Raw genomic sequence first — 55,204 nt, 5'->3', positions numbered from 1 at the left:
GACCGACCTGGTAATTGCGGCTCTTTGGCGACGAACAGGTGACGATCAGGTCGCCCACCCCTGCCAGGCCCATGAACGTCATGGGGTTGGCGCCCTGGCTGACCGCGAAGCGCGTCATCTCGGCCAGTGCACGGGTGATGAGCATGCTCTTGGTGTTTTCGCCCATCCCCAAGGCCACGGCCATGCCGGCGATGATGGCGTACACGTTCTTCAGCGCACCGCCCAGTTCGACGCCATGCCGGTCGGCACTGGCATAGACACGGAAAGTACGCCCGTGCAACACCGCCTGGACGCGTTGGCAGAGGGCCTCGTCCTCGCTCGCCACGACCGTGGCGGTGAGGGCCTGTTCGGCGATCTCGCGCGCCAGGTTGGGGCCGGACAGCACGCCGATCCGCGCCTTGGGCGCGATCTCTTCGAGGATCTGGCTCATCAGCTTGAAGCTGTGCGCCTCGATGCCCTTGGTCAGACTGACCAGCATGCGTCCGTCGAGCAGGGCGGCGTGGGGCGCCAGCACGCTGCGCAGCGCGCTCGAGGGCAACGCGACGAACACCAGGTTGCAGGCCTGTAGCGTGTTCAGCAGGTCAGTGACCGGCTCGACGTCGTCGTGCAAGCGGATGCCCTTGAGATAGCGAGGATTCTCACGGTGAGTACGCATGGCCTCGGCTTGCACCGGGTCACGCATCCACTGCAGCACGTGCACCCCGTTTTCAGCCAGCAGGTTCGCCACGGCCGTGCCGAAACTTCCTCCCCCCAACACCGCTACAGCTTGCTGTCCAGTCATGTTCCATCCGTCAAAAGCGCTGTCGATAGGTGATGGGGGCATTATACGGAGCCTGCACGGCAGGGCCAGCGACAATCGCCGCTGGGCGGCGCTGGCAAAAGCGGCCACGTCGGTTAACATGCCCGCCCTCACACTGACCAAGATCACACCGTGCGCGCAGGCTTTCCTTCCCGATCCCTCCTGCTGGCCGCTGCCCTGTGCGGGCCGACGCTGGCCGATGACCTGTTCGTCGACGACCAGGCGCTGCCCGAGGTGCTGACCGCGACGCGGCTCAGACAGTCACCGGCCACGGTGCCCGGCAGCATGACCGTGCTCGACAGCGCACTGATCCACGCCAGTGGCGCCCGGGACATTCCCGAACTCATGCGACTGGTGCCAGGCATGATGATCGGCTATGGCGCCGGCAACCAGCCGACCGTCAACTACCACGGCAGCAACGTCAGCGATGCGCGTCGCATGCAGGTGCTGATCGATGGTCGCTCGGTGTATCGCGCCGGCTTGGCGACTGTGGACTGGAGCGACATTCCCGTCGCCCTCGAAGATATCGAACGCATCGAGGTCTTTCGCGGGCCGAACACGGTCAGCTACGGCGCCAATGCGTTGATGGCGGTGGTGAACATCCTCACCCTCCATCCTGCCGACAGCCATGGCACCCGAATGAAGGTGACCCGTGGCCAGAACGGGATCGCCGACTGGTATGCCAGTCAGGGGCTGGGCTGGGACGGCGGCGACGCACGGCTGTCGCTGTCGGGTGCGGCGGACGACGGCTTCGACCACGATGCGTCCGGCCATGACTACCGCGACAGCCGACGCCTGACCCGCTTCAACCTTAGCGCCAGCCAGGCCCTGGCACCTGGGCAGCGCCTCGACTGGCAGCTCGCGGCCAAGCATGGCAGCAATCAACGGCCCTACACCTACCAGGCCGTCTTTCCCAACGTCGCCGCTGCCGGCAAGGATGCGGACGTCGAGGCCGACGACTATGCGGGCTCGTTGCGCTGGAACATCGACTTCGACCCACGGCACAGCCTGCATGTACAAGCCTCCGCACAGCGCTTCGAGCGACGCCAGCTCTGGCGAGCCTGCGATGCCGCGCTGTCGTTCAGCCCGGAGCTGACTCGCCTCTGGCAGTTGGACCCCGGCTTCGCCGAGCAGGTCGCCCGTGGCATCGCCAACCCGCCCGACAGTTCCGACCCGGTACGCCAGGCGCTGCGCGATCAGGTCAAGGACCAGTGGGACCACCAGGGCGGCAGCCAGGTGGTCTGTGGCGATGTCGACCAGAGCACCCGCGAGTCGCGCTATGACCTGGAGCTGCAAGACACCCTGAGCCTCACCGACAGCCTGCGACTGCTCAGCGGGTTAGGCTACCGCTACGACCGTGCCGACTCGCAGACTTACTTCGACGGCAGCCTGGACGACCAGACCTGGCGGGCGTTCGGCCAACTGGAATGGCGCCTCGACGACCGCTGGATTCTCCAAGGAGGCGCCATGCTCGAGGACAGCCGCCTGTCCGGGGAGTCGTTCACACCCCGTGTGGCGCTCAATTACCTGATCAACCCGCGGCACGGCCTGCGTCTGGTATACGCCGAGGCGGTGCGCTCACCGGACATGTTCGAGAACAACGTCAACTGGAGCTACCGGGTCAACCACCTGACCCCTGCCGCGTTCGGCCAGCGACAGGCCGAGTACTTCGTCAAGACACGTGGGCCGGGCGACCTGGAGCAGGAGCGCATGCGCTCGCGCGAGATCGGCTACAACGGCTACTTCACCGCCCTGGACCTGAACGTCGACCTCAAGCTGTTCCATGACCAGATCACCGGCATGATCAGCGAACCCTTGCGCAACAACCAGTACATCGCCAGCAACGCCAACCGCGCGCGGTTCACCGGGAGCGAGGCGCAGCTCGACTGGCAGGCGACCCTCGAAGACCGGCTGCGGGTGACCTACGCCTACGTCGACGCCTGGGCCAGCAATCCTGCCGATCGCCAACTCACGGCACGCAACAGTGGTTCGGTCGCCTGGCTGCGCGAATGGGGTGACGGCTGGTCGAGCGGGCTGTTCTACCTCGGCGACGACGCGCTCAATGGCTACCGCTACGAACGCGCCGACCTGCGTCTGGCCAAGCGCCTGCAATGGCAGGGCACCCGCCTCGAACTGGCCGCACTCTGACAACAACGGCTGGACGACGAGCCGACCACGCTCGTGCAGAACCGCTACGACAGTCGCCGGCGGTTGAGCTTCAGCGCGGAGCTGCAGTTCTGATGAAGCGCTGGGTGTGTGCAGCCCTGCTGACATGGGTCTGCCCGCTGGGCGCGCTATCGGCGCACGAGGTGCTGGTGGTAGGCGCCCGCGAGGAACCCAGCATGCGGGCGTTCACCGATGCCCTGCAAGCGCGTCGCCCGGCCGACCACGTGCGCTTCGAAACCGTGACGCAGCTGCCCCGCCCCGCCCGGCTCATGCCAGAGACGCGCTTGATCCTGCTCGATGCCGACGCCCTCGACTGGCGGCTGGGCGAAAGCGCCGGCCCATCGGCCCTCGCCCTGCGCGTCAGCCGTGTCCAGGCGCAACGCCGCCTGGGCTCGACGCGGCCAGGGTTTCTCAGCCTGCTGTGGAGCGATCCACCGCTGGACCGGCAACTGCGTCTGGTGCGCTATCTGCTGCCGACGGCACGCCGGATCGGCGTGCTGCACGGCGACGATAGCGGCTTTCTGCTGGCTGAACTCAACCGCGCCGCCGCACCGCTCGACCTGGAAATCGTGGCCCAGCCTTGGCCACAGCCGACCGACAATCGCCCGCTGCAGCAGGTCTTGGCCAGCAGTGACGTCCTGCTCGGTCTGGACGATCCCGATGTCTACAATTCCAAGACCGCGAAGAACGTGCTGCTGAGCAGCTATGGCCGGCAATTGGCGCTCATCGGACCCAGTGCCGGCTTCGTGCGGGCCGGCGCACTGGCCACCACCTACAGCGACCAGCAGGACTGGCTGAGCGAGCTCGACTTCTTGCTGGACCAGCCACCAACGACCTGGCCACGCAGCCATTACCCCGCCCACTTCGGTGTGCTGGGCAATCAACAGGTGGCCCGGGCGCTTGGCCTGAGCCCCATCGACACGACGGCTGCCGAGCTGGCCCTGGCAGAAGAAGGCACGCCTCCATGAGCCTACGCCTGAATTGGAACATCCAGACGCGCACGCAGATCATCAGCCTGGGACCGGCCCTGCTGCTGACCTTGCTGCTGATCGGCTTCTTCACCTTCGTGCGCATTCAGGACTTGCGTCAAGAGCTCAATCACACCGGACAGCTGATCGCCAGCCAACTGGCGCCGGCGTCGGAATACGGGGTGATCTCCGGCAACAGCCAGGTGCTCGACAGCCTGATGCGCGCGACCCTGAGCATCCCGCATGTGCGCTTTCTCGAAGTGCAGGACAGCCGCAACCACATCCTGACCTATGTCGAACAGCCCGGTGAGGGCAACCAGCGGCCGCAACGCGTCGAAGTCTTCCAGGCGCCGATCCGCCTACAGCGCATCGCCCTGGACAACGATTTCCTGGGCCAGGGCAAATCCCCCCCGCCCCAGGTGGGTGACGACTACCTGGGCCGTGTGATCGTCGGCATGTCGGACGATGCGTTCAACGAGCGCCAGCAGGAAATCGTCATCAAGGCGATCATCCTGGCGCTGTGTGCACTGGCATTCACCTTCGTGCTCGCCCGGCGCCTGGCGCGTAGCCTGGCCCAACCGATCAGCGACATGGCGCAGACCGTCAAGGCGCTTCAACAAGGCGACTTCGACACGCCCCTGCCCGTGCTGGACGACACCGAGCTGGGCCGCCTGGCGCGCCACATCAACAGCCTGGCCAGCGCCCTGGACCATGCCAGCCGCGAACAGCAGCAAGCGATCGCCCAATTGGTCCAGGCGCGTGAGGAAGCCGAACAGGCCAACCGCGCCAAGTCCGACTTCCTGGCCATGATGAGCCACGAGCTGCGCACACCGATGAACGGCGTGCTGGGCATGCTGCAATTGCTGCAGACCACGTCCCTGACCCGCGAACAGGCCGAATACACCACGGTCGCCAGTGAATCGACCGGCCACCTGCTCAAGGTCATCAACGATATTCTTGATTTTTCTCGGCTGGAGCGCACGGGCGTGGCGCTGGAGTCGGTCGAGTTCGCACCAGGCGAACTGGTCACCCGTTGCGTGCACGCCTTCCAGCACCTGGCGCGTGCCCGCGACCTGCACCTGGAGACGCATCTGGCCGACGGGGTAGACGCACTACGGGTCGTTGGCGACCCGACCCGTATCCGGCAGATCCTGCTGAACCTGATCGGCAATGCGCTTAAATTCACCGAGCAAGGTCGAGTCACCGTCGACGTGCGGTGCCAGCCGCTCACGGCCCGCACCGTCGAGCTGACCTGCACGGTACGCGACACGGGTATCGGCATCGACCCTTCACGCCTGGAGGCGATGTTCGTGGCCTTCCAGCAGGCGGACAGTTCGATTTCCCGGCGTTATGGAGGGACCGGCCTGGGCCTGTCGATCGCCCGTACGCTCGCCGAATGCATGGGCGGCCAGCTGCAGGCGCAGAGCCGTGAGCACCAGGGGTCGACGTTCATGCTGACGTTGCCCCTGCGCCTGGCCCCCGTCGACGCCGCCTTCGGCGAGCCTGCCGAAGGCGAAACCGCACTGGCGCAGGACCGCGAGGTGCTGGTGGTCGAGGACAATGCCGTGAACCAGACCGTGACGCTCGCCATGCTGCACAGCCTGGGCTACCGCACCCAGATCGCCAGCGATGGGCAGCAGGCGATCGACGCCGTCACGCAGCAGCGCTTCGACGCGATCCTGATGGATTGTCGCTTGCCCGGCATCGATGGCTTCGCTGCGACACGGCGCATCCGACACTTGCCCCATGGTCAGCAGGTACCGATCATCGCGCTGACGGCCAGCGCCTTGCAGGGCGATCGCCAGCGCTGCCTGGATGCAGGCATGGACGACTACCTGGGCAAACCCTTCCAGCGCAGTGATTTGCGACGTGTGCTCGATCGCTGGACGCCCGCCGGGACTGCCGCGACTGGCGATAAATGCTAAAGTGCGGCAGTCTTAAAGACTGGACAGGATGCACGTCGCGCCTGAAAATACGTCTTTTCAGTGCACACTTGTACTGGATCACCGATCCACTGTGACTTTCACCACAACGCAATAGTCTACCTGTAGGCTGCCGACCCGATGCTCACACGCTCGGGCCAGGCCGGGAAGATTGCCCCCCGCCACCTTGGGGATTATTGAGGAGCTCGCATGACCAAACAAAACGCCTTTACCCGGGAAGACCTGCTGCGCTGCAGTCGCGGTGAGCTGTTCGGCCCAGGTAATGCGCAACTGCCCGCCCCCAACATGCTGATGGTCGACCGCATCACGCACATCAGTGCCGAAGGTGGCAAGTATGGCAAGGGTGAGCTGGTCGCCGAGCTGGACATCAATCCTGACCTGTGGTTCTTCGCCTGCCATTTCGAGGGCGACCCGGTGATGCCAGGCTGCCTGGGCCTGGATGCCATGTGGCAGCTGGTCGGTTTCTTCCTCGGCTGGCAGGGCCTGCCGGGCCGTGGCCGTGCGCTGGGTTCGGGCGAGGTGAAATTCTTCGGCCAGGTCCTGCCGACCGCCAAGAACGTGACCTACAACATTCACATCAAGCGCGTGCTCAAAGGCAAGCTGAACATGGCCATCGCCGATGGTTCGGTCAGCGTCGACGGCCGCGAGATCTACACTGCCGAAGGCCTGCGGGTCGGCGTGTTCACCTCCACTGAAAACTTCTAAGGGTTATTCGCATGCGCCGCGTCGTTATCACTGGTCTGGGCATCGTGTCGTGCCTGGGCAATGACAAAGCTACCGTCACCGAAAACCTGCGCAACAGCCGTCCGGGCATTCGTTTCAACCCGGAATACAAGGAAATGGGGCTGCGTAGCCAGGTGTCCGGCTCGATCGACCTCAACCTCGAAGAACTGATCGACCGCAAGGTCTTCCGCTTCGTTGGTCACGCCGCCGCCTACGCCTACCTGGCGATGGCCGACGCGATCAAGGACTCGGGCCTGAGCGAAGAGCAGGTGTCGAACCCGCGCACCGGTCTGATCGCCGGCTCCGGCGGCGCATCGACCCTGAACCAGATGGAAGCGCTGGATATCCTGCGCGAGAAAGGCGTCAAGCGTGTCGGCCCGTACCGGGTCACCCGCACCATGAGCAGCACGGTTTCGGCCTGCCTGGCCACGCCTTTCAAGATCAAGGGCCTGAACTACTCCATCGCCTCGGCTTGCGCCACCAGCGCGCACTGCATCGGCACCGCCATGGAGCAGATCCAGATGGGCAAGCAGGACATCGTCTTCGCCGGCGGCGGCGAAGAAGAGCACTGGAGCCAGTCGTTCCTGTTCGATGCCATGGGCGCCCTGTCGAGCAAGCGCAACGAGACGCCTGAACTGGCCTCGCGTGCCTACGATGCGGACCGCGACGGCTTCGTCATCGCCGGTGGCGGTGGCATGGTCGTGGTCGAGGAGCTCGAGCACGCCCTGGCCCGTGGCGCGAAGATCTACGCCGAAATCGTGGGCTACGGTGCCACCTCCGACGGTTACGACATGGTCGCCCCAAGCGGTGAAGGCGCCGTGCGCTGCATGCAGATGGCCCTGTCCACCGTCGACGCACCGATCGACTACCTGAACACCCACGGCACCTCCACGCCGGTGGGCGACGTCGCCGAGATGAAGGGCGTGCGCGAACTGTTCGGCGACAAGGCACCGAAGATCAGCTCGACCAAGAGCCTGTCCGGTCACTCGCTGGGCGCTGCCGGCGTACATGAGGCCATCTACTGCATGCTGATGATGGAGAACAACTTCATCGCCGGCTCGGCCAACATCGACGCGCTGGACCCCGAGGTCGCCGATCTGCCGATCCTTCGCAAAACCGAGGAAAACGCCAAGATCGACACGGTCATGAGCAACAGCTTCGGTTTCGGCGGGACCAACGCCACGCTGGTACTCAAGCGCTGGCAGGGTCAGTAACAGCCCTCCGGTAACACGCAACGCCCCGCCTGGTTCGCGACCTGAGCACCCTGCTCACGCGAAACAGGCGGGGCGTTTGCGTTTCAGCCTGCCTGCGACAGGTCACCTGGCCTTGGGCAGCAGCGCCAGGAAATTGTCCTTGGCGACCTGGCGCGCCACGGGCTCGGGCAGCGCATCGAGGAACACGTCGAAGCCGTGCATCTGCTCACCCAGGCTGTCGAAGCGCCCGACCACGTCCGAGCCCAGCATGAAGCGATCGGGAAAACGCTTGACCAGGTCGACCCAGGCCTGGCGAGGCTTGCCCTGCTCGTCCAGCAGATAGGGTTCACGCACGCTCCAGGACAGGTCGATGAACAGGTTGGCATGCTGTTCCAGCAACCGCGTGAGCTCGGGCAACAGGAAATCCATCTGCGTCTGGTGACGGTGGATTTCCAGGCTGGCACCGGCATGGGCCCAGATGAAGCGCGTGTTCGGGTGCTTGCCCAGCGGTTCTTCGATCTCGGCCAGGTACAACGGGTTGCGCTCGCGCTTGGAGGTGATGTTCGAGTGCACCAGCACGGGCAGGTCACGCTTGGCGACCAACGCGTAGATCAGGTCCATCGCCTCGTTGTTGGCGCGTGGCGTATCGCCGCTGGTCAGGGCCGTCAGGTCGTCATGCCGCGTGAAGACCTCGCCCAGGCCCTGCCACAGGTCCGGATACAGGTCGAGCATGCGCTCGACATGGGCAGCCGCATTCTTGTCGACAGGGTTGAAGCCGCTCAGAAAGGGATGAAAGCGCCGACGCTGCTCGGGCGACAGCCCCTGCAGGGCAGCCGCCACGTACACATCCGTGGCGCTGTACCAGTACGCCGCCGCATCGTCCCCGGCGTAATAACGCGGACGCTTGGGCTCGTCCTCGTGCCACTTCTTCGCCACCGGAATGCCCGAGATCATCGAGTGTTCGATGCCAGCAGCGTCCATGGCCTTCAGCAGCGCTGGCATGCCTTCGCTTTCCTGAAAGAAATCCACGTAATGCAGGTGGGCGTCACTGTAGCGATACTCACGCCCCAGCGCCGGCTGGCACAGCAGGATGGCCAGTGCCATCAGGGTCAGGTTCTTGCCGCGCATGCCTTGGTCCTCAGGGATTTACCGCTGGGATAGACCCAGGGAGGCACGAGTCGGTTCAGCCGTGCCGGCAGGCTCATCCGGCCACCTGACCGCAGCCTCAGTCGACCAGGCCAGCCTCCTTGAGCGCCGTCAAGGCGGCCAGCCAGCGCGGCTGTGCACGGTAGTCGGTACCTGCGGTGCCACGGCCGCGCATGCGTGCGATACGGGGCGAAGGTTTGACGCCGAGACGCTGGGCAGCGGACAAGGCCAGCTCGGCCGCTGCACGGTCATTGCAGACCAGCCCCATGTCGCAGCCGGCCGTGAGCGCAGCTTCGATACGGCTGGCTGCATCGCCGACCACGTGGGCACCGGCCATCGACAGGTCGTCGCTGAAGATCACACCCTCGAAGCCCAGCTCACCGCGCAGGATGTCCTGCAACCAACGGCGCGAAAAACCTGCCGGCTGGCCATCGACCTGAGGATAGATGACATGCGCCGGCATCACGGCCGCCAGTTGACCGCCCAGCCGGGCGAACGGCAGCATGTCGACGGCGCGTAGCGTCTCCAGGCCACGCTCGTCGGTCGGAATGGCCACGTGCGAATCCGCCTCGGCCCAGCCATGCCCGGGGAAATGCTTGCCACAGGCCGCCATGCCCGCTGCCCCCATCCCGCGAATGAACGCGCCGGCCAGCTCCACCACGCGTTGCGGCGACCCTTCGAAGGCGCGGCTGCCGACCACGGCGCTGCGCTGATGATCGAGGTCGAGCACGGGTGCGAAGCTCAGGTCCAGGCCCACGGCCAGCACTTCGGTCGCCATCAGCCAGCCACAGGCTTCGGCCAACGACGCGGCATTGGCGCATTCGCCGAGGGCGCGCATGGCGGGCAACCGAACGAAACCTTGGCGCAGACGCTGGACCCGCCCTCCCTCCTGGTCGACGGCCAGGATCAGATCGGGGCGCACGGCGCGGATGGACGCGCACAATTCACGTACCTGCCGCGGGCTGTCGATGTTGCGTGCAAAGATGATCAAGCCTGCCACTTCGGGTTGACGCAGCAGATGCCGGTCTTCGGCGGTCAGCCAGGTACCGGCGATGTCAACCATCAGTGAGCCTTGCAGGCCATTGGGCATGTGGAATCCTTAGCGCGAAACGCAACGTACGAGAATGGAGAGGCGCCTGCCGCGAACGAAAAAGCGCCGCCGCGCAGCTTATCCGAGCCAGGCGGCAACGCCCAGCCCTGCAGCGATACGCGGCGTGGGGGGATCAGGCCTTGGCGGGGGTCGATTTGCTGCGGGGTCGCACCTGGGCCGCTGCCATGGCGGGGTCGGTCACCCCGCTGTCGGCGCGCATGCCCGCAGCGAGGAACGGCACCATCAGGCGCATCACTTGCTCGATGGACGTGTCGACCCCGAACTCGGTTTCGGAAATGGCGCGCAACGCCTTGATGCCGGACATGCTGAAGGCGGCGGCACCCAGCATGAAATGCACCCGCCAGAACAGTTCGAGGGGGGGAATACGCGGGGCGGCGTCGTTCACCAACTGCATGTAACGGCGAAACACCTTGCCGTACATGTCTTCCAGGTAACGTCGCAGGTGTCCCTGGCTTTCGCTGAACGCCAACCCGAGCAGGCGCATGAAGATCGACAGGTCGTTGTTGCTGCGCGGCTGCACGGCCAGCGCCTGCTCGACCAGCAGCTCGAGCAGCTCCTCGAGGCTGGCCTGCCGCTCGGGCCGGGCCTGTCGCTGCTCGAGTTCACGCTCCAGGCTTGCGCAGAACGGCCCCAGGAAACGCGAAAAAACGGCCTGGATCAGCGCCTTCTTCGAGCCGAAGTGGTAATTTACTGCAGCCAGGTTGACACCGGCCTTGCTGGTGATCAGGCGCAAGGAGGTTTCTGCGAATCCCTTTTCCGCGAACAGTTGCTCTGCCGCATCGAGAATGCGTTCGACAGTTTCCGATTGAGCCATGACCTTTCCACCCGCAAACAGTTGTTTGAAACATACGTTTCATCCCCCGCCCCTGTCAAGGCCGGGTGACTGCCAAGTCAGTGAACCCGAAGGCGCGTCGGCGCACGCTGATTCTTCCCCCGAACCCCTGAATCGGACGACCGTTCGCAAGTTCGTGCTTGCAGCGACCTCACCCCTGTATATAATCCCAGTCACTGTATAAAAAGCCAGAGCCCACGCCATGCTGAAACTGACGCCACGCCAAGCCGAAATCCTGGCCTTCATCAAGCGCTGCCTTGAAGACAATGGATTCCCCCCCACCCGCGCCGAGATCGCACAAGAGCTGGGGTTCAAATCGCCCAATGCTGCCGAAGAGCACCTCAAGGCCTTGGCCAGAAAGGGCGCTATCGAAATGACCCCGGGGGCTTCCCGCGGTATCCGCATCCCGGGCGCCGAGCCCAAGGAAGAGCCCGGCCTGCCCGTCGTCGGCCGGGTGGCGGCAGGCGCGCCCATCCTGGCCCAGCAGCACATCGAGCAGTCCTGCCACATCAACCCTGCATTCTTCCACCCACGCGCCGACTACCTGCTGCGAGTGCACGGCATGAGCATGAAGGACGTCGGCATCTACGATGGCGACCTGCTGGCAGTGCACACCTGTCGCGAAGCCCGCAATGGGCAGATCGTCGTGGCGCGCATCGGCGACGAGGTCACGGTCAAGCGGTTCAAGCGCGAAGGGACCAAGGTCTGGCTGCTGGCGGAGAACCCGGACTTCGCGCCCATCGAGGTGGACCTCAAAGACCAGGACCTGGTGATCGAAGGCTTGAGCGTCGGCGTGATACGCCGCTGACAGGAGGCACCATGCAACCCACCGCACAATCGGCCAGGCCTACACAATTGCCTTTGTTCGAAGCCTTCTTGGCACAGCCGGTACTGCCCGGTTTCAAGACCCGGGAGCCCATCGCCCCCGAGTACCGGCCCGAACACTTCAGTGAACTGGCCTTGCGCGGTGCGCAGGCCCACTGCCAGAGCCTGCTCGCGCCAGTCCTGCGTGAGCTCAGCGAAGAGCAGGATGCACGCTGGCTGACGCTCATCGCGCCACCCGTCAGCCTGACCCATGCGTGGTTCAGAGACGCGGGACTGAACCGCGAGCGTATCCTGCTGCTACAACCCAGAGGCACACAGAACGCCTTGCAACTGGCCAGCGAAGCCTTGCGTCTGGGCCGTAGCCATACCGTGGTGAGCTGGCTGGGCAACGTCAATGCCACCGCGCGCCAACAGCTGATTCGCGCGGCCATGACAGGGAATGCACAAAGCCTGAACATTCGCTTCGGCTGAGGCTCGGGCGCTTACGGTAACCGAGCGTCGTTTCGAAGCGGGCGTGGGGCGTCCAGGCCCCACTGCCTCAATGCAGAACGCGCGGGCCTTCTTCCTGCTCCAGCTCGCCTTCCACCAGGCGACCGGCCATCTGCACGCCAACGCTCAACATTGCCTTGGCGACTTCGACATGCTGGCCTTGCAGAAAGACCTTGGCATCCTCGGAGAAATCCAGGATGACCAGGGATCCTTCATCTTCAGCACGGCGCAGCTCGATGCGGCCATCCGGCAATTCGACAATTTCCAGAAACGACGTTGACATAAAAGGCTGTTCTCCACGTAAGGCGGGCATTGTAACAGCCAGCGTTGCCCTCAGCACTCACTGAGCGCGTCACGAAAGCGTCGAACCACGCCCTTCAAACTGTGGCGCCACTGCTCCAGATCCTCGCGCGACAGCGTTGGCGATGCCGGCTCATCCAGGTTGACCGCCTGGATCAGGGGCTGGGTCACATCCCCTTTGGGGATCTTCTTCGCCTGCGCCGGCAGGTAGAAACCGTTGTAGGTGCGCAGCAGGCAGGCCAGCCAGGTTTCGCGGTTGTGGGCCAGCTCGAGCAACTCGGCCACTTCGGGAATGGCGAGGTCACGCAGTGCCGGCTCGGCCAGCAGCGTTTCGACACGAGGCTCTGCGGACGGCGTCAGACGGTAGAAACCGGCAATCTCCTGACACAACCCCAGCAAGGCGCCGTACAGGTGGAAAACGGCTGCTTCCCGCTCGGCCTGAACCAGGCCCTGGGCGTTCATGGCCTGGCTCGCCTGGGCCTTGGCCATGGACTCCAGGGCCAGCCCTGCGAAGAACAGTTTCTGATTGGTACGGGTGTAGAGTTCCTGGGCCATGACGGTGCCCTCCTGGGGCTTCGAGCGATGAGCCAGTGTCGATGATCAGGCGGCGTGCAGGCAAGCGTGGATGCGACCTGTACAGGTCAGGTCGACCCAACACCAGGCGAGAGGAAAGCGGCAGGAAAGCGGGCGGTCACGCTGACGTGACCGCCCGAGGGATTCAACGCTTGTCTTCGACCTTCCACGCACCACCGTCGTAGAACGCCTTCCACCCGGTGGGCTTGCCGTCGACCTCGGATTGCACGTACTGCTCCTTGGTCTTGCGGCTGTAGCGGATCACCGTCGGGCGGCCCTCAGGGTCTTTCTGCGGCGCTTCGCAGAGGAAGTGGTACTTGGGGTCGATCTCGTCCTTGTGCGGAACGATCTCCATCACCAGTGGCGCACGGGTTTCACGGTTCTTCGGGAACTGGCTGGCCGCCAGGAACAGGCCCGAGGCGCCATCACGCAGCACGTAGGTGTCATCGACTTTCTCGCACTTGAGTTCCGGCATCTTCACCGCATCCATCTTCGGCGGCGCCGCCTCACCACTCTTGAGCAGCTTGCGGGTGTTCTTGCACGCCGGGTTGGTGCAGCCAAAGAACTTGCCGAAGCGGCCCGTCTTGAGCTGCATCTCGCTGCCGCACTTGTCGCACTCGATGCTCGGGCCTTCGTAGCCCTTGATCCGGTAGCTGCCCTCTTCGATCTCATAGCCTGGGCAATCGGGGTTGTTGCCGCAGATGTGCAGCTTGTGCTTCTCGTCGAGCAGGTAGGCATCCATGGCCGTGGCGCAGATCGGGCAACGGTGCTTGCTGCGCAACACGCGCGATTCCGACTCACCCTCGTCGTCCTCGGCGATCTCGTCACCGGGCACCAGGTTGACGGTCGCCTTGCAGCGCTCCTTGGGCGGCAGGCTGTAGCCCGAGCAGCCGAGGAACACGCCCGTGGACGCGGTGCGGATCATCATCGGTCGACCACACTCCTTGCACGGAATGTTGGTCAAGGTCGGCAGGTTGGCACGCATGCCGCTCTCGGCGGACTCGGCGTGCTGCAGCTTCTTGCTGAAATCGCCGTAGAACTCGTCGAGGACGTTCTTCCAGTCGCGCTCACCCTGCGCGACATCGTCGAGGTTCTCTTCCATGCCCGCGGTGAAGCCGTAGTCCATCAGGTTGGCGAAGCTTTCGCCCAACCGCTCAGTGACGATGTCGCCCATCTTTTCCGAGTAGAAACGACGGTTGTGCAAGGTCACGTAGCCCCGATCCTGAATGGTCGAGATGATCGCTGCATAGGTGGAGGGGCGGCCGATGCCGCGCTTTTCCATTTCCTTGACCAGGCTGGCTTCGGTGAACCGCGCCGGTGGTTTGGTGAAGTGCTGGCTCGGATCAAGCTGAAGCAGCTCGAGCGTCTCGCCCTTGGTCATTTCGGGCAGCACGTCGTCCTCGCCAGGACGGCTCTGCTGCGGCAGGACACGGGTGTAACCGTCGAACTTGAGAATGCGGCCCTTGGCGCGCAGCTCGAAGTCGCCGGCGGCCACGGTCACGCTGGTCGACAGGTATTGCGCCGGCGGCATCTGGCAGGCCAGGAACTGGCGCCAGATCAGCTCGTAAAGGCGCTCGGCATCGCGCTCCATGCCGCTGAGCTTGCTCGGGTGCGTGTTCACATCGGACGGGCGAATGGCTTCGTGAGCCTCCTGCGCGCCTTCCTTGCTGCCATAGACCACGGGCGATTCCGGCAGGTACTGCTTGCCGAACTCCTGCTCGATGTACTCGCGCGCCATGCTCACGGCGTCGACCGACAGGTTGGTGGAGTCGGTTCGCATGTAGGTGATGTAGCCCGCTTCGTACAAGCGCTGCGCCATCATCATGGTCTTCTTCACGCCGAAGCCCAGGCGATTGCTCGCCGCCTGCTGCAGGGTCGAAGTGATGAACGGCGCCGACGGCTTGCTGCTGGTCGGACGGTCTTCACGCTTGACGATGCTGTAGCTGGAGGCCTTGAGCTTGTCCAGCGCGGCCATGGCCTGCGCCTCGTTCAACGGCCTGAAGGCTTCGCCGTTCTCACGGGCCACGTCGAAGCGCACCTTGGCGCCGCGCTCGGTCCCCAGGTCGGCGTGGATTTCCCAGTATTCCTCAGGGTTGAACGCACGGATCTCGCGCTCGCGCTCGACCACCAGCTTGACCGCCACCGATTGCACGCGCCCGGCCGACAGTCCACGGGCGATCTTCGACCAGAGCAGAGGCGAGACCATGTAGCCCACCACGCGGTCGAGGAAGCGACGCGCCTGCTGGGCATTGACCCGGGCGATGTCGAGCTCGCCAGGTTGGGCGAAGGCCTCCTGGATGGCTTTCTTGGTGATCTCGTTGAACACCACGCGCTTGTAGCGGCTGTCATCACCACCGATCGCCTCGCGCAGGTGCCAGGCGATGGCCTCCCCTTCGCGGTCAAGGTCGGTCGCGAGGTAGATGGTGTCAGCATCCTTGGCCAGACGCCGCAGCTCTTCGATGACCTTTTCCTTGCCCGGCAGGATCTCGTACTTGGCTTTCCAGCCATGGTCCGGATCGACGCCCATGCGGTTGATCAACTGCTTGCGGGCCTTTTCCTTCGGCGACAGGACCGGCCCGTCGGCCGCGGCCTTGCCGCGCTTGGCGGCCGGCTCTTTGGACGCGCTGGCCGAACCGCTGGTGGGAAGGTCGCGGATATGGCCGATACTCGACTTCACCACGTACTGGTTGCCCAAGTACTTGTTGATGGTCTTGGCCTTGGCCGGGGATTCCACTATGACCAGCGATTTGCCCATGGATCGGATTATTCCTGAAAAGCTGAAAAGAAACGCGCCAGGTGCTCGACGCGGCACCGCTATATATAGTGGCAACAGAGTGAGGTCAAGCGCGGGAGTTCAACCGATCGCCTTGTCGAGTGTCGCCAAAGGGCTCTCCTGCGGCTCGATCAGCGCAAAACGCGCCACCGATTCCCCATCGACCTCGACCTGCTCCTGGAACATGGCCAATGGGCGCACCCACAGGCCGAACTCACCATACAGCGCCTGGTAAAACACCAGCCACTCTTCGGTTTCAGAGTGTTGCGCGGTGCCGAGCACGCGGTACTCGGGCCCTTTGTAGTGACGATAGATGCCTGGCTGGATGTGCATGCTGTATTCCCGTGAATCAGATCGAAAAAAAACCGGGGCATCGAGCCCCGGTCATGGTCACACCGCGGTGATCAAACGCGTTCGAACACCGTGGTGATGCCTTGGCCCAGGCCGACGCACATGGTCGCCACGCCCAGCGTGCCGCCCTTCTGCTTCATGACGTTGAGCAGCGTGCCTGAAATACGGGCACCGGAGCAACCGAAAGGATGGCCCAGGGCGATTGCGCCACCGTGCAGGTTGACCTTCTCGTCCATCTGGTCGAGCACCTTGAGGTCCTTGAGCACCGGCAGGGCCTGCGCGGCGAAGGCTTCGTTGAGCTCGAAGAAGTCGATGTCGGCAATGGTCAGACCGGCGCGCTTGAGCGCTTTCTGGGTCGCCGGGACCGGCCCGTAGCCCATGATCGCCGGATCCACCCCGGCCACCGCCATCGAGCGGATCACCGCCATCGGCTGGATGCCCAGGTCCTGGGCGCGTTGGGCCGACATCACGATCATGCACGAGGCGCCGTCGGTGATCTGCGAGGAGGTCCCTGCTGTCACGGTGCCACCCTTGGGGTTGAACGCCGGCTTGAGCGCGGCCAGGCCTTCGAGGGTGGTTTCCGGACGGATGGTCTCGTCGTAGTCGAAGACCTTGAGGAAGCCCTGCTCGTCATGCCCCTGCATGGGGATGATCTCGTCCTTGAACTTGCCCTCGACCGTGGCCTTGTGCGCCAGCTGATGCGAACGCAGACCGAACAGGTCCTGCTGCTCACGGGTGATGCCGTGCATCCGGCCCAGCATCTCGGCCGTCAGGCCCATCATGCCCGAGGCCTTGGCCGCGTGCAGCGACAGGTGCGGGTTGGGATCGACGCCGTGCATCATGCTGACGTGCCCCATGTGCTCCACCCCACCGACCACGAACACATCGCCGTTGCCGGTCATGATGGCCTGGGCGGCGGTGTGCAGCGCACTCATGGAAGAGCCGCACAGGCGGCTGACGGTCTGCGCGCCGCTGGTGTGCGGGATCGGCGTCAGCAGCGAGGCCATGCGGGCGATGTTCCAGCCCTGTTCCAGGGTCTGGTTGACGCAGCCCCAGATCACGTCCTCGACTTCCTTGGGATCGACCTTGGCGTTGCGCTGCAACAGCTGGGTGATCAGGTGGGCCGACATGTCTTCGGCCCGGGTGTTGCGGTGCATGCCGCCCTTGGAGCGGCCCATGGGGGTGCGACCGAAGTCGACGATTACCACGTCTCTTGGATTCAGGCTCATACGTTATCTCTCGCTCAGTCTCGAAGGGTCGCTCAACCAAAGAACCGCTGGCCGGTGCGGGCCATGTCGCGGAGTTTCTCGGTGGGTTGGTAAAGCGGCCCAAGCTCGGCATAGCGGTCGGCCAGGGCAACGAACTCGGCGACGCCGATCGAATCGATGTAGCGCAGCGCGCCTCCGCGGAAGGGCGGGAAGCCGATGCCGTACACCAGGCCCATGTCGGCCTCGGCGGCGGTCTCGACGATGCCGTCTTCCAGGCAGCGCACGGTTTCCAGGCACAGCGGGATCATCATCCAGTTGACGATGTCCTCGTCGCTCAGCTCGCGGTGCTCGGTGATGATCGGCTGCAGCACGTCGAGCACCGCCGGGTCGGCGACCTTCTTCGGCTTGCCGCGCTTGTCGGTTTCGTAGGCGTAGAAACCCTTGCCGTTCTTCTGACCCAGGCGCTTGGCGTCATAGAGGGCATCGATGGCGGTACGCTGGGTGTCCTTCATGCGGTCGGGGAAGCCTTCGGCCATCACGTCACGACCGTGGTGGCCGGTGTCGATGCCGACCACGTCCATCAGGTACGCCGGGCCCATCGGCCAGCCGAAGCGCTCCATCACCTTGTCGATGCGCACGAAGTCCACGCCGGCACCGACCAGGCGAGCGAAGCCGCCGAAATACGGGAACAGGACGCGGTTGACCAGAAAGCCCGGGCAGTCGTTGACCACGATGGGGTTCTTGCCCATCTTGCGCGCGTAGGCGACGGTGGTGGCGACCGCAACGTCGCTGGACTTTTCGCCGCGGATCACTTCCACCAGCGGCATCATGTGCACCGGGTTGAAGAAGTGCATGCCGACGAAATTTTCCGGGCGCTTGAGCGCCTGGGCCAGCAGGTTGATGGAAATGGTGGAGGTGTTGGACGCCAGGATCGCATCCTCGCGCACCTGTCCTTCCACCTCGGCCAGCACGGCCTGCTTGACCTTGGGGTTCTCGACCACGGCCTCGACCACGATGTCGACGTGACCGAAGTCGCCATAGGAGAGCGTCGGGCGAATGGCGTTGAGCGCCTCGGCCATCTTCTCGGCGGTCAGACGACCCTTCTCGACACGGTTGCCCAGCAGTTTGGACGCTTCGCCCAGGCCGAGCTGAATGGCCTCTTCGCGGATGTCCTTCATCAGGATCGGCGTGCCTTTGACCGCCGACTGGTAGGCGATGCCGCCGCCCATGATCCCGGCGCCGAGCACGGCGGCCTGCTTGACGTCATGGGCGATCTTGTCGTGGACCTTGGCCTTGCGCTTGAGCTCCTGATCGTTGAGGAACAGCCCGATCAGGCTCTCGGCGACCGAGGTCTTGGCCAACTTGGCAAACCCGGCCGCTTCGATCTCCAGGGCTTTGTCACGACCGAAGTTGGCGGCTTTCTGGATGCTCTTGATCGCCTCGACCGGTGCGGGGTAATTCGGCCCGGCCTGCCCGGCGACGAAGCCCTTGGCAGTCTCGAACGCCATCATCTGTTCGATGGCATTGAGCTTGAGCTTTTCCAGCTTGGGCTGGCGCTTGAGCCGGTAGTCCAGCTCACCGTCGATGGCACGCTTGACCAGGTCCAGGGCAGCCGCTTGCAGCAGCTCAGGAGCGACCACGACATCGACAGCGCCTACTTTCAGCGCATCCTCGGCACGGTTTTCCTTGCCGGCGGCGATCCACTCGATGGCATTGTCGGCACCGATCAGGCGCGGCAGACGCACGGTGCCGCCGAAGCCCGGGTAGATGCCCAGCTTCACTTCCGGCAGGCCGATCTTGGCCGTGCTCGACATGACGCGGTAGTCGGCCGCCAGGCACATTTCCAGGCCACCGCCCAGGGCGATGCCGTTGATGGCTGCCACGGTGGGTACCGGCAGGTCCTCGAAGGCATTGAAGATCCGGTTGACGTCCAGGCTGCCAGCCACCAGCTCGGCCTCGGGCAGCTTGAAATTCTCGACGAACTCGGTGATGTCGGCACCGACGATGAACACCTCCTTGCCACTGCTGACGATCACGCCCTTGATGGAAGCGTCGGCCTTCACCGCCTCGACGGCCTGGCGCAACTCGTCCAGGGTCAGGCGGTTGAATTTGTTGACGGACTCACCCTTGAGGTCGAAGCGCAATTCGACGATGCCGCCTTCGAGCGCCTGAACCGTGATGGCTTTACCTTCGTAAATCATCAACTGATCTCCAATATGGAAGCTGAACGTTACGCGTCGACCGCTGGTGGGGCGGGCGTTGCCTGCCGTGGCACCAGGTGCACCCATCGCCGCGCGAATCGGGTCATGGCAGAGCGTCTCACCGACAAACGCTCAATTCATACGCCCGTTTGACTTGGGGTGCGCACACATTCTCCGAAATGCGGAGGCTTGTCAAATGCAGGCGGATGCAGACGGTTTGCGACCTTTTGGTCACGTTATGTCTGGCAAGACACGATAGCGGCTGAGGGACAATGTGTCAGCGTGCATGGGGGCGAGGATGGTTCGTTGCCAGGCCAAGCAGCGGTCTGCTTACCCTGGAACGTCATGTAGACAGGCGGGCCCTGTGGGCCCGATCGCGGCACAGGGGCCGCTTACCTGTCGCAGTGGCGTAGGCAATCACGGTCCCTGTGCGGCCCCTGCCGGGGCGCCGGACCGGCCGCGATTGGGCCCGCAGGGCCCATAAATCAGTCACACCGTGTGTCAGGCCAACGTGCCTGAACCACCTATGAAAGCAGGCATGCGCGCGACAAGGTCGGCATTGGCGCCTCTCTTTCAAGCGCTGACCGCTCGCTCGTGCAGACGCTCAGGCCAGGGTCTCCAGCGCCCAGGCGATGTCTTGCAGCACCGCCTCGTCGCCGCGCTCCGACCAGCACAAGGCGATCATGCGCGTATCGGCTTCGAACTTGTAGACGCTCTCGGGCAGGCGCGCCAATACGTCCATCACCCGCGGATCGGCGCACGGCTCGCGCCAACGGTCGAGCCAGGTGCCTGGCGTGACCTGCCAATAACACCACTGATCCTGACGCCCCCGGCGGCGGGCACGGTGATATTGCGGGCACGGGCTCGGCGCGTCCCGCTCCATCCAGTGCGGCCACGGCTGAGGGGCCAGTTGCATGACCATCCCCCGGCGCCGGGCCTCCAGGCGCAGGCTCATCTGTTCGCTCTGCTTGCGCGACGGGCGCAGCCAGGCCAGCGGACTGAGAATCAACGCGAGGATTGACACAACCAGCCATACCGTCATATCTGTACGTCCTACAATGCGTTGTGAATGAGCGGGTTAGCCAGGCCTGACCACGGTCAGCAGCCACCGACTCTACTGGAATCATTGCACTTGCCAGGAGCACCTACCATGTCTTACACCCACCTGCTGGTCGCGGTCGACCTGACCGAAGAATGCGACCCCGTGATCAAGCGCGCAATGGCCATTGCCCAGCCCTCTGGCGCCAAGATCTCCCTGGTCCACATCGTCGAACCCATGGCCATGGCCTTTGGTGGCGACGTGCCGATGGACCTGTCGCAACTGCAGCAGCAACAGTTCGACCAGGCCAAGGCCCGCATGGATCGTCTGTTCGGCAAGTACCCTGACATCGTCCGTGGCGACTCGCATCTGAAATATGGGCAACCGCGCCAGGAAATCCATGACCTGGCCAAAGAGCAAGCCTGTGACCTGATCGTGGTGGGCAGCCATGGCCGTCATGGCCTGGCCTTGCTGCTGGGCTCGACCGCCAACGACGTGTTGCACGGGGCACCGTGCGATGTGCTGGCGGTGCGACTGCTGAAGGACTGAAGGCACATGGCCGACCCGGTACGCACCAGGTCGGCGAATTCACTCAAGCCTCGAGCTCGGCCCAACGCTCGACCAGCGTGTCCAGCTCGGCCTGCAGCGCTTCGAGACGCGCCAGCACCGCCGACGTCTCGCCGATCGGACGCTGGTAGAACGCGGCACTGCCGACCTCTTCCTGCACCTGGGCGATCTGCTGCTCCACCGCATCGATCTGACCCGGCAATGCCTCCAGCTCACGCTGCAGCTTGTAGCTGAGCTTCTTCTTGGCGCCGGCCTCGGCAGGCGCAGGGGCCGATGCCTCGGCCACCTCGGCCACCGGCTTGACCACCGCGCTGTTGAGCTCCGACTTGCCGGACTTGCTCTCGGCCACGCCCAGCAGCTTGGCCGAGCCACCCTGACGGATCCAGTCCTCGTAACCGCCGACGTATTCACGCACACGGCCCTCGCCTTCGAACACCAGGGTGCTGGTCACCACGTTGTCGAGGAAGGCCCGGTCGTGGCTGACCATCAGCACGGTGCCCTTGTAGGCCGACAGAACCTCTTCGAGCAGTTCGAGGGTCTCGACGTCCAGGTCGTTGGTCGGTTCGTCGAGCACCAGCAGGTTGGCCGGCTTGCTGAACAGCTTGGCCAGCAGCAGACGCGCACGCTCGCCACCGGACAGCGCCTTGACCGGCGTACGCGCGCGCTGGGGGCTGAACAGGAAGTCGCCCAGGTAACTCAGCACGTGCCGGTTCTGCCCGTCGATCTCGATGAAGTCGCGCCCTTCGGCGAGGTTGTCGATGACGGTCTTCTCGAGGTCGAGCTGGTGACGCATCTGGTCGAAGTAGGCCACTTCCAGTCGCGTGCCCCGCTCGATCTTGCCGCTGGTGGGCTCCAGGTCGCCCAGCATGAGCTTGAGCAAGGTGGTCTTGCCGGTGCCGTTGGCGCCGAGCAGGCCGATCCGGTCCTCGCGCTGCAGGACCATGGAGAAATCCTTGACCAGGTACGGGCCACCCGGATGGGCGAAGCTCACGTGTTCGAGCAGCATCACCTGCTTGCCGGATTTTTCTGCCGACTCGATCTGCAGGTTGGCCTTGCCCTGGCGTTCGCGTCGCTGGCTACGCTCGACACGCAACTCCTTGAGCGCGCGCACGCGGCCTTCGTTACGGGTGCGGCGCGCCTTGATGCCCTGGCGGATCCACACTTCTTCCTGGGCCAGGCGCTTGTCGAACAGCGCGTTGGCGGTCTCTTCGGCGGCCAGCATGGCCTCCTTGTGGACCAGGAAGCTGGCGTAGTCGCCGTTCCAGTCGATCAGCCCGCCGCGGTCCAGTTCGAGGATGCGCGTGGCCAGGTTCTGCAGGAAGGAACGGTCGTGGGTGATGAACAGCACCGCGCCGTTGAAGCTGCTCAAGGCGTCTTCGAGCCAGGCGATCGCTCCGATGTCCAGGTGGTTGGTCGGCTCGTCGAGCAGCAGCAGGTCGGGCTCGGACACCAGCGCCTGGGCCAGCAGGACACGGCGACGCCAGCCGCCGGACAGCTCGGCGAGGGTCTTGTCGGCCGGCAGCTGCAAGCGGCTGAGGGTGCTGTCGACCAGTTGCTGCAGACGCCAGCCATCACGCGCCTCGAGCTCGGTCTGCACGCGCATCAGCTTGTCCAGGTCGTCGTCGCCCTGGATGTTCTGGCTCAGGTGATGGAACTCGGCCAGCAGGGCGCCGACGCCATCCAGGCCTTCGGCGACCACGTCGAACACGCTGCGGCCATCGGCCACCGGCAGTTCTTGCGGCAGCTCGCCGATCTTCAGCCCAGGGGCGCGCCAGACGTCGCCGTCGTCGGGCTTCTGCTCGCCCTTGACCAGGCGCAGCATGCTCGACTTGCCGGTGCCGTTGCGGCCGATGATGCACACCCGCTCACCACGGGCGATTTGCCACGATACCTTGTCCAGCAGCGGCATCGCGCCGAAGGCCAGGGACACATCGCTGAATTTGAGCAGGGTCATGATTCTCTCCAGAAACCGGGCGCGCATTCTACCTGACTTGGGCGCGCGAGGCATTACGCCACGCTGGACGGCCAGGCCTGTCGACACCTGCAGTAAAACCATTGCGCCAGATACCGGCACAATGCTTTCTTCCAGCCTCGGCAACCAGCTAAGCTAAGGCCCGACCTATTTCACAGTGCTGGCCTGGCCGTCACTTCCCTGCCTTCCCTGCCTGGACGTATCATGCGCAGCCGTTTGCTCACCCTCGCTTCATGCCTGCTCCTGACCGCCGCCGCTGGTGCGCAGGCCGCAGACCTCACCCTGCAGCGTCAGTACTACGACGAAGCCAAGCGTGCGCTGGCCAAGGGCGACAAGGGCCCGTACCTGCGCAACGCCCAGGCCCTGAGCGATTATCCGCTCACGCCTTACCTGGCCTACGACGAGTTGACCGCGCGCTTGAAAAGCGCCAGCAACGCGGAGATCGAAGCCTTCCTCGCGGCCCACGGCGACCTGCCCCAGGCCAACTGGATGAAGCTGCGCTGGTTGCGCTGGCTGGCCGAGCGTGGCGACTGGGCGACCTTCGCCCGTTATTACGACCCGAAACTCAACTTCACCGAACTCGACTGCCTCAACGGGCAGTACCAGCTCGGCCACGGTCAACGCGCCGAAGGCCTGGCCACGGCCGAGCGCCTGTGGAACGTGGGCAAGCCCCAGCCGGCCGCCTGCGACACGCTGTTCGGCTTATGGGCGGCCGAGGGCCAGCTGACCGAGGCACGTCGCTGGCACCGTGCCAAGCTGGCGGCCCAGGCGCGCAACTACGCGCTGGCCAACACCCTGGTCAACGGCCTGAGCACACTCGGCTCCCAGGGCCGTCTGCTGATCGAGGTGGCGCAGAAGCCGGAGCTGCTCAACCAGCCTTCGCGCTTCGCGCCGGTCGACGACGCCATGGCGGACGTCGTCGGCCTGGGTCTGCGGCGCCTGGCGCGCCAGGATCCGCAACAGGCCATGAGCCTGCTGGACGACTATGCACAGCGCATGCATTTCTCCAAGGACGAGCAGGTGGCCATCGCCCGCGAGATCGGCCTGACCCTGGCGCGCCGCTACGACCCGCGGGCGCTGGAACTGATGACGCGCTACGACCCGGAGCTGCGCGACGACACCGTCACCGAATGGCGCCTGCGCCTGCTGCTGCGCCTGGGCCGCTGGGACGATGCCCATGCCTTGACCCAGCGCCTGCCCGCCTCGCTCGCCAGCACCAGCCGCTGGCGCTATTGGCAGGCGCGCACGCTCGAACTGGCGCAGCCGAAGAACCCCCAGGTACCGCGGCTGTACAAGGCGGTGGCCGACGAGCGCGACTTCTACGGTTTCCTGGCTGCCGAACGCGCGCACACGCCCTACCAGCTCAACCACAAGCCGCTGGTGCTCAGCCCGCAGCTGATCAAGAAGGTGCGTACCACACCGGGCATCGAGCGCGCCCTGGAATTTCATGCGCGTGGCCAGATCGTCGACGGGCGCCGCGAGTGGTACCACGTCAGCCGCCACTTCAGCCGCGACGAGATGGTGGCCCAGGCTCGTCTGGCCTACGACATGCGCTGGTACTTCCCGGCCATCCGCACCATCAGCCTGGCCAAGTACTGGGACGACCTGGACATCCGCTTCCCGATGGCCTACCGCGACACGCTGGTGCGTGAAGCCAAGGTCCGGGGATTGCACCCGAGTTGGGTGTTCGCCATCACCCGCCAGGAAAGTGCCTTCATGGAAGACGCCCGCTCCGGCGTGGGCGCCAGCGGCCTGATGCAGCTGATGCCGGCCACGGCCAAGGAGACCGCGCGCAAGTTCGACATTCCGCTGGCGTCACCGGCGCAGGTGCTCAACCCGGAGAAGAACATTCAGTTGGGTGCGGCCTATCTGAGCCAGGTCCATGGCCAGTTCAACGGCAATCGGGTGCTGGCCTCGGCCGCCTACAACGCCGGCCCGGGACGTGTGCGGCAGTGGCTCAAAGGCGCCAAGCACCTGAGCTTCGATGTCTGGGTGGAATCGATCCCGTTCGACGAAACGCGCCAATACGTGCAGAACGTGCTGTCGTACTCGGTGATCTACGGTCAGAAACTCAACATCCCGCAGCCGCTGGTGGACTGGCACGAGCGCTATTTCGACGACCTGTGACGGCCCCTGCTTCACCCGAGACCGAAGGCCTGCCCAGCAGGCCTTCGTGCCGTCTGGGCGCTGCGATGGCGGTCAGGCAGAAGCTTGATCGCGCAGCAGGCACTCGCGCACCACGTCCACCAAGCGGTCTGGCTGGAATTTCGACAGGAAATTGTCGCAACCCACCTTCTTCACCATCGACTCGTTGAAGCTGCCCGACAGCGACGTGTGCAAGACCACGTACAGACCGCGCAAGCGTGCATCGCCGCGGATCTCGGTGGTCAGGCGGTAGCCATCCATTTCCGGCATCTCGGCGTCGGTGAACACCATCAACAGCTTGTCGCAGACGTTCTCGCCGGCATCGGCCCAGCCCTTGAGCAGGCGCAGCGCCTTGAGCCCGTCGCTGGCCATGTGCAGCTTGACGCCCAGTTGCGACAGCGTATCGCGCAACTGCGCCAGGGCCACGCTGGAGTCATCCACCAGCAGCACCTCGCGCCCACGGGCCCGCGCCAGGATCGGGTCCTCGAGCCGGGCCTGGGACACCTTGACGTTGTAGGGCACGATCTCGGCCAGCACTTTCTCGACGTCGATCACTTCGACCAGCTTGTCATCGACCTTGGTGATGGCGGTCAGGTAGTGCTGCCGCCCGGCGCTGGCCGGGGGTGGCATGATCGATTCCCAGTTCATGTTGACGATGCGGTCCACACCCCCGACCAGGAACGCCTGCACCGAGCGGTTGTACTCGGTGACGATGATGGTGCTGTCAGGGCCTGGTTGCAGCGGGCGCATGCCGATGGCCTGGGACAGGTCGATCACCGGCAGCGTCTGCCCGCGCAGGTTGACCACGCCACAGACGAACGCGTGACGCTGCGGCATCAGCGTCAGCTTGGGCAGTTGCAGGACTTCCTGGACCTTGAACACGTTGATGGCGAAGAGCTGCCGCCCGGCCAAGCGGAACATGAGAATTTCCAGACGGTTTTCGCCGACCAGTTGTGTGCGTTGATCGACCGTGTCGAGAATGCCGGCCATGGAGCCCCCAGGGTGTGGTAGCGGAGTGAAGGTGATACGGCTGTATCGGCGCGAGGGGGCAGAGCTTGATGGGAAATTGCAGGGTTCGTCCTGCTGGCAGGCGATAAGGGTATTCGGGGGCCTTCTGGCCCCCGTGCTTCAGGTCGCGTCAGGCAGCCCGGCCGCCTGCGCCTGCCCGAGCAACGCCGAGGCGGGCGGCAGGTGCAGGCGCAACGCCCCTGGACGTGCTTCGAAGCGCAGCTGTTGCGCCTGCAACGGCTCGCCATCCAGGTTGATGTCGACCCCTTGCGAGCTGCGGATCTCGACCCACGGCAGCCGCGCACGCACGTACAGGCCCTCACCCGAAAGCAGCTCGCGCAGGGCACCGACCACCTCCTGAGGCGCCGGCAGGATGCTGACGTCCAGCAGACCGTCATCGATCACCGCCTCCGGACACAGCTCATGACCGCCCCCGGCCTGACGCCCATTGCCGATGCCCATGGCCAGCAACTGCCCCTGCCAGTGGAAGTCCGGCCCGGTCAGCTCGACCGACGCCGATTGCAACTCGCTGAAGCGGCTCAGCCCGGTCAGCATGTAGGCAGCGGCCCCCAGCACTTTCTTCAGGTCCTCGGACGTGTTGGCGGTCACGGTGCTGCCAAAGCCGCCGGTGGCCATGTTGAGGAAGATCCGCTCCCCCGCCGCCCCCAGGTCGACCGTCCTGGCTGGCTGCTCCAGCAGCAGCAAGGCTTCCTCGGGCTCCAGGGGCACCCCGGCGGCGTGGGCGAAATCGTTGGCCGTGCCCAGCGGCAACAGCGCCAGGCTGGCCGAAGCGCCCGCCATAGCCTGGGCCACGTCGCGCAAGGTTCCGTCACCGCCCCCGGCGATGATGTGCGGGTAGCCCGCCGCCAATGCCTCCTGAACCAGACGTTCGGCGTCACCGCCCTCCCAGGTCAGCCGCACGTCGAGCGTCCAGCCGCGCTCGCGCATCTGCTTGACCGCTTCGCGAACCGCTTCATTCGTTGCCTGCTTGCCGTGCAGCACCAACATGGCCTTTCGAACGTTCATCGTGCGTCTCCTCCGTCGAGCGTGCGCAGATCTCGACCACGGTGTTGGCGGATAGATTCCGCGTTTCGCGAAAAAGGGCCGTCAGCCCAGCAACTCGCTCAGCGGGATGAAACGCACCGGATCGCCGACCTGCAAGGTGCGGCCCTCAGGCACCTCCACCAGGCCATCGGCCCAGGCCGCGCTGCGCAGCACGCCCGAACTCTGGTTCGGGTACAGGCGCGCCTGCCCGTTCTCCAGCCGCGCACGCAGGTACTCACGGCGGGTGCCGGCACGTGGCCAGTCGAAACCGGCCGGCACCTCGATACCCAACGGCGTGACGGCTTCGACGCCTTGACGACGCAGCAGGTAGGGCCGCGCCAGCAGCCCGAACGTCACCAGGGTGGAGGCTGGATTGCCGGGCAGGCCCAGCACCGGTACGCCTTGCCAGTGGCCGAAGGTCAGTGGCTTGCCGGGCTTGATCGCCAGCTTCCACAGATCCAGCTCGCCGGCCTCGCGCAAGACGATGCCCAGGTAGTCCGCCTCGCCGACCGACACCCCGCCGGTGGAGAGGATCAGGTCGATACCCCGGAGACCGGCGAGGCATGCACGCGTCTGTGCCAGATCATCGGCCAGGATGCCGATATCCACCGGCTCGCAGCCCAGGCGCCACAGCCAGCTGATCAGCAGTTGCCGGTTGCTGTTGTAGATCTGCCCCGGCCCCAGCGGCTCGCCGGGGTCGACCAGTTCATCACCGGTGGACAGCACCGCAACCCGCGGGCGACGTACCACGGACAACGTCGGCACGCCCAGGGTCGCGGCCAGGGCCAGTTCGATGGGCCCCAGGCGCGTACCGGCGGCTAGCACCTCTTCCCCGGCACGGGTTTCCTGCCCTTGCGGGCGAATGTTCTGGTCGGCGGCGAGCGCGCGGGTGAAATGCACGCGACCATCGTCCAGCACCTCGACGTTCTCCTGCATCTCGACGCAATCGGCCCCTTCGGGGACCGGCGCGCCGGTGAAGATGCGTGCACAGGTGCCTGGCTGCAAGGGCGCCGGCGCCTGGCCTGCGAAGATGCGCTGGCTGACCACCAAGGGCTCGCCCTCGGCCTCTGCGCGACGCACGGCGTAACCGTCCATGGCACTGTTCGGCCAGGGCGGCAGGTCCAGGCTCGCTACCAATGGCTGCGCCAGGACGCGACCATCGCAGTGCGCCAGTGCGAGGGATTCGGTTTCACGGATCAAGGCAGCCGCGGCGAACGTCAGCAGGCGCTCGAGAGCCTCCTCCACCGGCATCAGGGCCCGGCCCTGGGTCGCCTCAGCCACGGCTTTCACACGGCGCGGCCTTTTTCAGGTGCGGCACGAAGTTGCAGGGGCGGTGGCGTGCATCGAGCTGCTCGCCGAGGATACCGTCCCAGCCCGTGCGCACGGCGTTGGTCGAGCCTGGCAGGCAGCACACCAAGGTGCCGTTGGCCAGTCCGGCCAGGGCGCGGGACTGCACGGTGGACGTGCCGATGTCGGCGATCGAGATCTGGCGGAACAGTTCGCCGAAACCTTCGACCTGCTTGTCGAGCAGGCAGGCGACGGCTTCAGGTGTGCTGTCACGGCCGGTGAAGCCAGTACCGCCGGTGATCAGCACGACCTGCACCACGTCATCGGCGATCCACTGCGCCACCTGGGCGCGGATCTTGTACAGGTCGTCCTTCAGCAGGACACGCTCGGCCAGGGCATGGCCCGCGGCCTTGAGCCGGTCCACGTACAATTGGCCCGACGTATCGGTCTCGAACGTGCGCGTATCGCTTACCGTCAGCACGGCGATATTGAGCGGAACGAAGGGCGTATCGGCCTTGGCTTTCATAAAGGGCACGGGCTCCATTGCAGGGAAGACAGGCCACGGGTTATATCACAGCCCAAGACGGATCGGCGGGCGTGCATGACGATCCGCACCCAGCGCGCTTGGACAAGGAACTTGTACCGTTCGTCCGCGTCTCAATGCCATCTTTCCACCTTCGCCTCGGAGAAACACCATGGCCCAACGTATCGTTCCCGCTTTCCTGCTCGCCCTCGGTCTGGCCACCCTCGCCGGTTGCGCCTCGCCGACCGTCATCACCCTGAACGATGGCCGCGAGATCCAGGCCACCGACAAACCGTCCTACGACGAGGACTCCGGCTTCTACGAATTCGAACAGCTCGACGGCAAGAAAACCCGTATCAACAAGGACCAGGTACGCACCGTCAAGGAGCTGTGATACGACGGTTTAACCTGTCGCATCAGGGGCTTGCACGGCATTTTCGCGTCGAGTAAGATCCCGTTCATCGGAGTGTAGCGCAGCCAGGTAGCGCGTCTCGTTCGGGACGAGAAGGCCGCAGGTTCGAATCCTGTCTCTCCGACCAGTTCTGCCCTGTCAGCGATGTCCACGACGCCCTGACAGCATGAAAAAGCCCAGTGCCAAGCACTGGGCTTTTTCGTTTCCACGTACGGCGCCGCGTCGATGCGCGACAGGCACGGCCGAGGCCGCCCTGCCCGCTCGCACGATTTAGAAGTCGTCCTCGACCTCGCCATCCTTGACCCTGAATTCGCGATTCTGCAGATAGGCGTTGCGGATGAAGATGTACTTGTCGCCGGTGATCAGCTTCTCGGCCGACAGCAGGTTGGCCCGGGTATCGACCACGTTCAACGCGAACACCGAATTGCGCACCGGCACGTCGTCGACATAGCGATAGGGTCGGGTATAGGTGTCCGGGTACTTGGCTACGGCATCGCGCACGGTGCTTGGCCCCAGGAAAGGAATCACCACGTACGGCCCGCTGCCGACGCCCCAGTAGCCCAGGGTCTGGCCGAAGTCCTCATCGCTGCGGGTCAGGCCCATGTGGGTCCCGACGTCGATCAGGCCGCCCAGGCCGAACGTGGTGTTGACGATGAGCCGCGCGGTGTCCACACCGGCTTCGTAGGGCTTGAGCTGAAGGACGTTGTTGGCCAGGTTGGTGACGTCGCCCAGGTTGTTGAAGACGTTGTGGATGCCGTCTTCGACGAACTGCGGGGTGACGGCCTGGTACCCCTTGGCCAGCGGCTTCAAGGCATAGGTGTCGAGGAAGTCGTTGAACTGGAAGATCGGGCGATTGACCGCCTCCCACGGATCGTCTTCGGTCGCCGCCTGGCTCGCCGTCCAGGGCGCCAGGACGAGGCCGGCACACACGCAGGCCTGGGTGATTCGCTGCATCACGCCGGCAGCAATCGCACGCATAACATATCTCCATCGAGTCACGGATCACGCGCCGGGCGCGTGGCTGATAAGGCATCAGTATAAAGACTGCGAGGTTCGAGAACAGTTTTACCTGTACGTCATGATCTTCCGCGAGGCGCGTACCTGCCCGATGGTCGCCTGGCACCGGGCGAACGAGGCAAACCCCTTGGCCTTGGCATACGCTGTGAACAGCCGTGCAAGAACCTTTGTCCTGCCGGCGAGGTCCATGGCTGTGACCATTTCATTGAGGGAGACGCCCCATGCCCGCCCGCGAACTGCAAGAGCAACTCGATAGCCTGCGCGAGCAGTTGAAGACCAATGCGCCTCTGTCGTTCGAAGAACGCGACAACCTGCACGAGCTGATGGAGCAGATCGAGACCCAGCTCGCGCTGGAGACGGAGACCCAGGCCCAGGACTCGAACATCGCCGACGGGGTCAACCTGGCAGTGGAACGCTTCGAGGCCGCCCACCCGGACCTGACCGCCACGCTGCGCAACATCGCGACCCACCTGCACAGCATGGGCATCTGACGCCGCGCCGGGCCAGTAACGGCCCGGCCAGCGCGCCTGTCACTGCCTGGCCAGTCGTCCGTTGTCGACCGTCAGGGCTTCGGTGCTGCGGTAAGGGTTGATGTCCAGCCCGCCCCGGCGCACATAACGCGCATAGACCGTGAGCGATGCCGGCTCGAGCAGGCGCTGAAGGTCCAGGAAGATGCGCTCGACGCACTGCTCATGGAAATCCGAGTGCTGGCGGAAGCTCACCAGGTAGGCCAGCAGGCTGGCCGGGTCCAGGCGACGTTCGGCGCGGTACTGCACCACCACGCTGCCCCAGTCCGGCTGGTGGGTCACCGGACAGTTGGACTTGAGCAGGTGGCTGTGCAGCACGTCCTCCGTACCCGCACTCGGCTCGCAGCGCAGCAGCGAAGGCCGGGGTTCGCTGTAGTCACTGACCTCCAGGTCCAGTTCATCGATGCACTGCCCCGGCAGAGCGACGAAGCCCTGCGCCTCCACGTCCGCCAGGCTGCGGATGCGTACCTGCACCGGCTTGCCGGCCACGGCCGACAGGTCCTGCTCGAGGCAGGCCTGGACGGCGGCCGAGGTAGCGAAGGCCGTCTGGTTCAGCGAATTCAGGTACAGCTTGAAGGACTTGGACTCGATGATGTTCGGCGAGTCGGCCGGGATGGCGAACTCGCCGATGGCCACCACTGGCTTGCCGGATGGCAGCAGCCAGGACAACTCGAAGCAGTTCCAGTAGTCGACGCCCTGCCACGGCAGGGTCTGGGCGGTGACGCCCAGCTCGGACCACTTGGCCTCACGGGGGATCGGGAACAGCAGCGACGGGGTGTACGTCGCGACGTACTCGCTGGTCTTGCCCAGCGGGGAGTGTTCGGCAGCAGGGTGCATGGCTCTGACCTGGTCAATCGAAACGTGCCATTCTACCGGGTTTTCCCCCGGCGCTGGCACCTGCCGTCACTCGATGGTCACAGGGCCGACCATGCCCGCCTGGTAATGCCCCGGCACGTTGCAGGCGAACTCGATCGGCGCCGAGCCGCGGAACGTCCAGGTCAGCTCGGCGCGTTTGCCGGGCATGACCAGCACCGTGTTGGCGGCGTCGTGATCGTGCGCCGTGCCGCCGTGTACATGGCCTGCCATCGCCAGCATCTGCTTCTGGTGCTCGACGTGCATGGCCTGGTCGCCCAGGTTGAATTCATGGGGCAGCTGTCCTTGGTTGATCAGCACGAAGCGGACCGTCTCGCCGGCCTTGACCTGCAACCGATCGGGCTCGAACGCAATGTCCTTGAGCAGCACCTCGACCGTACGGTCGGCCTTGGCAGGGTCGCCCGGTTCGCCGAATGCGTAGGTGTGCGCCGGGTCGGCGATGGCCGCCGTGCAGGTCAGGGTCAGCGCACAGGCCAGTAGCGTGGATTTCATCGAGCGCGCTCCAGAACGGGGGAATGACGACAGTCTGACAGGCCAGCCTGGCAGCCACCTGACACGTGCATTACAAGATTGTCAGCTTCGCGCAGCCGTCGACGCCTGGCGTATCATGAGGCCCTGACGCGGGCTGATACCCTCGCCCCCCTGCCCCTGACACGAGCGTTGCCATGAGACTGCTAGTCGTCGAAGACCAGCCCAAGACCGGCCACTACCTGCGCCAAGGCCTGAGCGAAGCGGGCTTCGTCACCGACCTGGCCGACGATGGCGACACCGGCCTGCACCTGGCGCTGACCGGCGAACACGATCTGTTGATCCTCGACGTGATGCTGCCCGGGCGCGACGGCTGGCAGATCCTCCAGGCCGTGCGCGGCGCCGGGCTGGAAACGCCCGTACTGTTCCTGACTGCCCGCGATGCGGTGCAGGACCGCGTACACGGGCTGGAACTGGGTGCCGATGACTACCTGGTCAAGCCCTTCGCCTTCGCTGAACTGCTGGCGCGGGTGCGCACCCTGCTCAGGCGTGGCAGCACCCCCACCCAGGAACCCTCCTTGAGCCTGGCCGACCTGCGCCTTGACCTGATCCGCCGCCGGGTCGAACGCGCAGGGCTGCGGGTCGAGCTGACCGCCAAGGAATTCGCGCTGCTCGAACTGCTGTTGCGTCGACGGGGCGAGGTGCTGCCCAAGTCGTTGATCGCCTCGCTGGTCTGGGACATGAATTTCGACAGCGACACCAATCTGGTCGAAGTCGCCATTCGCCGCCTGCGTGCCAAGATCGACGACCCGCACGAACACAAGCTGATCCATACCGTGCGTGGCATGGGCTACGTGCTGGAGGCACGCGCGTCTTGAGCCATCGCCTGTCCCTCGGCAGCCGCCTGGCCGTGCTGTTCGCCGCCTGTACCGCGCTGGTATCGCTGACGGCCGGCGTGCTGTTCAGCCGCGCCAGCGAACAGCACTTCATCGAGCTGGATCAGCAGTGGCTGTCCCCTCGTCTCACCGCGATCGTGACCCGCCTGGCAAACGTGCAGCAGCCCGAGGACCTTGCCGACTACCTGCCGGCGCTGCGCCAGGACCTGGGGCATCCGGCCGAACTGGCCCTGCGTATCCAGGCCAGCGATGGCACGCCGTGGTTCGACAGCCGCCCTGACCTGCCCGCCACGCCTGCCGGCGCGGGCCTGACGACCTTGCACGCCGGCGGTATCGACTACCGCAGCCTCGCCGCGCCCTTGCGCCCTAGCGAAGCGGCATCCCCCCAGGTGACGCTGCTGTTGGACATCACGCACCACCAGCACTTTCTGCAACACATGCAGCGCCTGATCTGGCTCACGGTCGGGTTGTCCGCGCTGGCCACCGCGTTGCTGGGCGCCTGGGCCGTACGCCGCGGGCTGCGCCCCTTGCGCCAGATCGGACGGATCGCCGCCGGCGTATCGGCCCACTCGCTGACCACACGCTTGCCGGCGGCGCACCTGCCCGAAGAACTGGCCCGCCTGGCCGAGGCGGTGAACGCCATGCTGGCGCGCCTGGAAAACGCGTTCGAACGCCTGTCCGGGTTCTCCGCCGACATCGCCCACGAACTGCGCACCCCTCTGTCGAACCTGCTGACCCATACCCAGGTCACGCTGTCGCGGCCGCGATCCCTGGAAACCTACCGCGAAACGCTGCACGGCAACCTGGAAGAGCTGCAATGGATGGCGCAACTGGTCAACGACCTGCTGTACCTGGCCAAGTCGGACCATGGCCTGCTGGTGCCTCAGCGTCAGCCACTGGCGCTGCACGAGGAGCTGGATGCGCTGCTGGAGTTCTACGCACCCCTGGCCGAGGAACGCGAGGTCGAGCTGCGCCGGGTGGGACAGGGCGAGATGACGGGCGATCGGCCCATGCTGCGCCGGGCGTTCTCCAACGTGCTGGACAATGCTCTGCGCTTCACGCCCGCCCAGGGGCAGGTCGTGGTGACGGTGGACAGCGTCGACGACCTGTCACGCGTACGCATCGCCAACACCGGCCCGGCGATCTCGGCCGATCGGCTGCCGCGTGTATTCGACCGTTTCTACCGTGTCGACCCGGCGCGCCGGGAGGGTCAGCAGGAGCACGCCGGACTGGGCCTGGCCATCACCCGCTCCATCGTTCAGGCCCATGGCGGACGCGTCCGGGCGCACTGCGAGGCAGGTTGGACCACGTTCGTTCTCGAATGGCCGCAGGTCTGAGACCGACGTGCCTGCTGCATCAGCCAAACACGTCAGGCTGCCGCCGCATGGTCTGCGTCAAGGCCTCCTCCACCTCCAGGCCGGCGCGGATATGCTCGGCGAACGCCTGCAAGGCAGCGGGTACGGTGGCACGCGCCAGGCTGGCGGTGACGAACCGGATGGCCAGGGCCTCCAGCCGAGCCTCGGGCTCACCACGCTGGCCCAGCTGTGCGAACAGCGCCAGCACCTGATCACCCGTGCTGTACTCATCGATGTCGAAGCGTGCCAGGAACACCATGCCCAGTGCACCTGCGATGTGCGGTTCCGGTCGTGACCAGTGGTTGCGCAGTGTATGGCTGGGTTCGGCGAGCTCCAGTTGCTTGCGCAGCTTGCCGGGCAATGTCGCCGCCGCCTTGGCGTGGTTGTAGTAGCTGCGGCTGGCCAGTGCCGCGGCATCCCGAACGATCTTCCAGCTCATGGCCCACACCTGGGCCACGCTGTAGGTGTGCAGGGCCTGGCGGATCGTACCGACCAGCTTGTCGACAGCCTCAGGTTCTGGCACCAGGTTGTGCACGTCGCACTGCCCTTGCAGATAGCGCAGTACATCCTGGGTGGCATAGTCCAACCACAGACGCGTCAGCGCCTGCGTGTCGCACAGGGTGCGGTCCATCAGGGCGTCGAGCGCCTGCTCGGAGCGACCCAGGTCAGCGTCGGGCGACAGCCGATAGCGCGCCTGGTGCTTCTTGACCCACACCTGGTCCCCTTTCAGGAAATAGGCACTGGGCATGACCGTGGGATCGTCCAGCAGCACGCCCTGTTCGCACAACCGATCGATGAAGTCATCCGCGCCCAGGGCGGTCAGCTCGCTGCAGTCCGCGCGGGTGAACGTTCCCTGGCTCAAACGTGGGCCGATCAGGGCGCGGATGGCCTGGAGCACCAGGACCACATCGTCCGGCAGCTCGGCGTAACACACGGTATGGGTCTGCAGGTGCTCGAGGTAAGGCGCCAGCTTCTGGGTCAGGGCGGTGCGCTCCTCGGCTTCGCGCTGAAGGCGCGCGAGGTGCTCACGCGCCTGGCAATCAGGGCAGCCCGTGCGGGCAGGCTGGTACGTCCGGCGTGCCTCGCTGCGCCCCTTGATCCGCACAGGCCCGTCGCAGCGAGGGCATGCCTGGTTTTCATCATAGGTCTCGCAGAACGTGCGCAGGTAGGCCGCCAGGCTACCGGCCTGGGTCACCTCGCGAAACGGCAGCAGGTCACGCACCCGCTCCAGGAACAGGCCCTCCTCGTCCATCGCCCAATAGCGTTTGGCCAATGCGATCTGTTCGGGGTCTGTGGTGTGAAAGTCCAACCGGACGGCCATGGTGTGCCTCTTCGTGTTCCAGTGATCGATGTTCCCAGGGGGCTGGGTGGAACGAAGCCTAGGCAGCGTCAGCCGGCTACACAATGCAAACAGGCCGCCGGGACGATCTTTGGGAAATGCCCTACGTCGGGCGAGGAAAAGCGGAAGCAAGATAGAGACAAAGCCGATGGACGGGTGCCGTCAATCATCTTTGTGTCGAGTCACCAAAGGGGCTGAAGGACATGGGTTTTTACCTTCGACCGGCACTGTCCAACGCCCACCGTCGATCAACACAAGGGCACTTAACCGTTGAGCGTGGTTCCAAGTTGAACGCGCGGATCCCCCTGCGCCGTTCACTGGAGGCCGTCATGGACATCAACCCCAACGCACCCGGCAACATCTCGCAAAAAGGCAAGGCAGGCGCGACCGACAATGAAACCGGGTTCGATCCCACTTCCGAAACGCATGTCGAGTCCACGGTCGATTCGCGGCACCCGGCCGAGAACACCCGTGACCCGAATACGCGCAAGTACGACGTGGATGACAGGGACGGGCCGAATCCGGGCGATGGCGCCATCTGACAGCTCATCCCGGTCATTGGCCTGTGGGCGCGGGCTTGCCTGCTCCCACACGCTGGACCACACTGCTGACCTGGCAAACGGGCGCGATCTTTCTGGAGCGGCCCCTGTGCCGCAGTTGGTCCTGGAAGCCTGTAAAACCACGTCCTCTAGAATCAAACGATAGCCTTTGCTTCTGAGTGCATCAGGATCGGTCGAAACCGCCGCTCTTGAAGTGACTTGAGTGAAACTCGCTCAACCCGTCATATTCCCGAGCGCATTGCAGCCCTGCTACTCGAGCCTGGTCATACGCCCTCGCCAATTCTCCCGCTCGCGCATCAGCCCGTGCGAGCAAGTCGGAGAGCACCAGGGCAGCGCGGGTGGCTGCCTGGCCTCGGGCGACAGCGGCGGAATCCGTGCCGGGGCAACGGACGATGGTGGCGAACTGGTCGGCGGCGTGCTGCAAGCGCTGGCCAGCAGCATCGGCGCCAGCAGCGCCAGCGTCAGCCACCTGGTGTTGTTCGTGTGCATGGGCCCTCGCCTCCTCCTGCGCCTGGGCGCGTCGTCGTTCTTCCTGGCGCGCCTCGCGCTGGCCCCGGACCTCGGCCAAGCGATCATCGCTGTCGCGCCGCGCCCAGGCAGCCTGAGCCTCGGCGCGTGCCACCGATCGACCGTGCTGGTAAGCGCCCCAGCAGGACGTCAACACCAGTGCCAGCAGAACAGTCCGTACTGGCCAGGTCATGCCAGCGCCCGTCGTACACCTTCGTCGATGACCGACGGCAGGTACGGGTTGCCGCCGTTCTCATGGACGATGATGCCCAGCACCATACCGCGCAGGGTGACGGGATCCTGGATGTCGATCGGTGCCATGGGATGCCCCCCGAGACGCGTGGCCACGGCCTGGGCATAGGCCTGGGTATCGTTCTCGTTGCTCGGCGCCCAGCGGGCGATGGTCTCGAGTACCGTGTCGATGCCCGGCCCGCCGACACCGGGCAGGCCGTCCTTGCCGCGGTAGTTGATCAGCAGCTTGCCCAGGGCGCGGATGCCGTTCTCGGGGGAGTCGAAGCGGGCGAAGCGCGGGTTGGCCACGCCCTCCTCCAGGCCAAGCTGGCCGACCCAGGCGTTGCGGGGGTTGTAGTCGATGTTGCCGGGGTTGTTGTTGCGAATGCCGCGTGCGGTCATGGGTGTTCTCCAGATGTGAAAAAGTCCGCGCGGGGCGGGCTGATGTGTCTTTTCATAGGCGGGCTCGTCCAATCTCTACTCATCGAGAAGGAGGCGGGTTATGAGAAAGGGATTCTTTGCACTTGGAATCGCGAGCTGCTTGATGGCGGGTTGCAGTCACTATTCCGGCGGATATGGGGAAGATTCAACCAGCGCGAACGCGCTTTCGTGTGATACCTACCCCTTGAACCAGCCAGGTTGCTATGACCGACGCCCGACCATGAAGGAAGTGATCCATCAACTGGGTGATCTTGTTCATGGAAGAGGCTGAACGTCGGCTTGGGCTGAGAATCTCAGCATCAGCCATCGGCAATGCACATCGGTCCATCAGGCGCTGCCTCCCATGCGCGGCCGCAGCCGGGCGATCTCTTCGCTCTGGGTGGTGACCTTTTCGGTCAGGCGCTCGACCTGGCCGGTCAGCGCTTCGATCTTGCCTTCCATGCGGCCCACGGCGGCGGCCAGTTCGTTGCGTTCCTTGGCGAACTGATCGGCACGCGCCTCGGCCTGCAGGCGCGCCTCGCGCTCGGAGTCGAGCAGCTCGTTGAGGCGCCGCACCACGCCGATGTCGGCCGTGTCCATGGCCCGGTCGGCGGCATCCTTGGACAGGAACTTGCGCAGCCAGAGAAAGCCGCCCAGCAGGACGGTGCCCGTGCCGCCCAGCCAGGTGGCTGTGCCCGGGCCGAAATCGGAAGGGTCCATGGGGTCTGTCCAGAAGCAGGGACTGCGCTGGGCAGTCGAGAAAAAGAAGCGAGCCTGTGGGCGCGCTCGAAGACGTGCACAACAAGGAGCGGCTTGGCACCCCTCGCCTCTGCCACACGAAGGGCCGAGCCTTTTCGCAGGCACAAAAAAACCGGCTCGTCGGCCGGTTTCTTGATCCGCTTCGCGCTGGGCGAAACGTCGAAAGTGAGGAAATCTTGCCACCAGCCGCACCGGAGCGCAACCCCCTTCACGCACTTTTTTTCATGACCTGCAACGCGTCCATGACCGGCGCCAGCACCACGGCATCGAGGTCCTCGCAGCAGGCGAAGATCAGGCTCACGGCGCCGCCCCAGTTGCGCGTCCAGTTGGTCGACTCCAGCGCCACGCCGTAATGCGCATCCAGCCAGGCCCGGAAGGCTTCCGGCGCAGCCAGCGGGTCGGCGTTGGCCGATTGCCCCCCCTGGTGCATGTACCGATAGCGGGCCATGACTCCCTTGACCACGTATTCGAGCTGCTCGCGCTTGGCGGCCGTCATGCGCGGCGAGCGCTGCTGTACCAGCGTGAACACCACGTCCTGGGCGAGCTCCTGGGTGTCGATGTCCAGGTGCGGGCAGTACAGGAAGTCACCAAACGCCTTGAGCGGACGGCGCAGCGTCGCGATGGCGGCCTGGACCCTGCCGGCCAGGGCCTGGTGAGCCGCACGACCGGCGCCGCGCTGCCGGGTGGTGACCTGCACGCGCGCGCCCAGCGCGCCGAGCCGTTCGAGGACACGACCCTGCTGGTCGGAAGGGGTGTGGTAGCAGTCATGCCAGGCTTGCCGTGCGGTGTTCAGGCGCATGTCGAGATCTCCAGAACTGGGCGATTCGCTCGGGCGCAGGAGCGCCGGGAGCAGAGGCCAAGTGGACGCCAGGGCGTCACGGGGTAAATGGGGCTCATGGACAGGGGCCGAAAGGCACCTTGATAAGCATGCTTATACTGTAGAAAGAAGCGTGCTTATTGGCAAGATGATAAGCAAACTTATACACTGCCCCCATGAAGACACTCGCCGAACGCATCAAAGCTGCCCGTCAGCATGCCCAGCTCACCCAGAAGGCCCTGGCCCAGCAGGTGGGCGTGGAGCAGCCGGTCATCTCCCAGCTGGAAACGGGCAAGAACCTGCAGAGCGCCCATTTGCCCAAGATCGCCCACGCCTGTGGCGTGAGCGCGATCTGGCTGTCCGAGGCGCTCGGCCCCATGCTGCCCGAGCGCGCGGCGTCTGCGCCGCAGGCCAACGTCGCGTCGACCGAGCAACCCACCCTCACCTTTCGCTACCCGGTGATCAGCTGGGTCGCCGCCGGGGCCTGGGCCGAAGCGGTCGAGCCGTTCCCGCCCGGGTTTTCCGACCGGTACGAATTGTCCGAATACGATGCCAAGGGCACCGCCTTCTGGCTGGAGGTCAAGGGCGATTCGATGACGGCGCCGGTGGGCCAGAGCATTGCCGAAGGCACGCTGATCCTGGTCGACACCGAGGCCGATGCGCAGCATGGCAAGCTGGTCATCGCCAAGCTGGCCGACAGCAACGAGGCGACGTTCAAGAAGTTGGTCGAAGATGGCGGGCGGCGCTACCTCAAGCCGTTGAACCCGGCCTACCCGACGGAAATGTGCGCAGGCGACTGCCGGATCATCGGGGTAGTGGTGCGCGCCCTGATGAAGCTCTGACGGCGAACGCGAGGCAGGTTGCGATCTCGGCCACCTGGCGCCTTGACCTGTCTGGCGCGGACCTTGCGCCTTGCTGGCGGCGTACCGTTTCCACACGCTGATTCGAGCGCTTAAACAGTCCTACATTTCCATTGCCAATTTCCTACACCTTCACTACTGTACGCATATACAGCAGTAGAAATGGAGGTTCACATCATGCTTCACCAGCCCGACTTCACCCAGACCAAGCCCCGCACCTATGAACAGATCGGTCACCGCGTCCAGCGGCTCATCGCCGACCCGCGCGTCCAGCGTATCCAGAGCATCACGGTGTCCAGACTGCCCAACGAAGACCCGGCGGACTGGCGACGTGTGTTGCAGGAGTTGACCGAGACTGCCGGCGTGCGTGTCGACGAAGTGGAGAACGGTGCGGTGAAGATCGGCTGGCGCGACTACTGCGAAGCCTGAAACGCTTCAGACCTCAGGGGAGGCGTCAGGACGTCGTCACACGACGTCCCGGCGCCCTGCTCTCACACCTTGAAACGCCCTACCAGGGCTTGCTGCTGCTCGGCCAAGCGAGCCAGCTCGCGACTGGTCGCCGCCGTCTGCTCGGCACCGGCGCTGACCTGAATCACCAGATCATTGATGTCGTTGACGTTGCGGCTGATCTCTTCGGCCACCAGGGTCTGTTCCTCGGCGGCCGACGCCACCTGGATATTGCGATCACTGATGGTGGCGATGCCTTCGGCGATCTCCACCAGGCGTTGGCCCGCACGTTCCACGTTGCTGGCACCGGTCTTGGCCTTGTCGAGGGTGTCCTGCATCGAAGAGGCCGCTCGGTCGGAGCCGTTCTGCAGCTTGCCGATCATCGCCTGAATGCTGACGGTCGACTCCTGGGTCTTCTGCGCCAGGTGCCGGACCTCGTCGGCGACCACGGCAAAGCCCCGGCCCTGCTCGCCCGCGCGGGCCGCTTCGATGGCCGCGTTCAGCGCCAGCAGGTTGGTCTGCTCGGCCACACCGCGGATCACGTCCACCACCGAGGAGATCGAATCGCTCTCGCGCTTGAGCTCGTCGATGATCGTCGCCGTCTGTTCGGCCTGCTCCGACAACGCCTGCACCAGTTGCACCGAGCGCTCGATCTCGCTGCGGCCCTGGGCGGTGTTGGCGTTGGCCTGCTGGGACATTTCCGAGGCTTCGGTGGTGCTGCGCGCCACGTCCCTGACCGTCGCGCTCATCTGGTTGATGGCGGTAGCGACCTGATCGGTGCCGGTGCGCTGCTGGGCCACGTTCTGGCTGGTCTGTACCGCCACCGCCGACGCCTCCTCGGCCGCGGTCGCGACCTGCGAGGTGGCATTGCCGATCTCCTGGATCACCTGGCGGATCTGCACGGCCATGTTGTTCAGGTTGCTCGCGATCTGGCCGAACTCGTCACGGCCCTGGTACTGCACGTGGGCGGTCAGGTCGCGCCTGGACAACGCCACCAGTGCCCCGTTGATGTCGTTCACCGCACGGTTGATCTCACGGATGATGACGAACGACAACACCAGCACCACGCCCAGCACGATCAGCACCGCGCCCAGGGTCAGCCACAGGCTGTGAGCGGCGGCATCGCGGGTATGCAGCGCCAGCTGGCGCACGCTCTCGCTCTGGTTGACCTCGACCTTGCCGATCTGATCGATCCGCGCGGTGGCCAGGTTGAACCACGCTTCGGGTTTGACGTTGAGCGGATCCCCTAACGGGGTGGTATAAGCCAGCTGTTGCAAGCGTGCCACTTCCAGAGAGTCCGGCTGCTGCAGCACGGCGTCGAGCTCGGCCCGGACCTGCGCCGTGGCGCGACGTTTAGAGGTGTCCAGGTAGGCGGAGAATTCGCCGAGGTTGCTGGCGAAGCGCGATAGCAGACCGGCGTCGAAGCGGTTCTGGCTGAAGGCCAGGCCCAGCAGCACACGTTCGCGCCCTGCCCGCTCCTTCATTTCGATGAACTGGTTGAGCGTGCCCATGGCGCGCAGGATCGTCGAGTTCTCGACACCGGTTTCCAGGGAATGGGTGAAACCGATCAGCGCCTTGATCAAGCCGGTGAAGCGCGTGCCGGACTCGGTGTTGTTGATCGCCTGCCCATCGACCTGCGACCGCAGACTGGCCAGCCCGTCCAGCGCGCGGTACGCCTCGGCCAGGTCTGCATCGGCCGGTACCGACCCTTGGCGCACGGCCTGGACTGCGGCATCGGTCTCCCGACGGTAGGTGACCAGCTTGTCCTGCATGGACGTGCCGCCGCTGCCGAGGAAGACACCGCTGGCGCCACGTTCACGCTGCAGGGAGGTGATCAGGTGGCTTAGCCGCTGCGCCGTCGCGGTGGCTTCGACGGTCTGGTTCATGGTGGTGAGGGTCTGGAACTTGCCCACGACATTGCCGCCGGCGAAGAACAGCAGCCCGAGCAAAGGGAAAACCAGAATGAGCAACAGCTTCGCGCTCAGAGGAGCGTTCTTTAGCATACACAGGCCTTTACGGTAGACAACTGCGGGTGGCGTGCCCTGGCCGGGCCAGAGCCGCCGGAATCGACGGATGACCGGGCCCGCGCAGGGCCCCTCATCGTTCGCTGCCTAACATGTCGGCGGCCCGCCCGTGAACTTGACCCGCAGGTCACAGCCTTTTGCCACTACGCCATCGCGACATGTTCTGGTCGCCGTGAACGCATGCCCTCAATGGCTCGAGGCATCCTTGCTGCGCAGCCGTTGCGGCAGGGCCCAGAACAGCAAGGCTGCCGCCAGCAGGCTGGTGACGCCGATCACGTACAGTGCCGGGGTGGTGCTGCCAGTGACGTCCTTGATGTAGCCCACCATCACCGGGCTGACGATGCCACCGAACTGGCCCAACGTGTTGATCAGCGCGATCCCGCCCGCAGCACCCGCTCCAGCGCCGGCCAGCAGCTTGGGCGGTAGCGCCCAGAACGCCGGAATCGAGGCGATGATGCCTGTCCCCAGCAAGGCCAGGGCGACGATCAGGAAGGTGGTGTGCTGGGCGAAGATGCCGGCGCTGAAGAAACCGATCGCGCCCAGGCTGACCAGGCCGCAGACGAACAGGCGCCGCTCGCCCGTGGCGTCGGACAGCCGCCCGATGACCACCATGCTGATCGCGCCGCAGATGTAGGGGATGGCGGTGAGCAGCCCGATGGCCACCGGGCTTTCGGTGCCGGCACTGCGAATCAGCTGCGGCGCCCAGAAGTTCAGGCCATAGGAGGCGACCTGGATGAGGAAGTAGATCAGCCCCAGCATCAGGAAGCCAGGCAACCTGATGGCCGCCAGCAACGAGCCGTGCGTGTTGGCTTCATGGCGAGCGATGCGGCTGGACAGCAAGGTCTTTTCCGCCGTCGTCAGCCAGGGCGCATCGGCGACACGGTCCTTGAGCACGCCCAGCACCAGCAACCCCAGCAGCACGCAGGGCACGCCGCCGAGCAGGAACAGCCAATGCCAGCCGCGCAGGTCGAGCCATCCGTCCATGTGCCCGAGCACCAGCCCGGACACCGGCGCGCCCAACAGCCCGGCGAAGGCCGAGGCCAGGAACAACGTCGAGGTGATGCGCCCGCGGTAGCTCTGCGGGAACCACAGCGTCAGGTAGTACAGCACCCCAGGGGCGAACCCGGCTTCCATGGCGCCGATCACGAAGCGCAGCACGTAGAACTGCCATTCGGCGGTGACGAAGACCATCAAGGCCGTGGCGACGCCCCAGGACATCATGATCCGCGCGATCCAGCGGCGTGCGCCGACCTTGTAGAGCATCATGTTGCTGGGCACCTCGAACAGCACGTAGCCGACCACGAACAGCCCGGCACCCAGCCCGTAGGCCGTGTCGCTCAGGGTCAGGTCGGCCTGCAACTGGAACTTGGCGAAACTGATGTTGATGCGGTCGAAGAAGGCGAACAGGTAGCAGATCATGATCAGCGGCATCAGGCGCCAGGCCACTTTGCGCACGATCGCCTTTTCGGCGCTGACATCGTCGACGATGCCGCCGGTGGAGGTAGCGGACAGACTCATGTGATTCTCCAGAAGGCTTCCCCGTGGGGTGCCCGATTGTTGTTGTGTCTGGAAAGGACGCGGTGCCGACGCCAGGCAGGGGCTGCCCGGCGTGCGGCGTCACGTGTCCAGGTAGCGCGAGGCGTCGTGCAGGTCGCCGTTGCGTCCGGCCTTCGCCACCTGGCCAGGCAGCTCATGGCCCAGCAGCGCCGGCAGCGTGCGCGACAGGGTGATCAGGTGGGCCAGGTCGATGCCGGTCGGGATGCCCATTTCGTCGCACAGGTTGACCAGGTCTTCGGTGCAGATGTTGCCGGAGGCACCGGGTGCGAACGGGCAACCGCCGAGCCCGCCGAGCGCGGCATCGAAGCGCCGCGCGCCAGCCTCGTAGGCGGCCAGCACGTTGCACAGCCCGAGGCCGCGGGTGTTGTGAAAATGCAGCGTCAGCGCCGCTGCCGGTACCCGTTCGAGCACACGCGTCACCAGGCGTCTGACCTGGCGGGGGTTGGCCATGCCGGTGGTGTCGGCCAGCGTGACCCCGCCCATGCCCAGCTCGAGGTAGCGGTCCACGATCCGGCAGACGTCGTCCTCGTCGATCGGCCCTTCGAACGGGCACCCGAAGGTGGTGGCGATCGAGCCGTTGAGGCGCTGTGGCGTGCCACGGACCGCCTCGACGATGTCGCCAAAGGCCGCCAGCGACTGCTCGCGGGTCATGCGCAGGTTGGCGCGGTTGTGGGTCTGGCTGGCGGACATCACCAGGTTCAGTTCGTCCGCGCCCGCCTGCACCGCCCGCTGCGCGCCCTTGAGATTGGGCACCAGGGCCACGTAGATCACCCCGGCACGCCGCTGGATCCCGGCGAAGACCGCCTCGCCGTCGCGCAGCGCCGGGATGGCCTTGGGCGAGACGAAGGAGCCGGCCTCGATGCGCGGGAACCCGGCCTGCGACAGCTGATCGATCAAGGCGATCTTGTCGGCGGTCTCGACCCAGGTCGGTTCGATCTGCAGCCCATCGCGCGGGGACACTTCCTGCACGATCAGCCGTTGTCCGTCATCCGCAATCATTGCACCACACCCTCTTGTCTGAACCGTTGAATGTCCGCGTCGCTGAAGCCCAGCGTGCCCAGCACGTCGTCGGTGTGCTGGCCCAGTGCCGGACCTTGCCAGTTGACCTGGCCCGGCGTGTCCGACAGCTTGGGCACGATGCCTGGCATCTTCACCTGCGCACCATCCGGCAGCGTGGCCTCGAGCAGCATGTCACGGGCCTGGTAATGCGGGTCGGCGACGATGTCGGCCGCCGAGTAGATGCGCCCCGACGGCACCTCGGCCTGGGCGAGCACGTCGAGCACCTGGGCGATGGGATGCGCCGAGGTCCAGTCGGTGATGGCCGCGTCGAGCATCTCGCTCTGCGGTGCCCGGCCGTCGTTGCGGGCCAGGTCCTCGCGCTCGGCCAGGTCGGGCCGGCCGATGGCCTGCATCAGCCGCTTGAAGATCGGGTCGCTGTTGCCGGCGATGACCACGAAGGCGCCGTCGGCGGTCGGGTAGGTATTGGACGGCGCGATGCCTGGCAGCGCCCCGCCGGTCCGCTCGCGGACATGACCGGACAGGGCGTACTCGGGTACCAGGCTTTCCATGACGTTGAACACGCTCTCGACCAGCGAGACGTCCACGACCTGACCGTCGCCCTGCCCGGTCTTGACCCGCAGCACCGACATCAGGGCGCCGATGACCGCGTGCATGGAGGCCAGCGAATCCCCCAGGCTCACGCCGACCCGTGCCGGCGGGCTGCCGGGGGTACCGGTAGTGTAGCGGATGCCGCCCATGGCCTCGCCGATGGCGCCGAAGCCAGGCCGGTCACGGTAGGGGCCGGTCTGCCCGTAACCAGAAATCCGCACCAGGGTCAGTTTCGGGTTGAGCGCATGCAGGACCTCCCAGCCAAGGCCGAGCTTTTCCAGCGCACCGGGACGCAGGTTCTCGATCAGCACGTCGGCGCCTTCGACCAGTTGCTTGACGATGGCGATGCCGTCCGCCGACTTCAGGTTGAGCGCCAGGGACTGCTTGTTGCGCGACTGCAGGTACCACCATAGCGACGTGCCGTCGTGCATCATGCGCCAGGTGCGCAGCGGATCGCCCGTCCCCATCGATTCGATCTTGATCACCTCGGCGCCGAATTCGCCCAGCAGGCGCGCGGCGAAGGGCGCCGCGATCAGGGTGCCGATTTCGATGACGCGAAGGCCACTGAGTGCCGTCATGGCTGCTCCCTCGTTGTTCTTGGAATGTGCGGCCAGCCTAGGCGAAATCGCAGGGATCGGACCAACCGTAAATCCGCAAGCCGCCTTCGCGAAACACGAAGGCTTGGCTCAGCCCTCTTGCAGGTGCTGGTAAAGCAGGCGGCTCACAGGCGACAGCTCGGCGGGCTCGCGTACCACCAGCAGCAAGGTGCGCACGGCCCAGTCGTCGTTCAAGGCCGCGGCGGTCAGCCCCAGGGGCCGGCCGATCAGCTCGAAGGCCTTGCGCGGCAGCACGCCGATGCCGAGGTTGGCCTGGACCATGCGGCACACGGCATCGAAACCGGGTACGTGGATGCGCAGCCGCAGCGGCTTGCCACAGGCGCGCGCGGCTGCCTGGGTGCGCAGGTTGATGAAGCTGTCGGCGTGCAACCCCACGTGTTCGAAAGCCAGGGTCTGGGCGAAGTCGAGTCGCGACTCGACGGCCAGGCGGTGCTCGGGCCGCATCACGACCACCAGTTCGTCCTGGCGGTAGGGCACGGCCAGCAGCCCTTCGATCGCCGTGTCGGCCGAGCAGATGCCAAGGTCGGCGAAGCCATCGAGGATGCCCTTGACCACGCCGGCGCTGGGCCGCTCCTCGAGGTTGATCCTGACCTGCCCATGGCTGGCGATGAAGGCCTGCAGGTCCTCGGGCAGGAACTCGATGATCGCGGAAATGTTGGCCAGCATCCGCACATAGCCTCGTACTCCGTGCAGGTGCTCGCCGACGTCGACGCTGATTCTCTCCAGATCGCCCAGGATGCGCCGGGCGTAGTGCAGCAGCGTCTCGCCCGCAGCGGTCAGCCGCATGCCCTTGGCATTGCGCTCGAACACCTCGATCCCCAATGCCTGCTCCAGGTCGTTCAGGCGCTTGCTGGCCGCCGACAGCGCGATCATCTCGCGGTCGGCGCCACGGGTGAGCGTGCCTTCCTCATGGACCGAGACGAACAGCTGCAGGGTGACGAGGTCGAGGCGGCGGACGAGGTGGCGTGAGAGCATGGCGGCGTCCTGGGCGAAAAAAGGGCCTCATCCTGCCACAGGGACGTAGCCTTGGGCGATCACTGCTCTGCACGGGACGGCGAAGGCGTCTGGCGCTGTGGCAGCCTTGTACAAACCTGATCGGAAAGGCCAAAAGTTGTACAAACACGGCCATTGGTCCGGGCAAGACAACTGACGAGCGGTCATCGGCTCAATCGTCTATCGATTGTCTGGCTTACGCTTATGGAAAACACGTCTGTACTGATCATCGAAGACGAGCCCTCGCTGCGTGAATTTCTGGTCACCCTCGTCGAGGACGTCGGTGGCTGCGCCGTCGCGGTCGATACGGCCGACGCCGGCCTCAGCCTGCTGCCTGGGCAGCCCTGGCGCCTGCTGGTCACCGACGTGAACACACCCGGCCGGAGCGACGGCTGGGACGTGGCCTGGGCAGCCTACAAGCAGGACCCCACCCTGCCGGTGCTGGTCACCAGCGGCGGCAACGGCGACCTCAACGGCACGCTGCCGCCCACGGCGCTGTTCGTGTCCAAGCCATGGTCGCTCGAACAGATGACGGCGCTGTTGAAAAGCCGACTGTACAGGCTGGACGTGCCGCGTGAGCCTGCGTTCCACACGCCTGAGCAGTAAGGGGTGTGTCGGATCCGTCTTCGCTCACCCCTTCACAGGGCCTCGATACCGCTGCGCGGCCGGGTCCGAAGCCAGCAGGCTGTACTGATGCAGGGACAGGAAGCGTCCATCCTTGATTTCCACGTCCCGGAGCGTGCCCTCCAGCTGGAAACCGACCTTGCGCAACAGCGCGCAGCTCGCCGTGTTCTCAGGCTCGACGTCGGCATGGACCCGGTGAATCTGCAAGTGGTCGAAGGCGTACTGAAGAATCCACGGCAACGCTTCGGACAGCAGCCCCTTGCGCCAGTGCTCGGGCATCAGCCAATAGCCGAGGTGCGCATGGCGGTGGGCGTGCGGCATGGGGTACTCAGGCGGCAGTCGTCGGGCAGGTCAGTGTGCCATCGCAGGTCGGCACAGGGTATCGGATGGCTCGATATCCTGTGGCCGATCAATGGCCATCGTAGTAGCGTGACGCTTCACCGACCTCAAGGAGTGCGCCATGACCATCCGCAGTTTGGCAAAGCATCTGCCGCCCGATCCTGAACGCACGGGATGGGTGCTGGGCTGGGGCGTGTTGCGGGATCGGCATCCCTGGCATTTCGTGGACGTGTATGCCGACCGGCAGACCGCCTGCGTCGAGGCGGACCGGCGCGGCGAGGGGTATGTCGTGGAGTACGGGTCGCATCGGCTTGGATCGACCGAGTTCATCTGTGGGGTGAGTCTGCCCGAGGGATGATGCACGACCTCGCGCTGCCGGAGGCGTCTGGCTCAGGTGAGGCGGCCCTTCTTGTCTTTCTGCCTTGATCGACGCTGCGCTGAGCGTTTCCACTGCAAGGACCGCTCAAATGCGTCCGGCCAGCGAGAGCAGAGAGACGATCAGACCGCCGAACGTCATGGCGAAAGACGCGATGATCGCCAGCACGAGGCAGACCAGCGTCAAGGGCGGCACATGGGGCGCCACTTCCAGCTGATACGTCGCGCGTATCGTCTCCGGATTGAGGCAAGAGACCACGACATCGCCCGGCACCGTGCAGTCGAACGCGCCCAGGGGCATGGATTGGTTGCCGGACATGTCTGATCGCTGGACGCTGAACAGCGAACGGCCGTAGGAACGGTACGCCAAAGAGGCACCACCGGGCGAGGTGGTGACGGAGAACCGGGCGGCGAAATGCGCCACCCCTGTGAAGAAGGTCAACGGCGGGATCACGAGGCTGATCACGTAGCGGCCTGGCTGCGGCAAGGTCAGCGCGTAGGGGGTGGCACTGGCTGAAAACCGGATGCGCACTGCCGGGAAGATGACCCGTCGCGCCCATGCGATGCAGCGCACCAGGCAGTAGAGGCCGAGGAGCATGATGACGGGGGCCAACAGGTGGAGTACTGCGTTCGGGACTGCCATGGACAATCTCTGTAGAGAGGGATCGCCATCGTAGTGACGTCATTCGCTCGAGGCAATCACGTGCGAGCACTGCGTGACGGCCAATGGAAAACCTGGGAGACAGCCTGGGATAAAACGACGGGCAAAGAAAAGCCCGCTGGGGAGGGCGGGCGAATGTGTTTCACGGATGTGGCTTCATCGTGCCAAGGCCCAGGTGAAAATGTCGTGAAGAGGGTGTCGCAAATGTCTGGAATCGAAAAAATCATGGCGCCCTCCTCGCCTTTCAATCCGCAAGGCTCATCTCGCCCGGCACATCTGCTTCGCCCTCGTATGCACAGTTGTCATCCATGGATGAATGCAGGTGGCTCAACCCTCGAAGCTGATCACCATGCGACCCTTGATCTTGCCTTCCAGCATCTCATCGAAAATGTCGTTGATGTCTTCGATCGGGCGCAGCGTCACCTTCGGCACCACCTTGCCTTGCGCCGCGAATTCGAAGGCTTCGAGCAGGTCCTGACGCGTACCGACCAGCGACCCCACCACTTCGATGCCGTCGAGCACCAGTCGCGGGATGTTCAGGTTCATGGCTTCGGAGGGTAACCCGACGGCTACCAGCCGCCCTCCCGCCCGCAGCGCATCCACTGCCGAATCGAAGGCGTTTTTCGACACGGCCGTGACCACGGCGGCATGGGCGCCGCCTGTCTTTTCCTGAACGATCTTGGCCACCTCCTCGCTGCGCGGGTTGAGCACCAGGTCTGCGCCCATCTCGCGGGCGAACGCGAGCTGCTCGTCGTTCACATCGATCGCGATGACCCGGGCGTTGAAAACGTTCTTGGCGTATTGCAGGGCCAGGTTGCCCAGGCCGCCCAACCCATAGATGGCAATCCACTGCCCCGGGCGGATGTTGGAGGACTTGACGGCCTTGTAGGTGGTCACCCCGGCACAGGTGATGCTGCTGGCCGCTGCCGAATCCAGGCCGTTCGGCACCTTGACCGCGTAGTCGGCCGATACGATGCAGAATTCGGCCATGCCACCGTCCACGGTGTAGCCGGAGTTCTTCACCTGACGGCACAGGGTCTCGTTACCGCTGTTGCAGTACTCGCAGTGCCCGCAGCCTTGGTAGAACCACGCCACGCTGGCCCGGTCGCCCGGCTTGAGCGAGGTCACCCCAGGTCCGACCTCGGCCACGATACCGATCCCTTCATGGCCAAGCACCACGCCGGTCTTGTCGCCGAAATCGCCGTTTTTGACATGCAGGTCCGTGTGGCAGACGCCGCAGCACTGCATTTTCAGTAAGGCTTCACCGTGCGCCAACGGCCGGAGGGTTTTTTCTACCACCTCGACGCGGCGATCTTGGGTAACAACTGCAGCTTTCATGGATGCTCCTTGCTTACCTGAGTGGGCTTGAGTTGGAGGCGTCAGCATAGAGGTGATTGGGGTGAAGGGATTGCTTCAGGTCAATAGGTGGTTGCTCAGTCCAGATCCAGCATCCAGGTCCACACCGTACTTGGTTTCGCCCATGCTGTAGTCATGCAGCAAGCACTTGCGTTGTGATTGGCGAGCCTTGCCAAGACCATGGTGCGGCAATGCCGACAAGGATGTCTGTGCAACGTGGCCCACTGGCGCGCAGGTTCTGGCCGAAGGAGGTCAAAGCAGGCATAGAAGAAAAGAAGAAAAGTCTCATGAACATCACACACATAAAAAAGGCCACCCCTTCGGCGGCCGTTCAATGAGGCGCAAGTTGTAGTCGCGCCTCATGCAGGACGATGCCTCACAGCATCTTGGAACGCCCTCGAATCAAGGCGTCCAATGCCCACCCTCGACGATCACCGAATTGGGATCGGTCCCGTCTGCCAGATCCTTACGCACATACTGGTCATAGAGTGCGAGCAAGTACTTTTCTTCACCCAGCCTGGCCAATTCGGCGTTCACCCAGTCACGCAGCTCGATATTGCCCTTTTTCACCGCCGGGGCGATCGGCGCTTCGTCACCCAACTTCTGCGGCAAGACACGGTAGCCCGGATTCTGTTTAGCCCAGTTGAACAGTACCAGGTTGTCCTGGGCGTAGGCATCGCCACGGCCGTTGGCCAGCGCCTGCAGCGACTCGGAGTTCTTCTCGAACTTCAGCACTTTCCAGTCCGGGTGGTTCTGGGTCAGCCACAGATTGGCGGTAGTGCCAGTGGTGACGATGGTAGTCTTGGCCGCCAGGTCATCGACGGTCCTGACTGGGCTGGCCTCCGGCACCAGCGCCTGCACTGCAACACGCAGGTTGGGGTTGGTGAAGTCCACGACCTCGCGGCGTTCGGGGGTGACGGTCATGTTGGCGAGAATCAGGTCGACCTTGTCGCTCTGCAGAAACGGAATGCGGCTGGCCGGTTCCACGCTGACAAACTCGATGCGTTTTTCATCGCCCAGCAAATCCTTGGCAAAGCGCTTGGCAAGGTCGGTGTCGAAGCCCACGTATTCGCCCTTTTCGTCGACGAAACCGAACGGCGGCTTGTCGCTGAACACGCCGACGATCAGCTTGCCACGGGTCTTTATAGTCTCCAGGTAGCTGTCGGCGGGTTTCGGCGCGGCGGCGGCTGTTGGTTCGGCAGGTTTGTCGCAGCCCGCCAGCAGGCTCAGCGCAAACAACGGTACAACAAGGGCAGTTCTAACCTTCACGATGCTTTCCTTTTTGGCATGTTTTCCACGTATGAGAACCTTTCCAGGAACTGCTGCGCACGTGCGGTCTGCGGGGCACTGAAGAAAGATTCGGGGTCGTTCTGTTCGGCGATACGGCCGCCGTCCATGAACACGATGCGATCGGCCACGGCACGGGCGAAGGCCATCTCATGAGTGACGATCAGCAGGGTCATGCCGTCTTGGGCGAGATCAAGGATCACCTCCAGCACCTCCTTGACCATCTCAGGGTCAAGGGCGGCGGTGACTTCGTCGAACAGCATCACCTTGGGGTTCATGCACAAGGCGCGGACAATGGCGATGCGTTGCTGCTGACCACCGGACAATTCGCGCGGGAAGGCGTCGCGCTTGTCAGCCAGGCCGACCCGAGCCAGCAGTGACTCGGCCTGCTGGCGGGCCTTGATCGGGTCTCGCTTCTGCACCCGCAGGGGGCCAAGCAGGATGTTGTCGAGCACGCTTATGTGCGGGAACAGATGATAGCTCTGGAACACCATGCCCACCTGCTGGCGAATCAAGCGCCAATCGGTGCGCGCGTCAAGGCTTTGGCCTGCGAAGATCAAGCGCCCCGAGTGTCCCTCCTCCAGGCCGTTAAGACAGCGCAGCAAGGTACTTTTGCCGCAACCACTGGGGCCAAGGATCACCACCACTTCGCCCTCTTGCACCTCCAGGTCGACATCACGCAGCACGGTTGTGTCACCGAAGCGCTTGTTGAATACGGACAGTTCGATCAATGCGGTCATCAATGGCTCCAGCGCCGTTCCAGCACGCGCGAGGCGGCCGACAACGGATAGCAGACGAAGAAGAAAAACAGGAAAAGAACACCGTAGATCAGCACCGATTCGTAGGTACGTTCGATGATCTGCTGACCGACCTTAGTGATGTCGACCACGCCGATCAGCACGGCCAGGGAGCTGGTCTTGATCAACCGTGTGTAGACGTTGATCACCGGAGGCGTGAGGCGCTTGAGCGCCTGTGGCAAGAGCACCCAGCCGTAGAGCTGGGCAGTGCTCAGGCCGATCGCCAAGCCAGCTTCGCGCTGGCCGCGGGGGATTGAGCGCAAGGCGCCGCGCACCACTTCGCCGACTTCGCTGGCGCCCCACAACGACAGCACCAGGACCGCGCACCAGAACGCCGGAATGCTCACGCCAAGAAAGATCGGCAAGCCGAAAAAGAACAGGTACAGCCACACCAGCACCGGGATGGCCCGAAACAGCTCCAGGTAGACCCGCAACACATAGTCCAGCCACGGCTTGCCGAGGTTGCGCAAGATGCCATAGAGAAAACCGCCCAGGCTGCTGATGGCGATCGCCCAAGCCGAGATGCCCAGCGTGCGCCCTGCCCCGGTCAGCAGTTGCGGCGCCGACACCCACAGCAGATCAAGACCCGAACTGGCCATGTTGAAGCCTCCTTTCCAGTACACCCAGCAGTAACGACAACGGCAAGAACAGCAGCACGCAGAGACCGGTCATCACCGCAAGCATTTCGTAGGTCTTGTAGTACAGGGCGATGTAGCTCTTGGTGGTGTAGAGAATTTCCGGCACCGCCACGGCGGAGACCACGGTGGTTTCCTTGAGCAGGAACACGAAGTTGGCGAATAGCGCCGGCAGGCTGAGGATGCCCGCTTGTGGCAGCACCACATGGCGTAGCAGCTGCCAGCGCGACAGGCCGATGGAGAGCCCCGATTCGATCTGCGCCTTGGGCACGGCGTCGATGCCAGCGCGAAGGATTTCGGTGAGGTAGGCGCCACCGAGGAAGGTCATGGCGATCACTGCCGAGCTGAAGCCCGACAACCGCAGGCCGATGGTCGGCAACGCAAAGTAGATGAAGAACAGCTGGATCAATAGCGGTGTATTGCGCGCCAACTCCACATACAGCGGCACCAGGCGCCACAGCAGTGGCACACGGAAGGTGACCAGGCAGGCGTTGGCAATGGCCACCAGTAGTGACGTGGCAATGGCGATGAAGCCCACTTGCAGGGTAACGCCGACGGCCTTGAGAAACGCAGGCAGCGTAGACAGCGCGAAGGAGTAATCGAAGGTCATGGCAGGCCGATTAAAAGGAAAAAGTTAGGGTGACCGATCTCATTTCCTTATATCTTATATTTGTATTAATTTATTTTGATAATAACTTTTAAATATAAGAATAGGCCTGCAGTGCAGCTGCATTACGGTGCACAGCGCATGGGATCAGTGCTTGCCTGATACCTGCTGACTGCGGCACGAGACACGCCCGGTCGGGCGTCAAGCATCGCAAATCACTGCTCGGACACAAGAACGGCAGCATCACTAGTCATTATTCAGGCGCTGAGTTGGGCAACGTGGTTGAAGCTGCGAATAGGGTATCGACAACAGACTTGCGTAGGCCTGTGCTGACGATCCTGAAGAGGGGGAATGGAATGATAAAAAGGCGAAGTCACTCGAAAAGTCACTACGCCAGAAATGAAAAAGCCACCCGAAGGTGGCTAAGTCATTGGGATTAGTTGGTCGGGACGGAGTGATTCGAACACTCGACCCCTTGCACCCCATGCGTGCGGCAACATCGAAACACCTGTGAAACCAATGCTTTAGGCGGGCGCTCGCTGCAAACGGTGCCGCACTGAGGTTTTCCGGTTTTCACCATCCCCCGAAAAAGTCCCCCGAGGCTTCGGCCTGTCTCCGGCGTTCTGCCGACACGTCAATTCATCCCTATACCCAAGCTTTCCTCGAATCCGTCCGTTGAAAGGATCCCCAGCGCCCAGGCCTCTTCCTGCTCGTTGAGCGCCCACCACCGAGCCGCGTCAATCAGCTCGAGCATGTCGGCCATCTGGTCATAGGTCACCTGCTGGTCCCTGTAGCAGGCATAGGCCAGATTCCGAAGCGCAGCAGCGCGCGCGTCTGGATCGTTGATCAGCTCGACGCGGTCGCCCAGTTCGGCAATCCAGGCCTGTGGATACGGCAGCTTCAAGAGCAGTTTCATAGCGGGAACTGTATGGAAAAACAGTATCGTAATGGCTGTCGCTGCTGCTGGGCAATCACCGGTCAGCGGCACGCACCGGCGGCAGCCGCCAGCTCCTTCTCGTAGCCAATGCGCTGTCGGCGCTCAGCCAGCAG

The 55,204-nt window shown here is 64.6% G+C and carries 54 protein-coding genes, 1 tRNA gene and 3 pseudogenes (1 of these 58 cut by a window edge); 20 read left to right on the top strand and 38 right to left on the bottom strand.

Going from position 1 to position 55,204, the window contains the following annotated elements; genetic code table 11:
* Nucleotides 1–781, bottom strand: partial view of an NAD(P)H-dependent glycerol-3-phosphate dehydrogenase gene (locus G7007_RS14925; protein ID WP_181102858.1) — the 5' portion only. 245 nt of this gene lie to the left of the window's left edge; only the first 781 of its 1,026 coding nucleotides appear in the window; the start codon lies at nucleotides 779–781; its stop codon lies off the left edge, out of view.
* Nucleotides 782–931: 150 nt separating this feature from the next.
* Here G7007_RS14925 and G7007_RS14920 point away from each other — a divergent pair.
* The 5 genes and pseudogenes from G7007_RS14920 to fabB all read left to right on the top strand — a co-directional run bounded on the left by G7007_RS14920 (nucleotide 932) and on the right by fabB (nucleotide 7,813).
* A pseudogene (locus G7007_RS14920) lies at nucleotides 932–3,040 on the top strand (TonB-dependent receptor plug domain-containing protein).
* Complete coding sequence (locus G7007_RS14915) at nucleotides 3,040–3,933, top strand: ABC transporter substrate-binding protein (RefSeq protein ID WP_181102857.1); 894 nt, start codon at nucleotides 3,040–3,042, stop codon at nucleotides 3,931–3,933. Before G7007_RS14920 ends, G7007_RS14915 begins: the two are co-directional and overlap by 1 nt.
* Nucleotides 3,930–5,858, top strand: coding sequence for an ATP-binding protein (locus tag G7007_RS14910; RefSeq protein ID WP_181102856.1), 1,929 nt, complete (start codon nucleotides 3,930–3,932; stop codon nucleotides 5,856–5,858). Before G7007_RS14915 ends, G7007_RS14910 begins: the two co-directional genes overlap by 4 nt.
* Before the next feature lie 207 nt (nucleotides 5,859–6,065).
* Entirely contained in the window at nucleotides 6,066–6,581 is a 516-nt protein-coding gene (gene fabA, locus G7007_RS14905; protein ID WP_181102855.1) for a 3-hydroxyacyl-[acyl-carrier-protein] dehydratase FabA, read from the top strand.
* 11 nt (nucleotides 6,582–6,592) lie between these two features.
* Nucleotides 6,593–7,813, top strand: coding sequence for a beta-ketoacyl-ACP synthase I (fabB, locus tag G7007_RS14900; protein WP_181102854.1), 1,221 nt, complete (start codon nucleotides 6,593–6,595; stop codon nucleotides 7,811–7,813).
* A gap of 102 nt (nucleotides 7,814–7,915) precedes the next feature.
* Here fabB and G7007_RS14895 read toward each other — a convergent pair whose 3' ends face one another.
* From G7007_RS14895 to G7007_RS14885, 3 genes are all read right to left on the bottom strand, one after another.
* The gene (locus G7007_RS14895) at nucleotides 7,916–8,920 is read right to left on the bottom strand and encodes an amidohydrolase family protein (protein ID WP_181102853.1); all 1,005 of its coding nucleotides are present in this window, start codon (nucleotides 8,918–8,920) and stop codon (nucleotides 7,916–7,918) included.
* Nucleotides 8,921–9,017: 97 nt separating this feature from the next.
* Nucleotides 9,018–10,016 (bottom strand): beta-N-acetylhexosaminidase, encoded by a 999-nt coding sequence (gene nagZ / locus G7007_RS14890; protein ID WP_181102870.1) that lies wholly within the window; start codon nucleotides 10,014–10,016, stop codon nucleotides 9,018–9,020.
* A gap of 145 nt (nucleotides 10,017–10,161) precedes the next feature.
* A complete protein-coding gene (locus tag G7007_RS14885) occupies nucleotides 10,162–10,863 on the bottom strand; it encodes a TetR/AcrR family transcriptional regulator (protein ID WP_181102851.1) in 702 nt (233 codons plus the stop codon).
* A 220-nt stretch (nucleotides 10,864–11,083) separates the two neighbouring features.
* On the opposite strand from G7007_RS14885, the gene lexA reads away from it, so the two are divergent.
* Both lexA and sulA read left to right on the top strand, forming a co-directional pair.
* A complete protein-coding gene (gene lexA / locus G7007_RS14880; RefSeq protein WP_181102849.1) occupies nucleotides 11,084–11,689 on the top strand; it encodes a transcriptional repressor LexA in 606 nt (201 codons plus the stop codon).
* 11 nt (nucleotides 11,690–11,700) lie between these two features.
* The gene (sulA, locus tag G7007_RS14875; protein ID WP_181102847.1) at nucleotides 11,701–12,177 is read left to right on the top strand and encodes an SOS-induced cell division inhibitor SulA; all 477 of its coding nucleotides are present in this window, start codon (nucleotides 11,701–11,703) and stop codon (nucleotides 12,175–12,177) included.
* A 67-nt stretch (nucleotides 12,178–12,244) separates the two neighbouring features.
* Here sulA and G7007_RS14870 read toward each other — a convergent pair whose 3' ends face one another.
* The 7 genes from G7007_RS14870 to G7007_RS14840 all read right to left on the bottom strand — a co-directional run bounded on the left by G7007_RS14870 (nucleotide 12,245) and on the right by G7007_RS14840 (nucleotide 20,643).
* Nucleotides 12,245–12,478, bottom strand: coding sequence for a hypothetical protein (locus G7007_RS14870; RefSeq protein WP_060393276.1), 234 nt, complete (start codon nucleotides 12,476–12,478; stop codon nucleotides 12,245–12,247).
* Between the two features lie 50 nt (nucleotides 12,479–12,528).
* Nucleotides 12,529–13,050, bottom strand: a complete 522-nt coding sequence (locus tag G7007_RS14865) for a DUF6586 family protein (RefSeq protein WP_181102845.1) — start codon at nucleotides 13,048–13,050, stop codon at nucleotides 12,529–12,531.
* A gap of 163 nt (nucleotides 13,051–13,213) precedes the next feature.
* Entirely contained in the window at nucleotides 13,214–15,823 is a 2,610-nt protein-coding gene (topA, locus tag G7007_RS14860; RefSeq protein ID WP_181102843.1) for a type I DNA topoisomerase, read from the bottom strand.
* Nucleotides 15,824–15,922: 99 nt separating this feature from the next.
* Nucleotides 15,923–16,174 (bottom strand): DUF1653 domain-containing protein, encoded by a 252-nt coding sequence (locus G7007_RS14855; protein ID WP_181102841.1) that lies wholly within the window; start codon nucleotides 16,172–16,174, stop codon nucleotides 15,923–15,925.
* Between the two features lie 71 nt (nucleotides 16,175–16,245).
* Nucleotides 16,246–17,421 carry an acetyl-CoA C-acyltransferase FadA gene (fadA, locus tag G7007_RS14850; RefSeq protein WP_181102839.1) on the bottom strand — a complete coding sequence of 392 codons (1,176 nt, stop codon included), beginning with the start codon at nucleotides 17,419–17,421 and terminating at the stop codon, nucleotides 16,246–16,248.
* Between the two features lie 32 nt (nucleotides 17,422–17,453).
* On the bottom strand, nucleotides 17,454–19,601 hold the full coding sequence (gene fadB / locus G7007_RS14845; RefSeq protein WP_181102837.1) for a fatty acid oxidation complex subunit alpha FadB: 2,148 nt from the start codon (nucleotides 19,599–19,601) through the stop codon (nucleotides 17,454–17,456).
* 604 nt (nucleotides 19,602–20,205) lie between these two features.
* A complete protein-coding gene (locus G7007_RS14840) occupies nucleotides 20,206–20,643 on the bottom strand; it encodes a hypothetical protein (protein WP_181102835.1) in 438 nt (145 codons plus the stop codon).
* A 108-nt stretch (nucleotides 20,644–20,751) separates the two neighbouring features.
* Here G7007_RS14840 and G7007_RS14835 point away from each other — a divergent pair, with 108 nt between their 5' ends.
* Complete coding sequence (locus G7007_RS14835) at nucleotides 20,752–21,189, top strand: universal stress protein (protein ID WP_181102834.1); 438 nt, start codon at nucleotides 20,752–20,754, stop codon at nucleotides 21,187–21,189.
* A 43-nt stretch (nucleotides 21,190–21,232) separates the two neighbouring features.
* Here the strand turns inward: G7007_RS14835 and G7007_RS14830 are convergent, their stop codons facing one another.
* Entirely contained in the window at nucleotides 21,233–23,161 is a 1,929-nt protein-coding gene (locus tag G7007_RS14830) for an ATP-binding cassette domain-containing protein (protein WP_181102833.1), read from the bottom strand.
* A 222-nt stretch (nucleotides 23,162–23,383) separates the two neighbouring features.
* Here G7007_RS14830 and G7007_RS14825 point away from each other — a divergent pair, with 222 nt between their 5' ends.
* Nucleotides 23,384–25,306, top strand: coding sequence for a transglycosylase SLT domain-containing protein (locus G7007_RS14825; protein ID WP_181102831.1), 1,923 nt, complete (start codon nucleotides 23,384–23,386; stop codon nucleotides 25,304–25,306).
* Between the two features lie 72 nt (nucleotides 25,307–25,378).
* Here G7007_RS14825 and G7007_RS14820 read toward each other — a convergent pair whose 3' ends face one another.
* The 4 genes from G7007_RS14820 to moaB all read right to left on the bottom strand — a co-directional run bounded on the left by G7007_RS14820 (nucleotide 25,379) and on the right by moaB (nucleotide 29,189).
* Nucleotides 25,379–26,314 carry a chemotaxis protein gene (locus G7007_RS14820; RefSeq protein ID WP_181102829.1) on the bottom strand — a complete coding sequence of 312 codons (936 nt, stop codon included), beginning with the start codon at nucleotides 26,312–26,314 and terminating at the stop codon, nucleotides 25,379–25,381.
* 138 nt (nucleotides 26,315–26,452) lie between these two features.
* Nucleotides 26,453–27,358 carry a lipid kinase YegS gene (gene yegS / locus G7007_RS14815; protein WP_181102827.1) on the bottom strand — a complete coding sequence of 302 codons (906 nt, stop codon included), beginning with the start codon at nucleotides 27,356–27,358 and terminating at the stop codon, nucleotides 26,453–26,455.
* Nucleotides 27,359–27,439: 81 nt separating this feature from the next.
* Nucleotides 27,440–28,627 (bottom strand): molybdopterin molybdotransferase MoeA, encoded by a 1,188-nt coding sequence (locus G7007_RS14810; RefSeq protein ID WP_181102869.1) that lies wholly within the window; start codon nucleotides 28,625–28,627, stop codon nucleotides 27,440–27,442.
* A gap of 22 nt (nucleotides 28,628–28,649) precedes the next feature.
* Complete coding sequence (moaB, locus tag G7007_RS14805; RefSeq protein ID WP_181102868.1) at nucleotides 28,650–29,189, bottom strand: molybdenum cofactor biosynthesis protein B; 540 nt, start codon at nucleotides 29,187–29,189, stop codon at nucleotides 28,650–28,652.
* Between the two features lie 169 nt (nucleotides 29,190–29,358).
* On the opposite strand from moaB, the gene G7007_RS14800 reads away from it, so the two are divergent.
* Nucleotides 29,359–29,580, top strand: a complete 222-nt coding sequence (locus G7007_RS14800) for a YgdI/YgdR family lipoprotein (protein WP_060393262.1) — start codon at nucleotides 29,359–29,361, stop codon at nucleotides 29,578–29,580.
* Nucleotides 29,581–29,648: 68 nt separating this feature from the next.
* Nucleotides 29,649–29,725: transfer RNA gene (locus G7007_RS14795), tRNA-Pro, on the top strand.
* Between the two features lie 143 nt (nucleotides 29,726–29,868).
* On the opposite strand, the gene G7007_RS14790 is transcribed toward G7007_RS14795, so the two are convergent.
* The gene (locus G7007_RS14790; protein WP_181102825.1) at nucleotides 29,869–30,576 is read right to left on the bottom strand and encodes an MlaA family lipoprotein; all 708 of its coding nucleotides are present in this window, start codon (nucleotides 30,574–30,576) and stop codon (nucleotides 29,869–29,871) included.
* A 260-nt stretch (nucleotides 30,577–30,836) separates the two neighbouring features.
* On the opposite strand from G7007_RS14790, the gene G7007_RS14785 reads away from it, so the two are divergent.
* Complete coding sequence (locus G7007_RS14785) at nucleotides 30,837–31,106, top strand: DUF4404 family protein (RefSeq protein WP_181102823.1); 270 nt, start codon at nucleotides 30,837–30,839, stop codon at nucleotides 31,104–31,106.
* Between the two features lie 39 nt (nucleotides 31,107–31,145).
* Here the strand turns inward: G7007_RS14785 and queF are convergent, their stop codons facing one another.
* Both queF and G7007_RS14775 read right to left on the bottom strand, forming a co-directional pair.
* Nucleotides 31,146–31,979: an NADPH-dependent 7-cyano-7-deazaguanine reductase QueF gene (queF, locus tag G7007_RS14780; protein ID WP_181102821.1), complete on the bottom strand. Its 834-nt coding sequence runs from the start codon at nucleotides 31,977–31,979 to the stop codon at nucleotides 31,146–31,148.
* A gap of 66 nt (nucleotides 31,980–32,045) precedes the next feature.
* On the bottom strand, nucleotides 32,046–32,507 hold the full coding sequence (locus tag G7007_RS14775) for a cupredoxin domain-containing protein (protein WP_181102819.1): 462 nt from the start codon (nucleotides 32,505–32,507) through the stop codon (nucleotides 32,046–32,048).
* Nucleotides 32,508–32,680: 173 nt separating this feature from the next.
* Here G7007_RS14775 and G7007_RS14770 point away from each other — a divergent pair, with 173 nt between their 5' ends.
* Complete coding sequence (locus G7007_RS14770) at nucleotides 32,681–33,361, top strand: heavy metal response regulator transcription factor (protein WP_181102818.1); 681 nt, start codon at nucleotides 32,681–32,683, stop codon at nucleotides 33,359–33,361.
* Nucleotides 33,358–34,716, top strand: a complete 1,359-nt coding sequence (locus tag G7007_RS14765) for a heavy metal sensor histidine kinase (protein WP_181102816.1) — start codon at nucleotides 33,358–33,360, stop codon at nucleotides 34,714–34,716. The genes G7007_RS14770 and G7007_RS14765 overlap by 4 nt, the downstream gene beginning before the upstream one ends.
* Nucleotides 34,717–34,735: 19 nt before the next feature.
* On the opposite strand, the gene G7007_RS14760 is transcribed toward G7007_RS14765, so the two are convergent.
* Entirely contained in the window at nucleotides 34,736–36,055 is a 1,320-nt protein-coding gene (locus G7007_RS14760) for a hypothetical protein (RefSeq protein WP_181102814.1), read from the bottom strand.
* Nucleotides 36,056–36,402: 347 nt separating this feature from the next.
* Here G7007_RS14760 and G7007_RS14755 point away from each other — a divergent pair, with 347 nt between their 5' ends.
* Nucleotides 36,403–36,615, top strand: coding sequence for a hypothetical protein (locus tag G7007_RS14755; RefSeq protein WP_181102813.1), 213 nt, complete (start codon nucleotides 36,403–36,405; stop codon nucleotides 36,613–36,615).
* A gap of 181 nt (nucleotides 36,616–36,796) precedes the next feature.
* On the opposite strand, the gene G7007_RS14750 is transcribed toward G7007_RS14755, so the two are convergent.
* The 4 genes from G7007_RS14750 to G7007_RS14735 form a co-directional block, all read right to left on the bottom strand.
* Nucleotides 36,797–37,333 carry a DUF2514 domain-containing protein gene (locus G7007_RS14750; RefSeq protein ID WP_181102811.1) on the bottom strand — a complete coding sequence of 179 codons (537 nt, stop codon included), beginning with the start codon at nucleotides 37,331–37,333 and terminating at the stop codon, nucleotides 36,797–36,799.
* Nucleotides 37,330–37,773, bottom strand: coding sequence for a structural protein P5 (locus G7007_RS14745; protein ID WP_181102809.1), 444 nt, complete (start codon nucleotides 37,771–37,773; stop codon nucleotides 37,330–37,332). Before G7007_RS14745 ends, G7007_RS14750 begins: the two co-directional genes overlap by 4 nt.
* Before the next feature lie 366 nt (nucleotides 37,774–38,139).
* Nucleotides 38,140–38,511, bottom strand: a complete 372-nt coding sequence (locus G7007_RS14740; protein WP_181102808.1) for a chemotaxis protein — start codon at nucleotides 38,509–38,511, stop codon at nucleotides 38,140–38,142.
* A 247-nt stretch (nucleotides 38,512–38,758) separates the two neighbouring features.
* Nucleotides 38,759–39,349, bottom strand: a complete 591-nt coding sequence (locus G7007_RS14735) for a hypothetical protein (RefSeq protein WP_181102806.1) — start codon at nucleotides 39,347–39,349, stop codon at nucleotides 38,759–38,761.
* Between the two features lie 194 nt (nucleotides 39,350–39,543).
* Here G7007_RS14735 and G7007_RS14730 point away from each other — a divergent pair, with 194 nt between their 5' ends.
* Nucleotides 39,544–40,209: a LexA family protein gene (locus tag G7007_RS14730; protein ID WP_181102804.1), complete on the top strand. Its 666-nt coding sequence runs from the start codon at nucleotides 39,544–39,546 to the stop codon at nucleotides 40,207–40,209.
* A gap of 195 nt (nucleotides 40,210–40,404) precedes the next feature.
* Nucleotides 40,405–40,656, top strand: a complete 252-nt coding sequence (locus G7007_RS14725; protein ID WP_060393235.1) for a DUF1654 domain-containing protein — start codon at nucleotides 40,405–40,407, stop codon at nucleotides 40,654–40,656.
* 62 nt (nucleotides 40,657–40,718) lie between these two features.
* Here G7007_RS14725 and G7007_RS22550 read toward each other — a convergent pair whose 3' ends face one another.
* The 6 genes and pseudogenes from G7007_RS22550 to G7007_RS14700 all read right to left on the bottom strand — a co-directional run bounded on the left by G7007_RS22550 (nucleotide 40,719) and on the right by G7007_RS14700 (nucleotide 47,455).
* Nucleotides 40,719–41,582, bottom strand: coding sequence for a methyl-accepting chemotaxis protein (locus tag G7007_RS22550; RefSeq protein WP_375139501.1), 864 nt, complete (start codon nucleotides 41,580–41,582; stop codon nucleotides 40,719–40,721).
* Nucleotides 41,574–42,560, bottom strand: a pseudogene (locus G7007_RS22545) (nitrate- and nitrite sensing domain-containing protein); the annotation flags it as partial. The gene G7007_RS22550 and the pseudogene G7007_RS22545, both read right to left, overlap by 9 nt.
* A 324-nt stretch (nucleotides 42,561–42,884) precedes the next feature.
* Nucleotides 42,885–44,216: an MFS transporter gene (locus tag G7007_RS14715; RefSeq protein ID WP_181102802.1), complete on the bottom strand. Its 1,332-nt coding sequence runs from the start codon at nucleotides 44,214–44,216 to the stop codon at nucleotides 42,885–42,887.
* 99 nt (nucleotides 44,217–44,315) lie between these two features.
* The gene (locus G7007_RS14710; protein WP_181102801.1) at nucleotides 44,316–45,254 is read right to left on the bottom strand and encodes a hydroxymethylglutaryl-CoA lyase; all 939 of its coding nucleotides are present in this window, start codon (nucleotides 45,252–45,254) and stop codon (nucleotides 44,316–44,318) included.
* Complete coding sequence (locus tag G7007_RS14705; protein ID WP_181102800.1) at nucleotides 45,251–46,441, bottom strand: CaiB/BaiF CoA transferase family protein; 1,191 nt, start codon at nucleotides 46,439–46,441, stop codon at nucleotides 45,251–45,253. Before G7007_RS14705 ends, G7007_RS14710 begins: the two co-directional genes overlap by 4 nt.
* 108 nt (nucleotides 46,442–46,549) lie before the next feature.
* Nucleotides 46,550–47,455, bottom strand: coding sequence for a LysR family transcriptional regulator (locus tag G7007_RS14700; RefSeq protein WP_181102799.1), 906 nt, complete (start codon nucleotides 47,453–47,455; stop codon nucleotides 46,550–46,552).
* A 222-nt stretch (nucleotides 47,456–47,677) separates the two neighbouring features.
* On the opposite strand from G7007_RS14700, the gene G7007_RS14695 reads away from it, so the two are divergent.
* Nucleotides 47,678–48,079 carry a response regulator gene (locus tag G7007_RS14695; protein WP_181102798.1) on the top strand — a complete coding sequence of 134 codons (402 nt, stop codon included), beginning with the start codon at nucleotides 47,678–47,680 and terminating at the stop codon, nucleotides 48,077–48,079.
* 24 nt (nucleotides 48,080–48,103) lie between these two features.
* On the opposite strand, the gene G7007_RS14690 is transcribed toward G7007_RS14695, so the two are convergent.
* Nucleotides 48,104–48,418 carry a GNAT family N-acetyltransferase gene (locus G7007_RS14690; protein ID WP_181102796.1) on the bottom strand — a complete coding sequence of 105 codons (315 nt, stop codon included), beginning with the start codon at nucleotides 48,416–48,418 and terminating at the stop codon, nucleotides 48,104–48,106.
* Between the two features lie 139 nt (nucleotides 48,419–48,557).
* Here G7007_RS14690 and G7007_RS14685 point away from each other — a divergent pair, with 139 nt between their 5' ends.
* A complete protein-coding gene (locus G7007_RS14685; RefSeq protein WP_181102794.1) occupies nucleotides 48,558–48,794 on the top strand; it encodes a hypothetical protein in 237 nt (78 codons plus the stop codon).
* A 105-nt stretch (nucleotides 48,795–48,899) separates the two neighbouring features.
* On the opposite strand, the gene G7007_RS14680 is transcribed toward G7007_RS14685, so the two are convergent.
* The 6 genes from G7007_RS14680 to G7007_RS14655 all read right to left on the bottom strand — a co-directional run bounded on the left by G7007_RS14680 (nucleotide 48,900) and on the right by G7007_RS14655 (nucleotide 54,157).
* On the bottom strand, nucleotides 48,900–49,454 hold the full coding sequence (locus G7007_RS14680) for a hypothetical protein (RefSeq protein WP_181102792.1): 555 nt from the start codon (nucleotides 49,452–49,454) through the stop codon (nucleotides 48,900–48,902).
* Between the two features lie 345 nt (nucleotides 49,455–49,799).
* Nucleotides 49,800–50,810 carry an alcohol dehydrogenase AdhP gene (adhP, locus tag G7007_RS14675; protein ID WP_181102791.1) on the bottom strand — a complete coding sequence of 337 codons (1,011 nt, stop codon included), beginning with the start codon at nucleotides 50,808–50,810 and terminating at the stop codon, nucleotides 49,800–49,802.
* 420 nt (nucleotides 50,811–51,230) lie between these two features.
* The gene (locus G7007_RS14670) at nucleotides 51,231–52,097 is read right to left on the bottom strand and encodes a transporter substrate-binding domain-containing protein (RefSeq protein ID WP_181102789.1); all 867 of its coding nucleotides are present in this window, start codon (nucleotides 52,095–52,097) and stop codon (nucleotides 51,231–51,233) included.
* Nucleotides 52,094–52,855, bottom strand: a complete 762-nt coding sequence (locus tag G7007_RS14665; RefSeq protein WP_181102788.1) for an amino acid ABC transporter ATP-binding protein — start codon at nucleotides 52,853–52,855, stop codon at nucleotides 52,094–52,096. The genes G7007_RS14670 and G7007_RS14665 overlap by 4 nt, the downstream gene beginning before the upstream one ends.
* Entirely contained in the window at nucleotides 52,855–53,511 is a 657-nt protein-coding gene (locus tag G7007_RS14660) for an amino acid ABC transporter permease (protein ID WP_181102787.1), read from the bottom strand. Before G7007_RS14660 ends, G7007_RS14665 begins: the two co-directional genes overlap by 1 nt.
* Complete coding sequence (locus G7007_RS14655) at nucleotides 53,492–54,157, bottom strand: amino acid ABC transporter permease (RefSeq protein WP_181102786.1); 666 nt, start codon at nucleotides 54,155–54,157, stop codon at nucleotides 53,492–53,494. Before G7007_RS14655 ends, G7007_RS14660 begins: the two co-directional genes overlap by 20 nt.
* A 206-nt stretch (nucleotides 54,158–54,363) precedes the next feature.
* Here G7007_RS14655 and G7007_RS22230 point away from each other — a divergent pair.
* A pseudogene (locus tag G7007_RS22230) lies at nucleotides 54,364–54,510 on the top strand (tyrosine-type recombinase/integrase); the annotation flags it as partial.
* Nucleotides 54,511–54,788: 278 nt separating this feature from the next.
* Here the strand turns inward: G7007_RS22230 and G7007_RS14650 are convergent.
* Nucleotides 54,789–55,070, bottom strand: a complete 282-nt coding sequence (locus tag G7007_RS14650; RefSeq protein WP_181102785.1) for a hypothetical protein — start codon at nucleotides 55,068–55,070, stop codon at nucleotides 54,789–54,791.
* Nucleotides 55,071–55,204: the final 134 nt, after the last annotated feature.

This window comes from Pseudomonas entomophila (assembly GCF_013523125.1).
Lineage (GTDB): Bacteria > Pseudomonadota > Gammaproteobacteria > Pseudomonadales > Pseudomonadaceae > Aquipseudomonas > Aquipseudomonas entomophila_B.
This window is presented reverse-complemented; position numbering and strand designations above follow the sequence as displayed.

Coding starts and splice junctions, on each gene's coding strand:
- queF (WP_181102821.1), bottom strand. CDS start 31,979: ATGCACCCTGCTGCCGAACACTCCCCGCTGGGCAAGACCAGCGAGTAC.
- G7007_RS14885 (WP_181102851.1), bottom strand. CDS start 10,863: ATGGCTCAATCGGAAACTGTCGAACGCATTCTCGATGCGGCAGAGCAA.
- G7007_RS14895 (WP_181102853.1), bottom strand. CDS start 8,920: ATGCGCGGCAAGAACCTGACCCTGATGGCACTGGCCATCCTGCTGTGC.
- G7007_RS14825 (WP_181102831.1), top strand. CDS start 23,384: ATGCGCAGCCGTTTGCTCACCCTCGCTTCATGCCTGCTCCTGACCGCC.
- yegS (WP_181102827.1), bottom strand. CDS start 27,358: ATGAACGTTCGAAAGGCCATGTTGGTGCTGCACGGCAAGCAGGCAACG.
- topA (WP_181102843.1), bottom strand. CDS start 15,823: ATGGGCAAATCGCTGGTCATAGTGGAATCCCCGGCCAAGGCCAAGACC.
- G7007_RS14710 (WP_181102801.1), bottom strand. CDS start 45,254: ATGATTGCGGATGACGGACAACGGCTGATCGTGCAGGAAGTGTCCCCG.
- G7007_RS14730 (WP_181102804.1), top strand. CDS start 39,544: ATGAAGACACTCGCCGAACGCATCAAAGCTGCCCGTCAGCATGCCCAG.
- G7007_RS14915 (WP_181102857.1), top strand. CDS start 3,040: ATGAAGCGCTGGGTGTGTGCAGCCCTGCTGACATGGGTCTGCCCGCTG.
- G7007_RS14790 (WP_181102825.1), bottom strand. CDS start 30,576: ATGCGTGCGATTGCTGCCGGCGTGATGCAGCGAATCACCCAGGCCTGC.
- fabB (WP_181102854.1), top strand. CDS start 6,593: ATGCGCCGCGTCGTTATCACTGGTCTGGGCATCGTGTCGTGCCTGGGC.
- G7007_RS14695 (WP_181102798.1), top strand. CDS start 47,678: ATGGAAAACACGTCTGTACTGATCATCGAAGACGAGCCCTCGCTGCGT.
- G7007_RS14810 (WP_181102869.1), bottom strand. CDS start 28,627: ATGCCGGTGGAGGAGGCTCTCGAGCGCCTGCTGACGTTCGCCGCGGCT.
- G7007_RS14655 (WP_181102786.1), bottom strand. CDS start 54,157: ATGACCTTCGATTACTCCTTCGCGCTGTCTACGCTGCCTGCGTTTCTC.
- fabA (WP_181102855.1), top strand. CDS start 6,066: ATGACCAAACAAAACGCCTTTACCCGGGAAGACCTGCTGCGCTGCAGT.
- G7007_RS14700 (WP_181102799.1), bottom strand. CDS start 47,455: ATGCTCTCACGCCACCTCGTCCGCCGCCTCGACCTCGTCACCCTGCAG.
- G7007_RS14715 (WP_181102802.1), bottom strand. CDS start 44,216: ATGAGTCTGTCCGCTACCTCCACCGGCGGCATCGTCGACGATGTCAGC.
- G7007_RS14785 (WP_181102823.1), top strand. CDS start 30,837: ATGCCCGCCCGCGAACTGCAAGAGCAACTCGATAGCCTGCGCGAGCAG.
- G7007_RS14835 (WP_181102834.1), top strand. CDS start 20,752: ATGTCTTACACCCACCTGCTGGTCGCGGTCGACCTGACCGAAGAATGC.
- fadA (WP_181102839.1), bottom strand. CDS start 17,421: ATGAGCCTGAATCCAAGAGACGTGGTAATCGTCGACTTCGGTCGCACC.
- G7007_RS14725 (WP_060393235.1), top strand. CDS start 40,405: ATGCTTCACCAGCCCGACTTCACCCAGACCAAGCCCCGCACCTATGAA.
- G7007_RS14910 (WP_181102856.1), top strand. CDS start 3,930: ATGAGCCTACGCCTGAATTGGAACATCCAGACGCGCACGCAGATCATC.
- fadB (WP_181102837.1), bottom strand. CDS start 19,601: ATGATTTACGAAGGTAAAGCCATCACGGTTCAGGCGCTCGAAGGCGGC.
- G7007_RS14775 (WP_181102819.1), bottom strand. CDS start 32,507: ATGAAATCCACGCTACTGGCCTGTGCGCTGACCCTGACCTGCACGGCG.
- G7007_RS14865 (WP_181102845.1), bottom strand. CDS start 13,050: ATGGCCCAGGAACTCTACACCCGTACCAATCAGAAACTGTTCTTCGCA.
- sulA (WP_181102847.1), top strand. CDS start 11,701: ATGCAACCCACCGCACAATCGGCCAGGCCTACACAATTGCCTTTGTTC.
- G7007_RS14760 (WP_181102814.1), bottom strand. CDS start 36,055: ATGGCCGTCCGGTTGGACTTTCACACCACAGACCCCGAACAGATCGCA.
- G7007_RS14705 (WP_181102800.1), bottom strand. CDS start 46,441: ATGACGGCACTCAGTGGCCTTCGCGTCATCGAAATCGGCACCCTGATC.
- G7007_RS14680 (WP_181102792.1), bottom strand. CDS start 49,454: ATGGCAGTCCCGAACGCAGTACTCCACCTGTTGGCCCCCGTCATCATG.
- G7007_RS22550 (WP_375139501.1), bottom strand. CDS start 41,582: ATGGCCGTGCAGATCCGCCAGGTGATCCAGGAGATCGGCAATGCCACC.
- adhP (WP_181102791.1), bottom strand. CDS start 50,810: ATGAAAGCTGCAGTTGTTACCCAAGATCGCCGCGTCGAGGTGGTAGAA.
- G7007_RS14685 (WP_181102794.1), top strand. CDS start 48,558: ATGACCATCCGCAGTTTGGCAAAGCATCTGCCGCCCGATCCTGAACGC.
- G7007_RS14735 (WP_181102806.1), bottom strand. CDS start 39,349: ATGCGCCTGAACACCGCACGGCAAGCCTGGCATGACTGCTACCACACC.
- moaB (WP_181102868.1), bottom strand. CDS start 29,189: ATGAAAGCCAAGGCCGATACGCCCTTCGTTCCGCTCAATATCGCCGTG.
- G7007_RS14820 (WP_181102829.1), bottom strand. CDS start 26,314: ATGGCCGGCATTCTCGACACGGTCGATCAACGCACACAACTGGTCGGC.
- G7007_RS14830 (WP_181102833.1), bottom strand. CDS start 23,161: ATGACCCTGCTCAAATTCAGCGATGTGTCCCTGGCCTTCGGCGCGATG.
- G7007_RS14745 (WP_181102809.1), bottom strand. CDS start 37,773: ATGACCGCACGCGGCATTCGCAACAACAACCCCGGCAACATCGACTAC.
- G7007_RS14855 (WP_181102841.1), bottom strand. CDS start 16,174: ATGCACATCCAGCCAGGCATCTATCGTCACTACAAAGGGCCCGAGTAC.
- G7007_RS14660 (WP_181102787.1), bottom strand. CDS start 53,511: ATGGCCAGTTCGGGTCTTGATCTGCTGTGGGTGTCGGCGCCGCAACTG.
- G7007_RS14770 (WP_181102818.1), top strand. CDS start 32,681: ATGAGACTGCTAGTCGTCGAAGACCAGCCCAAGACCGGCCACTACCTG.
- G7007_RS14690 (WP_181102796.1), bottom strand. CDS start 48,418: ATGCCGCACGCCCACCGCCATGCGCACCTCGGCTATTGGCTGATGCCC.
- G7007_RS14665 (WP_181102788.1), bottom strand. CDS start 52,855: ATGACCGCATTGATCGAACTGTCCGTATTCAACAAGCGCTTCGGTGAC.
- G7007_RS14750 (WP_181102811.1), bottom strand. CDS start 37,333: ATGACCTGGCCAGTACGGACTGTTCTGCTGGCACTGGTGTTGACGTCC.
- G7007_RS14870 (WP_060393276.1), bottom strand. CDS start 12,478: ATGTCAACGTCGTTTCTGGAAATTGTCGAATTGCCGGATGGCCGCATC.
- G7007_RS14840 (WP_181102835.1), bottom strand. CDS start 20,643: ATGACGGTATGGCTGGTTGTGTCAATCCTCGCGTTGATTCTCAGTCCG.
- G7007_RS14650 (WP_181102785.1), bottom strand. CDS start 55,070: ATGAAACTGCTCTTGAAGCTGCCGTATCCACAGGCCTGGATTGCCGAA.
- lexA (WP_181102849.1), top strand. CDS start 11,084: ATGCTGAAACTGACGCCACGCCAAGCCGAAATCCTGGCCTTCATCAAG.
- G7007_RS14755 (WP_181102813.1), top strand. CDS start 36,403: ATGGACATCAACCCCAACGCACCCGGCAACATCTCGCAAAAAGGCAAG.
- G7007_RS14740 (WP_181102808.1), bottom strand. CDS start 38,511: ATGGACCCTTCCGATTTCGGCCCGGGCACAGCCACCTGGCTGGGCGGC.
- G7007_RS14800 (WP_060393262.1), top strand. CDS start 29,359: ATGGCCCAACGTATCGTTCCCGCTTTCCTGCTCGCCCTCGGTCTGGCC.